Source organism: Frankia sp. BMG5.60, from assembly GCF_059428125.1.
The window spans coordinates 1,324,152-1,380,771 of sequence record NZ_CM182091.1 but is presented as its reverse complement, the minus strand read 5'-3'; the positions used below and the strand labels follow the sequence as shown (position 1 = coordinate 1,380,771).

Here is a 56,620-nt window from a genome sequence, read left to right as displayed (position 1 = left end):
GCCCTGGTCTGCGGAACGCCGTGACCACATGAGACGACTACTCAACGTTACCATTCCGGACTAGGTGCGCCACACGAGCTCAATCTTGGAGGGATCGAACGTCTGACGCCCCCGGCCGACCGGATGGATCACAACGGCATGTAGATGCTCGGCGATGATCTGCCGTTGGCGTGGCAACGTGTAGTCATCCCACTCCGCCCGGATGTCCGCCGGACGGGTCTTGATGCCCACCGTGGTCGAGGCGAGGAACCGCGTCCGCTCCTCTTCCAGCTCCTGCTCGCGTGCCTCCAAAATCTCAAGATCGCGGAAGTAGCTTTTCGGGCTGATCCGTCGGGGTGTGCTCATCCACGCGTCCCGCAACGCCGTCAGGCTCTCCTGTACCTCGTCCCACTCGGCGTGCCGGTCCCACCGGGGTGCCTCGGGGGTGACCGTCGCGTCCGCTGCACGCAACTCGTTTTCGATCTTGTGGAACAGCGCAGACAGAACGTGATCGTCAACCCAGACTGCTTTGCGGCCCACCCCTCCGCATCCCCCCTGGGTCTTCGGCTTGCACTGGTAGATGCTCGCCCCGGTCCTCGATGGGCTGCATCGCATGCCGCCGGTGCACAGGCCGCACCTGGCGATGCCGCTGAGCAGGTGCACCCGCGCGTTCTTCCCGCGTTCCCGGATGTGACGATCACCCAACACTGCGATCATCTTCTCCCACTCGGCCGGCGTCACGATCGGCTCCCAGTTCCCGACCACGGGAACCTCCGCGATCTTCCCGTCAGGCTGGGTCTCCTTCCGGGTCACGATCTCCTTACGGGTGTTGATCGTTCCGTCGGGATTCGCGGTGTGCACCGTCCGTGCACGCCACCCACACACCCGCGGGTTCCGTAGCACCTGCTGAACCTTCGTCAACCGGAACGGCTTCCCCCGGCTGCCCGTCAACCCGGCAGCGTTCCACCGGGTGACGATGTCCGACACCGGCACCCGGTTCGCCACGTCGACCACTGCCGACCTGATCGCCTCCGCTTCCGCCTCGCGCAACGTCAGCCGATCATCATTCCAACCGAACGGGCGGACCGTCGCGCGTGACAGGCCCTGCTCCTGCCACTGCTTGTGGGCACGCTTCCCACGTCGCGACGTGTCCACGCTCGCCTTGTGCGCGCCCACCGCCTGACTACGGGCCGCGTTGCGGCCGTAGTCGTTCGTCAGATCGACTCCGGGGCCCACAATCGGACAGCCGTACACCTCGGCTACTTCGATCGCGTCTTCCAGGTCACGAAGATCACGAGTCAGCCGGTCAAGATCATAGACAACGGCTCCGTCGATCTTCCGGTTCCGCAGATCCGCCAACAGCCGCTGAAACTCCGGACGGACCACCCGCGTAATGATCCGCCCGTCCGGCAGCGTGATCCGCTTCTTCTTCCACGCGGACGTGCGCTCCTGGTAGACCTCCGTTACCGACCCCCCGAACTCGGAGGCGAACTCCACCCCATCCTCACCCTGGCGGAACAGCGCATCGTCGCCCCCTACGTACAACGAGTACCGGGTGTACAGACCCAACCGCAAACCGTCCAAACGCATACCAAAATAGTAATTCGCGCACTCTCTTCCCTGTGGACGAGACAGGCGGCGCCGCTCCCACGCACAACCCCTCCGGGCCGGGGCGGGGACGTCGCCGCGAGGCCGGCTGCCGCCAGGTTCCGTAGATCAACGCCAGCGGCCAAGGGGTCTGGCCGGTCGGGCAGCCGGGTCGGGCTGGCCGGAGGGAGCAGGCTGGTCGTTCAGGAGGCGGTGGGGTCGTCGAGTCGCAGCGCGCGGCCGACGACCTCCTTCATGATCTCGCTGCTGCCGCCGAAGATCCTGGTGATCCGCACGTCGCGGTACATCCGGGCGATGGGGTACTCCTCCATCCACCCGTAGCCGCCGTGGAGCTGGACCCCGGCGTCGACCGCGTCGAACTCCAGCTCCGTGGCGAGCAGTTTGGCCGCGGCGGCGTCCTGCGGGGTGAGCGTGCCGGCGATCCTCGCCTGGACGCAGCCGTCCACGAGGGCCTGGACGGCGAGCGTGCGGGCGTGCAGGGCCGCCAGGACGAACCGGGTGTTCTGAAAGCTGCCGATCGTGGTGCCGAACGCCGTGCGGCTGCGGACGTACTGCCTGGTCAGCTCCTGGGCACGCCGGGCACTGGCGACGCTGCCGACGGCGATGGACAGCCGCTCGGCCGCCAGGTTGCGCATCAGGTAGTGCAGCCCGCGGTGCTCCTCGCCGAGCAGGTTCGTCGCCGGCACCCGGGCGTCGTCGAAGAACAGCTCGGCGGTGTCCTGCGCGCGCAGGCCGACCTTGTCGAGCTTGCGTCCCCGCTCGAAGCCGGGGGTGCCACGCTCCACCGCGAGCAGGCTGAGCGAGCCCCGCCCGGCGCCCGGGTCCGTCTTGACCGCCACGACCACGAGGTCGGCGAGCAGGCCGTTGCTGATGAACGTCTTGGCGCCGTTGACGACGAAGTGGTCGCCGTCGCGCAGGGCGGTCGTGCGGATGCCGCGCAGGTCGCTGCCGGCGCCGGGCTCGCTCATCGCGATGGCGGTGACGGTCTCGCCGGAGCAGTAGCCGGGCAGCCAGCGCGCCTTCTGCGCGTCGGTGGTCAGGCCGACCAGGTAGGGGGCGAGCAGCTCGTTGTGCAGCGACAGCCCGAGTCCGGTGATGCCGCCGAACGCCAGTTCCTCGGTGACGATCACGTCGTAGCGGGGGTCGTTCAGCCCGGCGCCGCCGTACTGCTCGGGCACGGTGAGCCCGAGCAGGCCCATCTCGCCGGCCCGGCGCCAGGCGGAGCGGTCGACGACGCCGGCCCGCTCCCACTCCTCGTGGTGCGGCTGGCATTCCTTCGTGACGAAGGTCCGCACCAGCTCACGGAACTCCTCGTGTTCGGCCTCGAAGAGCGTGCGTTGCATGACGGCGACTCCTGTCTGTGCTCGTCGCGGGCCTGGTTGCTCCTCGCGGGTGGTTGCTCCTCGCGGGACGGGTCGCTCCTCACGGGAGTGGTTGCTCCTTGAGGGATTGCTCGCTTCCCGAGGGACCGGTCAGCCGGCGGCTGCGCCTCCCGCGGCGGCGAGGGCGGGTGCGGCGGCCGGGCGGGGGTGCAGCGCGCCCCAGGCCGCGGCCATGGCGCCGGCCTCGGCCGGGGATGCGCCGTGCACGAGCACCTCGTCGGCGCCCGCCGCGCGGTAGGCCGCTGCCCGCCGCGCGCAGGCGGCGCTCGACCCGATCGCCGCGCCGGTGTCGAACCATTCCGGGGGGATCAGCTCGGCGGAGTCCACCAGCCGGTCGCGGGTGACGGCGGTGTCCGCGATGCCGCGTCCGGTCAGGGTGGGATGGGCGCGCAGCCGGTCGAGCACCGCCGGGTCCCAGCCGTTGCGCTCGACCAGCAGCTCCCCGAGGCCGCGGACCTGGAAGTAGCTGACCGCCCGCGCCCGCACCGCGAGGTCCGCGCGCTCGGGCGGCAGGTCGGGTGCGGCGACGAGGGTGGTGATGACCCGGACCGAGGCGGGGTCGCGTCCGACCCGCTCCGCGGCGCCGCGCACCGCCGCCACCGAGGCGGCCACCGCGTCGACGGTGAGGAACGGGTGCAGGATGACGCCGTCGAACGCCCGCCCGGCGAGGTCGAGCCCACGCGGCCCGATGGTGCCGAGGACGACCGGCGGCGCGCCGTCCGGAGGCAGGTCGGAGAAGCGCATCCCGCGGAACGACCCCGCCGCCCCCTCCTCCCGGATCGCCTCGCCCGTCCAGAGCCGCCGCAGCACGCCCACCAGGTGCTCCAGCCCGCGCAGCGTCGGCGGCGGGACGCCGAGTGAGGGCGCCAGCACCCCCAGCCCCCGGCCGAGCCCGAGGACGAACCGGCCGCCGCTCAGCGTGTGCGCGGTCGCCGCCAGCGCCGCGATGGTGAGGGGGTGGCGGGTGCCCTGATGGATCACGGCGGTCCCGACGCGGCACCGCTCGGTCGTCGCGGCGAGCGCCCCGCAGACCACGCCGGCCTCCTTGAGGTCGAGCCGCTCGCTGACGTAGACCGCGCCGAAGCCGGCCCGCTCGGCGTCGCGCGCCTCCCGCAGGGCGCGGGCGGGGTCGCTGGCCCGCCCGGGCAACACGTACACGCTCAGGTCGTCGTGCACGTTCAGGTCGTCGTGCACGTTCAGGTCGTCGTGCACGTTCAGGTCGTCGTGCACGCCGTCGTTGTGGTCCGCGGATGTCATGATCGGCTTTCCCGGGCTTCGGTCGTGGCGGTCGTATCGGTCGAGGGAGAGGCGGCCTGGGCGACCCGGAGCCTGCCGGGAACCTGGAGTTCGCCGGGGACCTGGAGTTCGTCGGGGAACAGCTCGTCGGTGTGACCGACGTAGCCCAGCGCGAGGAACAGGTACATCTGGGCCGTCTCCAGCGCCCGCTCGATCGCCGGCGACAGGGCGAGCTCCCGCTCCCGCGCCAGGTGGGCGTGCACCGCGAGCAGGCGGGCGCGCTGCCGCTCGACGTCGACGCCCAGCTCCGCCCCAGGCCCCGGCCCCGGCCCCGGCTCGGTGTTCGGTCCCGGTGGCGGGAGCGGATCGAGATCCGTGCGGGTCCGCGTTCCCTGTGCCACGCCAGCCATCCTTCAGCGCCCTTCTCCGGGGGTGGCGGCTCGTGCGTCCGGCTCGCGGGCGTCGAAGATCCGCCTGGTCTTCAGCTCGTAGCGCGGCAGCGTCCCGGCATGGACGACCTCGGTCTCCAGCCGGACCCCGAGGTTGTCGCGCAGGTGGGCCGACAGCCGCGCGGCCAGGTCGGCCAGTGTGCCGACCCCCGCCGCGGCCTCGGCCCGCACCAGCATCCGGTCCATGCCGTCGCGGCGGGACAGATGCAGCTCGTAGTGGTGCGTCAGCCCCGGGACCTCGCTGATCAGGTTCTCCACCGCGGTCGGGTACACGTTGACCCCGCGAATGGTGACCATGAAGTCGGACCGGCCGAGCACGACGCCGGGGAAGTGCTTCCACGTCCACCCGCAGCCGTGGTCGGGACGATCGTCGATGCGGACGAGGTCGTGCGTGCGGTACTTGATGAACGGCTGCACGAGGTGGGTGTAGCTGGTGATGACGTGCTCGCCGACCCCGTCGGCGTCGGTGACCGGCTCGCCCGAGTCGGGGTCCACCGAGTACGAGTGGCAGACGTCCTCGATCGCGTGCACCCCGCCGGCCCACTTGTCGCACGACTGGCCGATGAACAGCGCCTCGCCGATGCCGTAGGCGTCGTGGATCCGCTCGACGCCCCACGCCTCGGCGAGCCGCTCCCGGATGCGCGGCACCGACAGTCCGGCCTCGCCGCCGCCGGCCAGGACGCGCACCCCGGCGCGGCGCAGGTCGAGGCCCTCGCGCTCGGCGATCTCGGCCAGGTGCAGCAGGTAGGTGGGGGTGGCGCAGACGATGGCGGGGCGGCGTTCGAGGATGTGGCGGACCCGCTGCTCCCCGCTGGCACCACCGCCGGAGACGATGGTCAGGCCGAGGTTGCGCGCTCCCCAGTAGTAGGTCCACAGCCCGACCCACATGCCGAAGTCGAAGCAGAAGTAGATCGAGTCCCGGGGCCGGGCGCCCTGGCCCCACAGGCCGTAGCAGAGCTGGGTGCCCGCCTTGTGCATCTCGAACTGGCTGAACGCCTCGTGCAGGAACCGGCCCGTGGTGCCCGTGGTGTGGAAGTACTGCTGCCAGTGCTCCGGGCCGAGCGCCAGACCGCCGAACCCCGACTCCGAGCTCTCCTGGTCGCGGACGTAGTCGGGCTTGTCGGTGAACGGCAGCCGGTGATGGTAGTCGTCCCAGGTGCGGATGTCGGCGGGCTTCACCCCCGCCGCGTCGTAGATCCGCCGGTGCAGCGGGGAGTGGTCGTAGGCCCAGCCGACCAGGTGGCGGATCCGGGCGAGGTGCAGCGCGTCGAGCCGTTCCCGATCGGCGGTCTGCGTCGCCCGGTTCCAGAACCGCTGGTCGACGGCGTGGCCTAACGCCCCTGCCATTGCGCGGTCCGCTTCTCGATGAACGCGGCGGCGCCCTCCCGGTGGTCCTCGGTGGTCTTGAGCACGCTCTGGCCGAGGCGCTCCAGCCGTCGACCGGTCTCGCCGTCGACGTCGGCGCAGGTGTTGAGCACGAGCTTGGCCATGCCGAGGGCGAGCGGCGCCATGGTGGCGAGCCGGTCGGCCATCCCCCGGGCGGCGTCGAGCGCCGTCCCCGCCGGGACGACCTCGGTGACCAGGCCGATCTGCAACGCGACGTCGGGACGCAGCGTGCCGCCGAGCATGACCAGTTCCTTGGCCCGGCCGCGACCCACGTAGGTGACGAGGCGCGAACAGCCCCCCGACCCGGGGATGAGGCCGACCTTCGCCTCCGGCATGACGAACCGGGCGTTGTCGCCGGCCACCCGGAAGTCGCAGGACAGGGCGAGCTCGAACCCGCCGCCCGCGGCCACCCCGTCGACGGCGGCGATCACCGGGATCTCCATCGCCTCGATCGTGTCGAAGACGTCGTGGATGCGCCGGGCGTGCGCCCGGAACCCGCGGGTGCCAAGCGCCGTGAGGTCGCCCATGCCGCTGACGTCCTCGCCCGCGGAGAACGCGCGCCCACCCGCGCCGGTGATGATCAGAACGCGCACCGCCGGGTCGAGCGCGGTGTCCTCCACGGCGTCGCGCAGCTCCTGGCGCATCGCCGCGTTCCAGGAGTTCATCCGGTCCGGCCGGTTCAGCGTGAGCACCCGCACGCCGCGGGGCTCGTCATCCACGGTGATGTACTCGTGCCCCATCAGCGCGCCCCCGTCTCCGCGCGTCCCGTCTCCAGGCGCACCGTCGCCGCCACCGTGCCGTCGGCCTTGCGCACCTCGACGCCGTCGGCCGTCGGCACCACCGTCAGCTCGTCGCCGGGGAAGACCGGCGCGGACAGCCGGGCCTTCGCCGAGCGCAGGGCCTGGGGGCCGAGCTGCTCGACCACCGCGTCGAGCGCCAGCGTCACGGTGAGCGGCCCGTGCGCGATCACCGAGGGCAGGCCGGAGGCGCGGGCGAACTCGTCGTCGACGTGGACCGGGTTGAAGTCGCCCACCGCGCCGGCGTAACGGGCGATCTGCACGCGGGTCACGGGACCGCGCGTGCGCTCGCCGAGCGCCACGCTCTCGCCGAGCGCCACGCTCTCGCCGGGGGCCACGCTCTCGTTCAGGGTCACTTGCTGCTCCCGCGCTCGATGAAGGTGACGGTCTGGCGCTGCACGAGGTCGCCGGCGGCGTCGGTGAACTCGGCGGCGAGCAGGCCGAACTGGTTGGCGCCCTTGCTGAAGACGTCCTGGACGGTGACCCGCACGTGCACCCGTTCGCCGGGGGTGAAGGGGCGGCGCCAGTCGTAGTCGATGCCGGCGAGCAGGGCGCGGGACAGGTCGAGGCCGAGGCCGTCGACCGCGGTCGACTCGCCGCCGACCGACGCCCCGAAGTAGGGCACGAGGGTCGCCGTCGCCGTCCCCGCGGGGCTGCCGACGGCCCGAGCCAGTGCGGCGAGCACGTCGGGGGAGACCGTGAGGTCGTCCTCCACCAGGGTTCTGCCCTTGGCGCTTTCGTCCATCTCGACCTCCGTCGGAACTGTCCGCGGCCCGGGGGCGCGGCGAGGGTACGTGGCTGGTCCGCGGGCCGCGGCGGTCAGGGAGAGCCGCCCGCCGGGTGGGGCGGTTTCGCGGGGGGTTGGGCCGTGGCGCGGGTCACGTCGGACTGAGCCGACCGTCCCCCATCGCGGGGCTCGCAGTCAAGAGTTTATTTGACCGACGCGATGGTTGACTAAAATACCGTGGTGATCCTACGGTCGGGTCGGCACCGCACCCGGAAGCGGTTCCGGCACAGGAGGGATCGGCGATGAACGCGCGATCGGCGAGCGAAGGACCGGCGGTGAGCCTGGGACCGGCGGTGAAGGAGGGGCCGGCGATGACCACCGAGCGGGAGTCGGTTCGGCGGCCGTCGGGCGGTGCCGTGCTGGCGGACGCCCCCGCCGGGCGCAGCCCGTTCGACCTGACCGGCCACGTCAGTGTGGTGACCGGCGGCAACGGCGGGATCGGGCTGGGCATCGCGGGCGGGCTGGCCGCCGCCGGCGCCCACGTCTGCGTCTGGGGGACCAACGCGGCCAAGAACGCCGCCGCCGTCGAGCACCTGGCCGCGGCGGGCGGGCTCGCCACCGGCTATCTCTGCGACGTCGGCGACGAGGACCAGGTGGCCGCGACGATGACCGAGGTCGCCGCGTCCTTCGGCCGGCTCGACTCCTGCTTCGTCAACGCCGGCGTCCCGTCCCGTTTCCACCCGCTGCTGGAGACCTCGCTCGCCGAGTTCCGCGAGGTGACCCGGGTCGACCTCGACGGGGCGTTCGTGACCCTGCGCGAGGCGGCCCGCGCGATGGTGCGCTTCGGCAACGGGGGGAGCCTCGTCGCCACGTCCAGCCTCGCGGTTTTGCAGGGGCAGGCCCGCGCCTACTCCTACGGCGCCAGCAAGGCCGGCCTCACCGCGATGATCCGGGCAGCCGCGGTGGAGCTGGCACGCCACGACATCCGGGCGAACGCCATCCTGCCCGGCTGGACGGACTCGCCCATGACCCACCAGGGCCTGCACGACGAACGGTTCACCGAGCGGGTGATGCCGCGCATGCCCGTGCGTCGCTGGGGCCGCCCGGAGGACTTCGCCGGCATCGCCGTCTATCTCGCCTCGCCCGCGTCCGTCTTCCACACCGGCGACAGCATCCTGGTCGACGGCGGCTACGCCGCCTTCTGACCCCGACCCAAGAACCGACCCCGACCCGCGAAGGAGATCGAGGCAATGGACATCTCAAGCAGCATCGCTCTGGTGACCGGCGGCGCGTCCGGACTCGGCCTCGCCACGGCGCGGCGCCTGCTGGCGGCCGGGGCGCGGGTCGTGCTGCTCGACCTGCCCAGCTCGGCCGGGGACGCCGTGGCGAAGGAACTCGGCGACGACGCCCGGTTCGTCGCGGCGGACGTCACCAGCCCCGAGGAGGTCGGCGCCGCCCTCGACGCCGCCGTCGCCCTCGGCCCGCTGCGGGTCGTGGTCAACTGCGCCGGCACCGGCAACGCGATCCGGGTCCTGGGGCGGGGCGGGGTGTTCCCGCTGGAGGCCTTCGCGAAGGTGGTCCACGTCAACCTCGTGGGGACGTTCAACGTGATCCGGCTCGCCGCCGAGCGGATCGCGACGGTCGAACCGGTCGACGGCGACCGCGGCGTGATCGTCAACACCGCCTCCGTGGCCGCGTTCGAGGGGCAGATCGGGCAGGCCGCCTACTCGGCGTCCAAGGGCGGCGTCGCCGCCATGACGCTGCCCATCGCCCGGGACCTCGCCGACAAGGCGATCCGGGTGGTCACCATCGCGCCGGGCCTGTTCGAGACGCCGATGCTCGGCGGGCTGTCCGAGCAGGCCCGGGAGTCGCTGGGGCGGCAGGTCCCGCATCCGAGCCGGCTGGGCAACCCGGACGAGTACGCGGCCCTGGTCGAGCACATCGTCGCGAACCCGATGCTCAACGGCGAGGTGATCCGCCTCGACGGCGCGATCCGCATGGCGCCCCGCTGACCAGGCCAGGCGGCTAGGATTCGCCTTGACGGGCAGGTGAGCGGGCGTTCGGTCAGCTCGCCCCGGTCCGTCTTCCATGGGGAATGCGGACGCCGGCCGGGAGGGTGCGGCGGTCCGGCGGGTAGAGCGCCCGGCCGTCGTCGTCGTCGACGAGGTGAAGCCGCGTGCGCTCGCCCTGGACCAGAGGAGAGTGATCATGCGCGCTTCGGTCTCCCGTGCCGGCAGGCCGCACGTCGGTCGGCCGCTCGCCACGACGGGTGCCCGCTGATGGCGGCCGCGGTGGACGGCCGGCCCGTGGACGGCCGGCCCGTCATCGAGCAGCGCGGTCTCTACTACGACGAGCTGGCCGAGGGGGTCGTGTACCGGCACCGGCCGGGCCGCACGGTGGGCGAGGCGGACAACACCCTGTTTACGACGCTGACGATGAACATGCAGGCGCTGCACCTCGACGAGGCATGGAGCGCGACGCAGCCGTTCGGGCAGCGGCTGGTCAACAGCCTGTTCACGTTGTCGACCCTGGTGGGGCTGTCGGTGGCACAGCTGACGCAGGGCACGACGGTGGCGAACCTCGGCTTCGGCGCGGTGCGCTTCCCCGCGCCGGTGTTCGTGGGCGACACCCTCTACGCGGAGACGGTCGTGCGCAGCCGGCGGCTGTCGAGCAGCCGGCCGGACACGGGCGTCGTCGAGTTCGAGCACACGGCGCGCAACCAGGACGGCGTCGTGGTCGCCACGGCGACCCGCTCGGCGCTGATGCTCCTGCGTCCCGCGGAGTCACCGAGCTCGGCCGAGGCCGCGAGCTCGGTGGGTTCGGCGAGCTCGGTCGGGTCGGGTGCGGGCGAGCGGGACGGGGTGCGTTCGGATGTCGGCTGAACTCACGGGCACGGCTGAACTCACGGGCACGGCTGAACTCACGGGCACAGCCGAGCTCGCGGACACGGCTGGGCTCGCGGGCACGGCTGGGCTCGCGGGCACGACGCTGCTGTTCTGTCCCGCGGACCGCCCGGACCGCTTCGCCCGGGCGGCGGCCGCCGCGGACCTCGTCATCCTCGACCTGGAGGACGGCGTGGCGCCCCCGGCGCGGCCCGCGGCCCGGGAGGCGCTGGTGGCCGCCCTGCCCGGTCTCGACCTGAACCGCACCGTCGTGCGGGTCAGTCCGGCCGGCACGGCGGACTTCACGGCGGACCTCGCGGCGCTCGACGGGACGGGTGTGCGTCTGGTCATGCTGGCGAAGGCCGAGTCGGCGGCGCAGGTCGAGCAACTCGCCGGCTATGCGGTCATCGCGCTGTGCGAGACGGCCCGCGGGGTGCTCGCGGCGCCGGAGCTGGCCGCGGCGGCGAACGTCGTCGGCCTGATGTGGGGCGCGGAGGACCTCGTCGCCGGGCTGGGCGGCCGGTCGAGCCGCTTCGACGACGGGCGCTACCGCGACGTCGCCCGCCACGCCCGCGCGGCCGTCCTGCTCGCCGCCGGTGCGCAGGGGCGCCAGGCGATCGACGCCGTCTATCTGGACATCGCCGATCTGGACGGGCTGGCCGCCGAGGCGCGCGACGCCGCGGCCAGCGGCTTCGGTCTCAAGGCCTGCATCCACCCGAAGCAGGTCCCGGTGGTCCGGGCGGCCTTCGCGCCGTCGGCGGACGAGGTGGCCTGGGCGCGGCGCGTGCTGGCGGCGGCGGGCGAGGCGGGCGTAGGCGTGTTCGCCTTCGAGGGCCGGATGGTCGACGCGCCGATCCTGCGCCATGCCGAGCATCTGCTGCACGCCGTGGAGAGCGTCGCGGGGCGGTAGCCGGGCGGCCCCGATACTGGCCTGCCGCCTGCCGCCTGCCGCCTGCCGCCTGCCGCCTGCCGCCTGCCGCCTGCCGCCTGCCGCCGAGAGCCGGGCACTTTCCGACGTTCCCTGACTACAGAATCGTGCCGAGGGCTAGGCGCGGTTTTTGGGCCAAAAACCGTGCCTAAACCTCGGCACGATCTGGCCGCCATCCGGCCGGGAAACCGGAGGCGGTCGTGGGATTCTCGTGCTGTTCCCGGACCGTGGTTCCTGTGCGGTCCTGGGTCCTGGGCGCGGATCGCTGGAGGTCGGTGGCCCTGCAGCCGGCGCGGTGGCCGATCAACCTCCACCAACTGTCCCGCCGGCAGCATCTGGCTGTGGGGGAGGGGCCGGGGCGGTGATCAGGCGCTGCCCGCGCCCCTGCCCGAGCCGAGGAAGTTCGCGGCCAGCGCGCCCCAGCGGGCGAGCTGCGCGCCGGTCTCGGCGACCTGGAGCTGGGCGCCGTCGATGAGGGCGGCGAGCCGCTCGGCGGTGGAGAGGGGATGCCCCGGGTCGCTGGCCCAGGGCAGGATCAGGACGGGAATGTCGATGGTGGCCAGGGCCTGCTCGGCGGGAAGGTCGGAGTCGGCGGCGCCGCGCAGGACCGACGGGAAGAGCTTCTCGCTGACGTCGGGTGCCGGTGGGTAGCCGGGCAGGTCGGCGAAGACCGGCGGTACCGGCGCGGCGGCGGCGAGCTCGGCGAACAGTGCCGGGCCGCGCGTCTCCACGAGGTCGGCGCCCCGCCGGTACAGGTCGGCCTGGGCTGGCCGTGTCGCCCAGGCGGTCGGCGGTGCGGTCAGCACCAGCCGGTCGAAGCGGCCCGGCGCGGCCACGGCGGCGTGCAGCAGCGTGGCGGTGCCCATCGACGAGCCGATCCCGGCCACCGGCGCGGGCCCGGCGAGCTGGTCGAGCAGCGCGAGCAGGTCCTCGGCGAGCTGCGAGTAGGTGTACTGCGCCGGGACCGGGTCGCCGGTGGACCGCCCGTGGCCCCGGGCGTCGTAGCGCACCAGGCGTCGGCCCGCGGCGACGACGGGTGCCCAGTCGAACAGGCCCGACGCGGCCTCCGACGCGCGGCTCTGGGTGAGGCCGTGGGCGTAGACGGTGAGGGGGCCCGCGCCGGCGTCGGTGTAGGCGAGCTCGGCGCCCCGGACGTGCGCGTGGCTCTCCGCCGGGTGGGAGGGGGCGCCCGGCCCCGCGGTGCTGGTTCCACTCATGTCGCCATCCTGCCGCGCACCGGGGCGAGATGCGCGTCCGAACGGCAGCGGACCGTCACCGGCCGGTCAGGGGCGGGCGCCTCCGGTGACGGCGAGCTGGCCGACGATGTGCTCGGCGATCGCCAGCGACGACGTGGCGGCCGGGGACGGGGCGTTGCGTACCACCGTGACCCGCCCGCTGGTGCGGATCACGAAGTCGTCGACGAGCTCGCCCGAGCGGCGCACGGCCTGCGCCCGCACCCCCGCCGGTGCCCGGGTGAGGTCGCCGGCCCGCACCTGCGGCAGGTAGCGGCGCACCGCGGCGGCGAAGCGGCGCCGGGACAGTGAGCCGGCCATCTCCGCCAGGCCGTTGCGCCAGTGCTCGCGGGCCAGCCGGCGCATCCCCGGCCAGGTCAGCACCCGGGCGAGGTCACGCGGGTTGACGTCGCGCCAGCGGTAGCCCTCCAGGGCGAGTGCTAGCACGGCGTTCGGGCCGACGTGGACGCCGCCGGTCAGGTCGCGGGTCAGGTGGACGCCGAGGAACGGGTAACGCGGGTCGGGCACCGGGTAGACCAGCCCGCGCACCCGGTCGCGCAGCCCCGCCCGCAGGTGGTAGTACTCGCCGCGGAACGGGATGATCCGCACGTCGCCCGGGTCGTCGACCATCGCCGCCAGCGAATCGCTCGACAGCCCGCCGCAGGCGACGAGCCGGTCGACGCGCAGGGTGCGCCCGCCGGCGGTGACGGCGACCCGGTCGCCCTCGTCCCGGATGGCGGTGACCGGGCTGGACAGCAGCACCCGGCCGCCCCGCGCGGTGAGGTCCGCCGCCAGCGCCTCGCACACCGCCCGGTAGTCGATGACGGCGGTGTGCGGGGAGTGCAGCGCAGCGATCCCGGTGATGTGCGGCTCGATCTCGGCCATCCCGGCGCGGTCGAGTCGCACCAGGTCGGGCACCCGGTTGCGCCGGGCGCGGTCCTCGATGACCGCGAGCTGTTCGAGCTCGGCGTCGTTCGTGGCGACGACGAGCTTGCCGAGCTCCTGGAAGTCGATGCCGTGCTGCTGGCTGAACTCCCGCAGCAGCGCGCCGCCGCGGATGCACAGCGTCGCCTTGAGGGATCCGGGCTGGTAGTACAGCCCGGCGTGGATGACGCCGCTGTTGTGCCCGGTCTGGTGGGCCGCGAGCCGCGGCTCCTTCTCGACGACGACGACCTCGGCGCCGGGGTGGCGCAGCGCGAGCTCGCGGGCCACGGCCAGCCCGATGATGCCGCCGCCCACGACCCCGTACGTCGCCCGCCCGCCCGTCCCCGCCGCGCTGACGTCCGCCGTCGTGACATCCCCCCTCGGGCCGTCCCCCCTCGGCCCGTCCCCAGGCGGCCCGTCCGTCGCTGTCACGTCCGTCGCTGTCACGTCCGCGGCCGTGCTCGGCGCCGTGGCGCCGCGATTCTCCGACGCGCTCATCCGGCGAGCCACCCTCCGTCGACGTTGATCAGTTGTCCGGTGATGTACGCCGACGCCTCCGTGAGCAGGAACACGACGGCGCCGGCGAGGTCCGCGGGTTCGCCGAGGCGGCCCATGGGGATGCGTCCGGCGACCCAGGCGGCGCGCGCGGCGTCGGCGAACAGGTCCTCGGTCAGCGCGGTGCGGATGTAGCCGGGGGCCACGCAGTTGACCCGGGCGCCGCTCGCCGCCCACTCCACCGCGAGCGCGCGCACGACGCCGAGGACGCCGGCCTTGCTGGCGGCGTACGCGGCGACGTCCCGCAGCCCGATCGAGCTCGCCAACGACCCGATGAACACGTGGCTGCCGGACTCGCCCCGGGCCGCCTGCGCCCGGTGCACTGCGGTGCTCAGGAAGAACGGCGCGCTCAGGTTGACCGTGAGGATGCGCTGCCAGGCGTCGGCGGGGAAGTCCACGGCCGGCGCCCGGTGCTGGATCCCGGCGGCGTGGACGACGCCGTGCAGCGGCCCGGCCAGCCGTTCGGCGTCGGCGACGAGGTCGGCGGCGGTGTCGGGCGCGGCCAGGTCCCAGGGCAGCACGCGGAGGCGGCCCGGGTCGGCCAGCGCGGCCGTCTCGGCGAGTTCGCCCGGCGTGCGGGCCACCGCGACGACCGTGGCACCGGCCCCCGCCACGCCGAGCGCCATGGCCCGCCCCAGGCCCCGCCCGGCGCCGGTGACCAGCACCGTTCGCCCCGCGAGCGCCCCTGAGGCCGTCGCCGCCCCCGGACCGCCCGGCGGGCCCGGATCGTTCGGGACGGCGGCCATCAGCGGAACCGGATGGCCGTGGTCTTGGCCCGGCGGTAGAAGTGCAGCGCCTCGAGGCCCTGCTCCTTGAACGGCGAGCCGGACTCGCGGAAGCCGCCGAAGGGATGGTGCACGTCCCAGCCGGAGGTGGGCAGGTTCACCGCGACCTGGCCGGCGTCGGCCCGGTCGAGGAACTGGTGGGCCGTGCTCAGGTCCCGGGTGAACAACGCCGCCGACAGCCCGTAGACGGAGTCGTTGACGGCGTCGACCGCCTCGTCGAAGCCGTCGACCGTGAGCACCGCGAGGACGGGGCCGAAGACCTCGTCGCGCCAGATCGACATCGCGGGGGTCACGTCACCGAGGATCGTGGGTTCGACGAAGCAGCCGTTGCGCAGCCCGGTGTCCGCCGGGGTGCCGCCGCCGGCGAGCACCGTCGCGCCCTCGGCGCGGGCCCGGCGGACGTGGTCGAGCACGGAGTCGCGCTGCGCGGTGTTCACCACCGGGCCCATGGTCGTGTCCGCCACGATGCCCGGGCCCAGCCGCAGTGCGGCGACGCGGCGGCCCAGCGCCGCGAGCAGCTCGTCGCGGACCGCGGCGTCGACGACGAGCCGGCTCGTCGCGGTGCAGCGCTGGCCGGCCTGGGCGAAGGCGGCGGCGGCGATCGTGTCGGCGGCGAGGTCGAGGTCGGCGTCGGCCAGCACCGCGGTGGCGTTCTTCCCGCCCATCTCGGTCTGGACCCGCAGGTTGCGCCCGGCGACGGTGCGCATGATGTCCAGCCCGACCTCGTTGCTGCCGGTGAAGGTGACCGCGGCGAGGCGGCGGTCGGCGAGCAGGGGTCCGGAGATGTCGCGGCCGCGGCCGGTCACCACGGACAGCGCGTTCGCGGGCAGCCCCGCGTCGAGCAGCGCGTGGGCGAGGTGCAGGCTCACCAGCGGGGTGTCGGTGGCGGGTTTGAGCACCACCGCGTTGCCGGCGCTGAGCGCCGGGGCCAGCTTGCGGGCCGGGGTCAGCAGCGGGTCGTTCCACGGCGTGATGGCGAGCACGATGCCGACGGGTTCGTAGCGCACGGCGGTGCTGGTGTTCGGCCGGCCGTCGGGCACCTCGTAGCCGTGGGGCGAACGGGCCATGCCGCCGTAGTATTCGAAGAAGTCGGCGGCCTTGGCCACCTCGCCGCTCGCCTCGGCGAGGGTCTTGCCCATCTCCAGGACGAGGTCGCGGGCGATGTCGGCGGCCCGTTCGCGCAGCAGGCCGGCGGCGCGCAGCAGCACCGCCCCGCGGTCGAGGGGCCCGGCGGCGCGCCAGGCGCGGGCGCCGGCCTCGGCCGCGTCGTACGTCCGCGCGATGTCGGCGCCGTCCAGGGCGGGCACGCGGGCGACGACGTGGCGCAGGTCCGCCGGGTCGAGCACGGGGATCCAGGTGTCGTTCGCGCCGGTGTCCCAGGCTCCGGCGACGAGGACAGGGAGATCATTCGTCGTGCTCACGCGGCCACTCCATCCGATGTGGGGTCGGGATCCGGGTTCGGGTCGGGATCCGGGTTCGGGTCGGGATCCGGGTTCGGGTTCGGGTTCGGGTCGGGCGTCGGGGTCGGGCGTCGGGGTCGGGTCGGAATCGGGTTTCGGGGCGGGGGTGAGGTCGAGCTCCCACGCCTCGGCGACGCTGCCGCGGTGCATCGTGGCGAGCAGGCGGTGCACCGGCTCCGGCGCCATCGGGATCGGGTTCGTGGGACGCGGGAAGTCGCGGACGGTCTCCACGGCCATCTGCGCCAGCAGGTCGGCTCGAATGCCGACGGCGCCGAGCGAGCGGGGCAGCCCGAGCCGGCGGGCGAGGTCGTCGACCCGCTCCGCCGCCGCCCGCAGCTGCGTGCTCTCACCGGCGGTGAGGGTTCCCGCGATGTGCGCGGCCAGGGCGTCGGGCACGTCGCGGTCGTAGGCCAGGCAGTAGGGCAGGGCCAACGCGCAGCTTGTCCCGTGCGGCATCGGGGCGTGCCGGGCGATGACGTAGGCCAGGCTGTGCCCGAGCACGACGCCCGCGTTGAGCGCGAGCCCGGACAGGTGCGAGGCATAGAGCACCCGTCCCCGGGCGGCCCGGTCGCCGTCGAGCGCGGCGGTTTCGAGGCTGGCGGTGAGGATCCGGACCGCCTCGGTGGCCACCGCCAGGGTCAGCGCGGTGCGGGTGGTCGACAGCATCGACTCCACGCCGTGGGCGACCGCGTCCATGCCGGTCGAGGCCACCACGGCCGCGGGGAGGTCGGCCACCAGGTCGCCGTCGAGGACGGCGACGAGCGGGACGAACTGGGCGCAGCTCAGGATGCTCTTCGCGCCGCCGATCGTGATCATCGAGATGCGGGTCGCCTCCGAGCCGGTGCCGGTCGTCGTCGGCACGAGCAGCAGTGGCGCCACCGGCACCGGCGGCTCGACGACCCCGACCCAGTCGGCGATCCCGCCCGTGTTCGTCGCGAGCAGGGCGACGGCCTTGGCGAGGTCGAGCGCGCTGCCGCCGCCGACGCCGGCGACGGCCGTCACCGCGTGGGCGCGGGCGATGTCGGCGGCGCGGGCGACGACGGTGTCGGTCGGCTCGCCGGCCACGTCGTCGAACACCGTCACCTCGAAGCCGGCGTCCGTCAGACCGCCGACCACGGTGCCCAGCAGCCCGGCCTCGGACACCACCCGGTCGGCGACGACGAGCACCCGCCCCGGGGCAACACCCCAGGAGCGCAGGGCCGCCCCCGCCGTGGCGGCGGCCCCCGCGCCGGTCAGCACCTGCCGGGGGGCGAGGAAGGCCGGCGCGCCGGTGCCGGCGAGATCTAGCAGCACGTTGTCCTCCGATGGTGTCCAGGTGGCCGGCACCGGGCCGGGACGTCGCAGGGCCCCGGATGGCTCAGGGCCCCGGATGGCTCAGGGGCCGGGATGGCGCTCAGGGGCCGGGATGGTGCGGGGGCCGGGATGGTGCGGGGCCGGGGATGGCTCACGGGTCGGCGTGGTGCGGGTCGGCGTGGTGCGGGTCGGCGTGGTGCGGGTCGGCGTGGAGCGGGCCGGCGTGGAGCGGGCCGGCGTGGAGCGGGCCGGCGTGGAGCGGGCCGGGATGGTGCGGGGTCGGGGCTCACGGGTCGCGGTGCCCGGGGTCGGGCGGCGGCAGGGCGGCCATGACCTCGGCGCCGAAGCGGCGCACGCTCTCCATGGCCGCGGCGAACCCGCCGTCCGGCAGCACGACGCCGGCCCAGGTCACCCCGGCGTCGCGCAGCCGGGCCAGCTCGTCGAGGCGCTGCGCCGGCGACTGCCCGTTCGCGAGCACGCCGGCCGGGGTGGGGGCGAGAACGTCGATCTCGTCCAGCGTGCGGCCGCGGGCGTGCAGGCGACGTTCGAGCTCGCGGATGCGGTCGGCGAGTTCGGCGGTCGAGGTGATCGACGCCGTGCGCGCGCTGCGGGCGAGCTGCGGGGAGCCGACGAGCGCGGCCCAGCCCTGGCCGAAGCGGGCCACCCGGTCGAGCGCGAGCCCGCTGTTGCCGCCGAGCCACAGCGGGGGATGCGGGCGCTGTACCGGCCGGGGCAGCATGGCCTGCCCGGTCGCGTGGAAGTGCCGGCCGCTGTGCACGACGACGTCCTGCGTCCAGGCCTTGCGCATCACCTCCACCGCCTCGTCGAACAGCTCGTTGCGCTCGTCGGCGTCCACGCCGAGGGCGGCGAACTCGGAGCGCAGGTAGCCCGTGCCCAGCGCGAAGATGGCTCGTCCACCCGAGAGCACGTCGACGGTGGCCATCGAGCGGGCCTGCAACAGGGGATTGCGGTACGGGACGACCGCCAGGTGCGTCATCAGCCGGATTCGCCGGGTGACGGCGGCGCAGAAGGTCAGCGCCGCGAACGGGTCGAACGTCTCGTGCCCGCCCGCCGCCAGCCACTTCGCGCTGGGCGCCGGATGGTCGGTGAACGCCAGCGCGCCGAAGCCGACCTCCTCCAGCGTCCGCGCGAAGGTCGCCACGTTGTCCGGGTCCAGCCAGCCCTCGCCCGGGTCGCTGCGGACGTTGTACTCGGCCATGAAGCGCATCACGGTCGACTCCCGGGCGCGAAGTCGGCGGTCTCGCCCGTGTCGGCCCCGCCCGTGTCGGCCCCGCCCGTATCGGTCCCGCCCATGTCGAAGTCGTACTGGAGCGGGATGATCCGCTCGTAGGGCAGCAGCGCGAGCGTCTCGTAGGCGCCGCCGTGGGCGGGGAAACGGCCGGTGAGGCGCTGGCGGTCGCGGACCGCGGTGAGCCCGGCGAGCACCTCGGTCGCCGGCTGCGCGCAGAGCAGGACGTGTAGCACCAGGTCCTGCTCGCCGGTCGACACCGGTTCGAGCTGCAGGGTTCCCAGCAGGCCGGGCAGCTCGTACAGGTCGGCGCGCTGGGTGCGCTCCCACCAGTCCAGCGCCGCCGGGCGCCCGCCGGGACCGGCCCGGCCGATGCTGACGACGACCCCCTGGTGTGCCAGGTGCGGGACCGCGTCGGCCGAGACGTCGAGCGACGGGCGGGTGTGCGCCGCCGTCAGCCGCCACCAGCTCGTGAAGACCGGCCGGCCGTGCACCCAGAAGCGCCCCGCCCGGGTGATCGCCCGATCGGTGTCGCGCCAGCCGGCGAACGCCTGCTCGGACATGAAGTCGAGCGGGCCGCCGAACAGGTACATGGTCGCGTAGGGCGGGTGACCCTGGGTGAGCTCGCCCGCCAGCGCCCCGGGTGTGGCCCGGGTGGCCGGGGTCGCCACGTACCGCCGGCCGGCGACGACGTCGGCCTTGGCCACGTGCTCGGGCAGGTGATCGAGGTCGTACCAGCGGTTGTACTCCTGGGTGTACCGCGCCGGGATGTCCAGCAGCGCGAGTGCGAGACCCGTGATCTTCACATCGTCCCTCTGACCCGGCGTCCGCCGGCTCGCTCAAAAACCTTAGATCAGCTTACGGAGCTCATTCATCTAACTTTATTGCTGCGACGCTGTCCACCGATGCCACGTCGGCGACACGGCCGGACAGAGGGAGCCTCGGATGCCGACCCGCGCCCACCGCCCGGCCTCCGGCCTGCTCGGCCCGTCCGGCCTGCTCGGCCCGCTCGCCCGCTCGGCTCGGTCCCGCTGCCCGGCTTGGCCCCCCTGCTCGGCGCCGCTCGGCTCGGCTTGGCCTCGCTGCTCGGACCGGAGTGGCCCTGGTCGGCCGCCTTCCTCCGAATCTGGCGCGGTGGGCGGCCGGGCCTCGATGGCGGAGAATTGATGACGGAGAGTCGACTCAAGCGTGTAATTCTGTGATTCTTCTAACCGTTTGATCGCTCCGGCCTCAGGGGGCGGTGGGGCCGCAGGCCCTAGAATGGGATGGGGGATCGCGCGCTGTTCGGCGCGGCTCGGCAGGCCGTGCAGCGTGGCGCGGGAGCCGTGGGCGGTTCCGGTGCCCGGGCTGGGCCCGGGTGGCCTGCCCGTCGGCGCCGGGGATCCCGAGGGTGGCACTGCGGACCGGTCCGAACGGGTGCCGCCGCGGTCGGTGCTGCCGTCAAAGATGTAGAATCCACAATTCCGCTAGACAATTTTGGCCCAGGTCGGCTCCCGGACGCCGCGGCTGCGCCCCGCTGCGGGCAGGCGCCGGTGGAGCCGCAGAGACGAGGGATGACGGCTGTGACGACCGCCGGTATTCGGGTACCCAAGGCGGCTGAGCTCGTGGCTGCGACGATTCGCCGGCAGATCATCACCGGCGAGCTCCTCGAGGACCACCTCCTGCCCTCGGAGTCGGCCCTCATGGAACAGTTCCATGTCAGTCGCCCGACGCTGCGCGAGGCGTTCCGCATCCTGGAGTCGGAGTCGCTGATCACCGTGCGGCGCGGCGTGCACGGCGGGGCCCGGGTGCAGATCCCCAACGGCGACGTCGCCGCCCGCTACGTCGGCTACGTGCTGGAGTACCGCGGGACCACGATGGCGGACGTCTACCGGGCCCGGGCCGAGGTGGAGGCCCCGCTGGCGCGGCTGGTCGCGGCCTCGGCGACGCCGGAGAACATCGCCCGGCTCGAGGAGTGCCTGGCCAGGGCCGAGGCGCACCTGGACGAGCCGTCGGCCTTCATCGTGCACGACGAGGAGTTCCACCGGCTGATGGCGGAGCTCGCCGACAACCAGACCCTCGCCGTGATGCTCGACATGATGTACCACATCGTCGGCACCGCGCGGCGGCGCTACGCGCTGAACGTCGACCAGGGGCAGACCCGCAAGGAGACCGTGGAGGTGCACCGCAGCCACGTGCGCCTGGTCGACCTGATCAAGAGGGGCCGGCCGGACCTCGTCCACCGACTGTGGCAGCGGCACCTCGACGAGGCCACCCGCCACTACCTGGAAGGCCCGCTGGCCACCACCGTCGTGGAGATGATGAGCTGAGCCGCGCCCCCCTCGGCGGTGGGCCCGGTCCGCGGCGGGCGGACCGGGCCGATGCCGAGGGTCAGGCAGTACCCGGGGCCGGGGAGCCGGGGTCGGGTTCCACGGCGCCGAGGTAGGCGGCCTCGAGCTGCTGCGGGTCCCGGGCGAGCGCGGCCGCGTCCCCGCTGAGCGTGACGTCGCCGTGGACCAGCACGATCGCCCGGTCGGCGACCTCCAGGGCCAGGTGCACGTGCTGCTCGACGAGCACGACGACGGCGCCGGTGTCGTCGGCGATGCGCCGCACCACCGGCAGCAGCTCCTCGACGATCACCGGGGCCAGGCCCATGCTCATCTCGTCGACGAGCAGGATCCGCGGGTTCTGCACCAGGGCGCGGGCCACGGCGAGCATCTGCTGCTCCCCGCCGGACAGGGCACCGGCGTTGACCGACAGGCGCCGCTTCAGGGCCGGGAACAGGTCCAGCGCCTCGCCGAGGGTCGGCCCGCCCCGGCGGCGGGCGATCGTGAGGTTCTCCCGGACCGACAGCCCGGCGAACAGGGCCCGGTCGTCGGAGACCAGCACCATCCCCGCCCGGCTGGTCGCGGCCGGTCGGGCGTTCGGCAGCGGCTGCCCGTCGACGAACACCTCCCCGCCCAGGCGCGGCAGCAGGCCGGCGAGGGTCGTCATCAGCGTCGTCTTGCCGGCCCCGTTGGGACCGAGGATCGCGAGCACCGAGCCCCGGTCGAGGTCGAGGTCGAGGCCGCGGACCACCGGCACCCGGCCGTGGCCGCACACCAGGCCGCGGGTGCGCAGCACCGCGGTCCCGCCGGCCGCGTCCGGGCCGGTCCTGGCCGGATCGGGGCCGAGCGGGCCGAGGGAGTCGAGGGTCGTCGTCATGCCGGCACGTCCTCCGCGTGGGTGCTGCCCAGGTAGGCCGCCGCGACGCGGCGGTCGGAGCGGATCTCGGCGGGTGGTCCCGACGCGATGACCGACCCGAAGTTGATCACCTCGATACGGTCGCACAGGCCGAGGACCAGGCTCATGTCGTGGTCGATGAGCAGGATGGTGACGCCGCTGTCGCGGATGTCGCGCAGCCGTTCGCCGAGCCACTGGCTCTCGGTCGTGTCCAGGCCGCCGGCGGGCTCGTCGAGCAGGAGGACCCGCGGGTTGCCGGCCAGGGCCCGCGCGATGGAGATGAGCTGGCGCTGGCCCTGGGACAGCTCGCCGGCGGGCCGGTCGCGCACCCCCGCAAGCCCCAGCAGCGCCAGGGTGGCCTCGACGTCGCGGTGCGCGCCGTCGCCGCGCCCGCGCAGCGCGGTGGTGCCGACGCTGACGTTCTCCGCGACGGAGAGGTCCTCGTACAGCTCGATCGCCTGGAAGGTGCGCCCGAGGCCGGCGCGGACGCGCTCGTGCGGGGCCAGGCGCTCGACGGGCGTGCCGGCGAGCTCCACCGAGCCGGAGCAGGAGACGAAGCCGCTGATGGCGTCCATCAGCGTGGTCTTGCCGGCGCCGTTCGGGCCGATCAGCCCGACGATCGCCCCCTCGGGCGCGGCGAACGAGACGTCGTCGACGGCGACCACGCCGCCGTATCGGACGGTCAGCCCGCGCACGGTCAGCACGTCGGGCCCGAGTACCGGGGCCGGGCGCACCTGGGCGGGTACCGGGGCGGCATGCGAGCCCAGCGCCGGCTCGTCGAGACCGCGCCGCCGGCGGCGGTCGGCGTAGGAGTGCAGCGGCCCGACGATGCCCTCCGGATTGAGGACCACGGTGAGGACGACGCCGACGCCGCTGAGCACGTCGTACCACAGGCCGGTGGAGAGGATCTTGTCGATGATCAGGTAGGACAGCCCCTCGACGGCGAGGAAGCCCGCCAGCACGCCGCCGGACACCGACGTGATGCCCGCGATGTACACGGTGGTGAACAGGGCCAGCCCGGAGAACGCGCTGACCGGGTCGAAGGTGATGTTGCCCTGCTGGTAGCCCACCAGGCAGCCGCCGACGCCCGCGATGAACGAGGCGATCGCGAACGCGACGATCTTGATGCGGGTGACGTTGACGCCGGCCGCGGCCGCCGAGCGCTCGTTGGCCCGCACGGCGAGCATCTGCGAGCCCAGCCGGCTGGTGCGCAGCCGGGCCACGGCGACCGCGGTCAGCGCGAGCACGACCAGGCACAGCAGGCCGAAGCGCACCCGGGGATACGACGGTCCCGAGCCGATGCCCAGGTCCCAGCCGAACAGCGACGGGCTGGGGACGTCGACGCCGCTGCTGGGCACGATGTCGCTGTTGCGGAACCAGATCGCCTCCAGCGCGTAGGCGAGCGCGAACGTCACCACCGCGACCGTCAGCCCGCGCACCCGAAGCGCCGGCAGGCCGATGACCACGCCGAGCACCATCGCGAACAGGGCCGCGACGAGCGGCGCCACCGGGAACGGCAGGTGCCAGTCCTCGGTCAGCGGGCCGACGAGGAAGCCGGCGGCGCCGGCGAGCGGGAGCTGGGTGAGCGAGACCTGGCCGGCGTAGCCGGTGACCACGACCATCGACAGCGCGATCACCCCGAACACCAGGCTGGTGATGAGCGCGGTCAGCCACTGCCCCTGGAGCACGACCAGCCCGATGACCGCGAGGGCCCCGAAGACCAGCAGGTTCAGCCGGATGTGGGCCGGTCGGGGGGCGCGGCCCAGCGAGCTCAGGATGACCGCCCCGCGTTCGGGCAGTGCACGGGCGCGGACGACCAGCACGATCAGGATCAGCACGAGGGGGATCAGCTCGGGCAGCCCTGAGGAGGGCAGCCAGTGATGCAGGCTCTCCAGGTGCTGCGTCTCGGACTGCAGCATGCCGATGGCCAGCCCGCCGACGACCGCCGGGACCAGGTACTGGAACCGACCGAGGATGGCCGCGGCGAGCGCCGGCACGATGAACAGCGTGTAGGCGACGGGCACCAGCGGCACGATCGGGGAGATGAGGATGCCGGCGAGTCCGGCGACCAGGGCGCCGATGATCCAGTTCAGGGCGGCGATGCGGTCGGGCGAGAGGCCGCTGAGGTAGGCGCCCTTCTCGGTCTCGGCCGCGGCGCGTGTCGCCAGGCCGAACCGGGTGAACCGGTACAGCGCGCCCAGCGCCAGCGCCACGGCCAGGATGGTCAGCGCGAAGTAGACGCGGTCGGACGCAACCCGGAACGACCCGTGCGTCCAGAGCCTGGACGGGTAGATCGGCTCGACGGACAGCGGGGTCGTGCCGAGGCGGGCGGCGGTGAGACCGGTGAAGACCACCGACACGCCGATCGACGCGACGGCCCGTGCGACCGGCGGGGCGGTCCGCAGCGGCCGGAACACGACCAGGTACAGCAGGAGCCCGAGCACGCCGGTGATCGCCAGGGAGAGGGCCATCGCCGGGGCCAGCCCGAGCTGCGAACCCAGGTCGACGGTCTTCGGCAGCCCGGGAATGAGGATCATGAACTTGCCCTGGCGCAGCAGGGCGTAGGTGTAGGCCGCGTAGAGGGCGAGCCCGCTGGTCGCGAAGTTGACGACCCCCGAGCTGCGGTAGGTCACCACCAGCGCGAGGGCGAGGGCGGCGAACACCGAGCCGTTCCCGATGCCCAGGCACAGGAAGACCAGATGCTGAACCATGTCCGTCCTTTCGACGCGCACCCCGGGTCGGCCGAGGCGCACCGGCTCCGGGCAGTGGGCTGCGGAGTCGGCGCGGGCAGGCGGGGGCGATCGGGAGACCGCAGGAGCCGGGACTGGTCGACGCCGCCCGCGGATAGCTATGACTGAGTTAGAGGAATTTACCGCATCTTGTGGGATGAGTCACGAAGATCCTCTGTGGGGTCGACCGAGGTCCACACGTCTGACCAGCAGGTACGCTGGCGCGGCCATCCGTCCGCCCGAAGAGGAATCAATTCATCTGACTGAAGCGTAGGATCATGTCATCTCATGATCGAGACGGTGGTCGGGATGGCGATCCTGTGGGCGGAGGCGAGGCCCGCTCCGGGAGTGGCGACTGTCCGTGCTCGCGGTGCTCCGTGCTCGCGGTGCTCCCGGCGGGCGAGGGTTGGTGCGCAGGGCGAGTGCTCGGCCCGCGGGGTCGGGTGGGTGCGCGCTTGTCTTCGGCTTGTGAACTAATTAGGCTAATTATCCAACGGAAATCGGGGCCACCGGGGCCGTGGCGCGGCCGGCGGAGCGGCGCGGCCGCGGGCTCCCGCCCCGGCGCGGGCGACGAGCCGCGGCGAAGCGGCCTGGCCACGGCGACGGACGCCGGGGCGCGTCGCGAGCCGGGGAAGAGGAGACATGACAGGCATCATGGAAGGCATCCAGGTCGTCGAGCTGGCGGCGTGGACCTTCGTACCCGCCGCCGGCGCCGTGCTCGCGGACTGGGGTGCCGACGTGATCAAGATCGAGCATCCCGAGACGGGCGACCCGCAGCGCGGCCTGATCGCCTCCGGGATGCTCGCCGGCCTCGACGGGGTCAACCATCTCATCGAGCAGTGCAACCGCGGCAAGCGCAGCATCGGGCTCAACGTCGCGACCCCGGAGGGGCTCGAGCTGCTCTACAAGCTGGTCGAGGGCGCCGACGTCTTCCTCACCAACCTGCTGCCGGACTCCTGCGAGCGCCTCGGCGTCGGCGTCGAGAAGATCAGGGAGGCCAATCCCGACATCATCTACGCCCGCGGCCACGGGCAGGGCGCGCACGGCCCCGACGCCAACCTGGGCGGCTACGACGTCGCCTCCTACTGGGCCCGCGGCGGGATCGCCTACGCGCTGGCGTCGCCGGACTCCTACCCGCCGTTCATGCGTCCCGCGTTCGGCGACTACACCTCCGGGTTCAACCTGGCCGCCGGGGTGGTCGGCGCGCTGTTCCACCGCGAGCGCACCGGCACCGCCAGCACCGTCGACGTCTCCCTGCTCGCCTCGGCCATGTGGGGCATGTCCCTCGACGTCGTCGGCTCCAAGATCCTCGGCCAGCCGACGATGCAGCGCTTCGACATCACCGAGATGCCGAACCCGCTGACGAACGTCTACCGGACCGGTGACGACCGCTTCCTGTGGTTCTCCCTGTTGCAGGCCGACCGGCACTGGCCGGAGTTCTGCACGGCGCTGGAGCGCCCGGACCTGCTCGCCGATCCCCGCTACGTCGACGCGAAGTCCCGCTTCGACAACCGCCGGGAGTGCATCGCGACGATCCGGGAGGCGTTCGCGGCCCACCCGCTGGCCCACTGGGAGGAACGGTTCAGCAAGATCGAGGGCGTCTGGTCGGTGGTGAAGTCTCCGCTGGAGCTGCACGACGACCCGCAGGTGCAGGCCAACGGCTACGTCACCGAGGTCACCAACGCCGCCGGGATCAGCTACGCGCTGGCCTCGACCCCGGTGCAGTACGACGACCGGGTGCCGGCGCTGAGCCCCGCGCCGGAACACGGCGAGCACACCGAGGAGATCCTGCTCGAACTCGGCCTCGACTGGGAACAGATCATCGCCCTGAAGGAGAAGTCGGCCATCCTCTGACCGCGCCGGCAGCCCGGAGACTCGCCGGCAGTCCGGCGACCCCCGGCAGTCCGGCGACCCCCCCGGCGACCCCCGGCAGTCCGGCGACCCCCGGCAGTCCGGAGATCCGGAGTTAGGAGAACAGCGTGCCCACGCAGATCGGTGACCGGCTCCGGTTCGGGCCGACGACCCTGCCCCCCGTGACCGAGGTCGAACGGCAGTCGACGGTGGTGGTCTCCTTCGTCACCACGCCGGCGGCGGCCGCCCACCTCCTGCCGCCCTGTTTCGAGCCGGCCGAACGCCCGGTGCTCAGCGTCACCTACCAGCAGCTCGACAACGTCGACTACATGCGGGGGCGGGGCTACAACCTCGTCAACGTGGCGGTGACGGCGGTGCTGGAGACCGCCGGCGGGCCGCTGACCCGGTCGTGCCCGGTGGTCATCTGGGAGAACAACACGATGCCGATCATCGCGGGGCGGGAGCTGCACGGCAACCCGAAGATCTACGGCGACGTCTCCGGCCTCACCCGCGACGCCGACACGGCCGCGTGGGACTGCCGCGAGTACGGCACGCTGCTGCTGCGCGGCGAGATCGGCGAGCTGCGCCCGCTGCCGGCCGACCGGCTGGCCCGGGTCAACCGGGCGTCGGTGGACTCGGAGATCTTCGGCTGGAAGTCGATCCCCGGCCGCGACGCCCCGGACGCCGACTACCCGACGCTCATCCACGGCTCGACGTCGTTCGAGCAGGGCTGGAGCGGGGTGGGGCGGGTCGAGTTCGCCACGCCCACGGACGACCAGGCCCCCTACTCCGCGGTGGTGCTGCGGGCGCTGGCCGCGGTCCCACAGGTGGAACCGCGCCCGGCCTTCGTCGGCGTCGGCTCCGCGAAGCTGTTCCGCAACCGGACCGAGCGGCTGGCCTGACCGAGCGGCTGCCTGACCAGAGCGGCTGGCCAGAGCGGCCGGCTGGCCTGACCGGGCCGGCTGGCCGCCCCGTCGCACCGCGGCCCCCGTCTCCCACTCCGGGTCTTCCAGGAGGGGAGAAGGGGGCCGTTGGCGTGCGGGCCGTCAGGAACGCGGGAAGCGGTACAGCGTGCGCGCGTTGTCCTCGACGATCTTCGCGACCTCGTCGTCGGGGATGTCCTTCATGAGGTCGGCGGCGATCTTACGGCTGTTGGGCCAGGTCGAGTCGGAGTGCGGGTAGTCGATCTCGAGCATGATCCGGTCGATGCCGATCTCGTGCCGGTTGCGCAGGCCGCTCTTGTCCTCGATGAAGCAGCCCCAGAAGTGCTTGCGGAACAGGTCGGACGGCCGGGTGTCGAAGTCGATGTCCTTCTGGTACCAGCGGTGCTTCTCCCAGGTCTGGTCGGTGCGCTCCAGAATGTAGGGCAGCCAGCCGATGCCGCCCTCGGACAGCGCGAACTGCAGCTTGGGGTGGCGCTGCAGGACGCCGGAGAACAGCAGGTCGATGGTGGTCCACATCAGGTTGGTGGCGAACGAGGCGATCGCCACCGCGAACGGCGCGTCCGGCGCGGCCATCCCGCCGGGGACGGGCTTGGCCGCCGCGAAGGAGAACCCGGGCACGAAGGACCCGGAGCCGAAGTGCAGCGAGACCGACACGTCGGTCGCCTCGCAGACGTCCCACAGCGGTTCCCAGTGGTTGCTGTGGAAGGAGGGCAGGCCCAGCGGGACGGGGCTGTCCGGGAAGGACACCGTGCGCGCGCCCTTGGCCGCCGTCCGCTCGACCTCGGCGACGCAGGCCGCGACGTCCCACACCGGCAGCAGGGCCAGCGGGATGTAGCGGTCGGGCGCGGCGGCGCACCACTCGTCGACCATGAAGTCGTTCCAGGCCTGGATGCAGGCGAGCGCCAACTCCTTGTCCTGCGCCCGGTGGAACACCCCGCCGGCGAAGCCGGGGAACGACGGGAAGCACAGGGCGGCGTGGACGCCGTCGACGTCCATGTCCTTCAGCCGCGCCACCGGGTCGTAGCAGCCGGGGATCATCTCCTCGAAGCGCATCGGGTCCACGCCCCAGTCCCGCGGCTCGCGCCCGGCGACGGCGTTGAGGCCGATCGTGGGGAACACGACGCCGTCGTAGACCCAGACGTGCTTGCCGCCCTGCTCCTCGATCCGCGGTGTGCGACCGTCGAACTTCGAGGGGAGTCTGTCCAGCCAGACCCTGGGGTGTTCCACGAGGTGGTCGTCGACGGACACGATCTGGTGACTGTCCCGCAGCGGCATGGCTTCTCCTCCTATACGGCTGTAACCGACGTTACATCAGTCCGTGGACTCGGTGTCAGATTTCCGGCGCCGGGCCGCTGACCTGCGGGTTTGGTGCGGACGCCCCGCGGCCGCCGTGCTCCAGCGCCGCCCCGTGACCGGGTCGTCGCCCCGCGATCAAGTACCGGCTTGTAGCCGGATCGTCGCGGCGTGCGCCGGCGGGGGACGAGACCGGCGACCGGCGGGTCGGCGCCGCCCATCCCCATCTTGCTGATTTACCTCAGTCGTATCCTTAAGCTATATTCCGCTGGCGCGCCGGACCTGTGTGCTGCCCGGTGCGCGGGGCCATCCGCGCAGCACGCACAGGTGGGGAGGACGTTCGGATGCGACCGCGCACTCGATGGCGACAGCGGGGCGTTCTTGCGCTCGGGATGTCGGCGGCACTGATGGTCAGCGCAGCGGCCTGCGGCTCCAGCGGCGGGTCCGGCGGCGGGTCCAGCTCGGGCTCGACCGACTCGGCCGCCGCGCAGTCGTTGGGGCCGGCGAAGCCCGCCACCGGCGACGAGTTAAAGATCGGCTTCATCACCGACGGCTCGGGCACGACGCTGGACAACTCGACCGAGGTGGCGGCGGCGCAGGCCGCGACCTCCTACGTGAACGAATATCAGGGCGGGGTCGCCGGCCACCGCCTGTCGCTCACGGTCTGCGACACCAAGCAGACGCCCGCGGGCGCCACCGACTGCGCCAACCAGATGACGGCCGCCAAGGTCCCGGTCGTGCTGATGAACAACTCCGGCAACGTCACCCCGGTGTTCAAGGTGCTCAGCGCGGCCAAGGTCCCGCTGGTGCTCGACATCAACGGTGACGAGTCCACCCTCGGCGCCAAGTCCGGCGCCTACATCCTGGTCAGCCCGTTGACCGCGGCGCTGGCCGGACCCGCGCAGGTCGCCAAGGACGCCGGGGCGAAGAAGGCCGCGATCTTCGTGCTCGACGTGCCGGGCGCGACCGGGCCGGTGAACTCGTTGGACAAGATCTTCTACGCCAAGGCGAACGTCGGCCTGACGATCCAACCGATCCCGCCGGGCACCGCGGACGCGACCCCACAGGTGCAGACCGTGCTCGGGGGCAACCCGGAGCAGGTGAACCTCGTCGGCGACCCGACGTTCTGCACCGGCGTGCTCAAGGCGCTCAAGACGCTGGGCTACTCGGGCAGCATCGTCCTGCAGTCGCAGTGCGTCAGCCCGGGGGCGGCCGCCGGCATCCCCGGGGGCTACGACGGGATGAAGGTCGTCAGCGGTCAGACGACGAATGTCGCCGACCCGGAGTACAAGCTGTACCTGGCGGCGATGAAGAAGTACCAGCCCGACACCGACCCGACCGCCAAGAGTCTCACCGCCGGCGGCTGGGTGGTCACGCTCGGCTTCAGCCGGGCGATGGCCGGGCTGACCGCGCCGGTCACCCCCGCCGGGGTCGAGAAGGCGTTCGCGACGATGCCGAAGACCAAACTGCCCCTCGGCGGCACCGCGACGTTCCAGTGCGACGGCAAGCAGGTCTCCATCACCCCCGCGGTCTGCTCCACCGGCGGGCTCGTGCAGACCCTCGACGGCAAGGGCAAGCCGACGTCGGAGCAGCCGCTCGACGTCTCCAGCGTCCTGCCGTAGCCGGCCGGGCGACCTGCGCCGAGCGATGACGCCGAGGCCGGTCGGGGTGTGACGATGAGCCCCGACCGGCGGTCGGGCGAGCGAGGGACTGCGAGGGAACGAGGGACATGGATTTCGAGTTCACCGAGGACGATCGCGCGTTCGGCCGCCGGTTCGCCGAGCTCCTCGACGAGAAGCTGCCCGCGGACTGGCAGGGCTTCTTCGCCGAGGACCGCGAGGCCCTGGCCTTCACCCGCGAGTTCTGCCGCGACCTCGGCCGCGCCGGCCTGCTCACGGTGAGCTGGCCGCAGGAGTACGGCGGCCAGGGGGCCGGGGTCTGGAAGCAGACGCTGCTGCGCGAGCTGATGACCGCCAGCGGCGAGCCGCGCGGACCGCAGTACATGAACCTCAACTACATCGGCCCGCTCATCATGAAGTTCGGCACCGACGAGCAGAGGGACCGGTTCCTGCCGCCGATGGCCCGCGGGGAGGTCATCTGGACCCAGGGGTTCTCCGAGCCGGACGCGGGCTCCGACCTCGCCGCGCTGCGCACCCGCGCCGTCGACCACGGCGACCACTTCGTCGTCACCGGGCAGAAGATCTGGTCCAGCTACGCCGACTCGCCGGCGGACTGGAACCTGCTGCTCGTGCGGACGAATCCGGACGCCGGCCGGCGCCGGGGGATGTCGGTCCTGCTCGTCGACATGACCTCGCCGGGAATCACGGTGCGCCCGATCGAGAGCATGGGCGGCTGGCACGAGATCAACGAGGTCTTCTACGACGAGGTGCGGGTGCCGCGCGACTGCCTGCTCGGCCCGCTCGACGAGGGCTGGGGGGTGATCGGCTCGGGGCTGACGCTCGAACGCATCGGCATCCCCCGCTACGCCCGCGCCCAGCGCGTCGTCGAGCGGCTGTGCGACCACGTCCGCGCGACCGGCCGCGGCGACGAACCGGACGTCCGCCAGAAGCTCGCGGACCTGCGGGTGCGCTGCGAGGCGGCGAAGCTGCTCGCCTACCGGGCGATCTCGCTGGTCGCCGCCGGGGCCAACCCGAGCGCCGAGGCCTCGACCGCCCGCATCCACGCCACGCTGCTCGAGCAGGCCGTCGGGCACGTGGGCCTGGAGATCCTCGGCGCGAGCGGTCGGCTCGGTTCCCCCGCCGAGGACCACGCCCCGCTGCACGGGCTGGTCAAACAGCAGTGGGTGCACAACATCCCGGCGACGATCGGCGCCGGAACCCTGGAGATCCAGAAGAACATCGTCGCCCAGACCGCCCTGGGTCTGCCGCGGTCGCGCTAGTCGCAGAAGGAGGTGCGGGGATGGATCTGACGTTGACCGCGGAGCAGCGCCTGCTCGCGGACACGGTGCGCGACCTGGTCGAGCGCGAGTGCCCGCCGGAGGTCGTCCGCGAGATCGAGAAGTCGGAGCGGGGCTACGGCGACGGGCACTGGAAGACGCTGGCCGGCCTCGGCCTGACCGGCCTGCTGCTGGGCGAGGAGTTCGGCGGCGCCGGACAGGGCGTGCTGGACCTGGTGGTGGCCGCCGAGGAACTCGGGCGGGGCGCGATGCCCACCCCGCTGCTGGCCTCGGCGGTGTTCGCCGCAACCGTCATCGACCTGGCCGGCAGCGCGGCCCAGCGAGCCCGCTGGCTGCCGGCGATCGGCGCCGGCACGGCCATCGCCACCGTGGCCGTGCTGGAGCCGGGTGCCCGCGACGAGTGGGGCGCACCGGACGCCGCCCTGACCCCGCACGGCGCCGGTCACCGGCTGACCGGCACGAAGATCCTCGTCCCCTACGCGCACGTCGCGGACGTTCTCGTCATCGTCGTGCAGGTAGCCGATGTGCAGGTAGCCGGCGTGCAGGTCGCCGGCGCGGAGGTCGGCGGCTCCGCCCCGGGCGCCGAAGCATCCATCCCCGGCGCGGATGCGGGGGGTGGCGCGGGCGGCCCGGGTGCCGCGGCCAGCCCGAGCGGCGGACGCGGCCTCGTGCTCGTCGACCCCGGCGCGCCCGGGGTGACCCTGCGCCGCCAGCACGACGGCGGCGGCGAGCCGGTGTTCGAGGTCGTCCTGCGCGACGTCGAGGTGGCCGCCGCGGACCTGCTCGGCACGCCGGCGGTGGCCGGGGCCGCCCTGGGCACGGGGCTGGACCGGATGACCGTGGCGAGCACGGCCTACGCGATCGGTGGGGCGCAGCGCGCCCTGGACCTCAGCGTCGAACATGCGCGCAGCCGCCGCCAGTTCGGCCAGCCGATCGGTGCCTTCCAGTCGGTGGCGCACCGCTGCGTCGACATGCTCACCGACGTGGAGGCCGTCCGCTACCTGTGCTACCAGGCCGCCTGGAAGCTCGACGCCGTCCGGAAGGCCGACGCCGCCGGGGAGCTCGACGCCGCCGGAGAGCCCGACACACCGGGCGCGGCCGACTTCGAGGTCGCGGCGGCGAAGTCGTTCGCCAACGAGGCGATCCGCCGGGTGTTCACCCACGCCCACCAGGTGCACGGCGCCATCGGCTTCTCCATGGAACACGACCTGCAACTGCACTCCCGGCGGGGCAAGACCTTCGAGCTGAGCTACGGCGGGTCGACGTGGCACCGCGAACGCGTCGCCCGCGCCCTGCGACTGTGATCACCGCATCTGTGATCGTCCCCGGCCGTCCCCGGTCGCGGGCCCGACGGGCAGAACCATCGAGAGAGGGGCCACCGTGTCGTCGATGAAGGTGGGAGTCCTGCAGGACTTCCTGATGCCGCCGGCGTCGCAGCAGGTCATGCTCGACGCGCTGCGGCTGGCGTTCGACGAGTCCTACGCCGACGGCGAGATCGACCGCCCGGTCGAGCTGGTGCTGCGGGCCGTCGACGGCCTGCCCCGCGGGACGAGCTTCGACGTGCTCAACGCCTGGAAGGAACTCGAGGCCGAGGGCGTCCTGGTGATCTTCGGCCCGTGGGCGTCGGACAACGTGCTGGCGATCCGCAACTACGTCGAGGACGTCGGCCACATCCCCACCCTGTCGATGAGCGGCACCGACCGCTGGTACGGCGAATGGTGCTTCTGCATCAACAACGGCTCGTTACCGGAGGAGCCGTACCTGCTGTCGAACTACCTCGGGGTGCGCGGCGTCGAGTCCGTCGCCGTCGTCTACGACAAGTGCGTGCCGGGGGAGGAGTACACCCGGTTCTTCCGCGACGCCTGCGCCTTCGACGGGGTGAAGATCGCCATCGAGGAACCGATCAACATGCTCGACACCGACCTGAGCCCGGCACTGGCCCGGCTGCAGGCATCGGGCGCCGACGCGATCGCCTACCTCGGCTGGGGGCTCACCGCGACCCACCTCAACACCGCCCTGGACGGCACCGGCTGGGACCCGGTGAAGGTGATGAGCTCCGGGTTCATGGCGGCGCCGTTCCTGCCCGGCGGCCTGAAGAGCATCGCCGGCTGGGTCGGCGTCGACCAGTACGACGAGGACAACGTCGTCGGCCAGGACTTCCTCGACCGGTTCGAGGCACGCTTCGGCTACCGACCCGCGAACTTCTTCTCCGTGCTGTGCTACGACTTCGGCGTCGTCATCGCCCGTGGCCTGTCGAAGGCCACGCCGCTGTCGCCGGACGGCGTGAAGGAGGGCCTGGAGAAGGTGAAGATGGTCCCCGCGGCCACCGGCGGCCCCGGCGGGGTGTTCAGCTTCGGCCCGCACGCCCGGCGCGCCTGGCTGACGCCGCACTTCATCGTCCTGCGCGAACCGGACCCCGCCGCCGAGGTCGCCGACCTCACCAGCGGACCGGGCAGCATCCTGCGCCACCGCTACACCGCCCGGTCCCGCAGCGAGCGGCTCGGCACCGCGGCCCACCCAGCGACGGAGCGCACCCAGTGACGGAGCACTTTCAGTGACGGAGCACCTCCCGTGACGGAGCCCATCCAGTGACGGAGCACTTTCAGTGACGGAGCACCTCCCATGACGGAGCCCATCCAGTGACGGAGCACCTCCAGTGACCCGGCGGCGGCGCGGGGCGTCGCTCGGATGAGCGAGCACTTCCGGCGCGAGCTCGACGACGGCGTCCTGACGATCACCTTCACCCGCGACGACAAGCTCAACGCCGTCAGCGCCCCGATGCTGGCGGCGCTGCGCGGCGCCGTCGCCGACCTCGGCGACGACGACGCCGTCCGGGTGCTGGTGATCACCGCCGAGGGGCGGCACTTCACCGCCGGCATGGACATCACCACCATCGACACCGGCATGGGCTTCGAGCCCGACGGCAGCGTCAACGGCCGGTCGGTGCGGCGCACCTACCGGGCGCTGCACCTGCTCATGGACGAGATCGAGGCGATCGAGAAGCCGGTGATCCTCGCCGCGCAGGGGCCCTGCCGCGGCTTCGGGGTCGAACTCGCCGTGTCGTGCGACTTCCGTTTCGCCGCGCCGCGGACCACCTTCGCCCTGCCGGAGGTGCCCAACCTGGGGGTGCTGCCCGGCTCCGGCGGCATCAGCCGGCTGACCCGGCTCGTCGGCCCGCACTGGGCGCGCTGGATGGCGATGGCCGCCCGCCCGGTCGACGCCGAGCGGGCGCTGACGATCGGCCTCGTCCACGACGTGTTCGCCGAGGAGGAGTTCGCGGCGGGCGTGCGGGAGTTCGCCCGCTCGCTGGTCGCGCTGTCCCCGCAGGCGCTGGGCCTGGCCAAGCTCGCCATCGACGCGGCCGCCAGCGTCGACCGCACCACCGCCCGCGACTTCGACCGGGTTGCCAACACCCTGCTGCTGACCTCCGAGGAGCACCTGGCCAAGGTGCGCGCCTTCCAGCGGCGGGGCGCCGCCGCGCGCGAGTAACCGCCGGGCAAGTGGCCCGCCGCGCGCCTGTTCGAGGGGAACCACGAGATGGATCTCGGTTTACGTGGGAAGGTCGCGGTCGTCACCGGCGCGTCCAAGGGGATGGGCCGGTGGACGGCGCTGGAGTTCGCCCGTGAGGGCGCGGACGTGGTCGTCGTCGCCCGCGGCGCCGCGGCCCTCGCGAGCGTCGCCGCGCAGATCGAGGCGCTCGGCGTGCGCGCGCTGGCGGTGCCGGCCGACCTCGCGACCGCGGCCGGCACCGAGGAACTGTTCGACCGGGTGCGCGGCGTCTTCGGCGGCTGCGACGTGCTGGTCAACACCCTGGGCAGCGACGAGTACGACTACCTGCCACTGACGGAGACCTCCGACGAGCTGTTCCAGGCGCATCTGGAGATCGGCCTGATGGCCGGGGTGCGGACCTGCCGGGCGGCGATCGCGCTGATGCGGGCCCGCGGCGGCGGCGCGATCGTCAACCTGGCCGCCATGTCGATCCGCAAGCAGTACCCGACGATGGTCGCCTACACGGCGGCGAAGGCGGCGCTGGCGAGCGTGTCGAAGAACCTCGCCCGGGCGCTGGGGCCCGACGGCATCCGGGTGAACACCGTCTGCCCCGGGGCGATCCTGACCGAGGGCGCTCGCGAGAAGATCGAACAGTTCGGACCGGGCCGGTGGGTCGCGCCCGACGCCCTGGCCGCCTCGGCGAGCGCACCGAGCACGACGGTCACGCCAAGCACAGCCGGGGCGCCGAGCACGACGACGGCGCCGAGTACCGAGGAGGTTTTTCTCGCGATCTCCCGGGACATGGGCGGCGCCGGCCGCGGCCTGGTCCCCGACCTCGGCCGCCCCGGCCGCCCCGAGGAGATCGCCGCCGCGATCGTCTTCCTGTGCGGCGCACGCGCCGGCTACATCACCGGCGCCCTGCTCAACGTCGACGGCGGCTCCGACTTCTAGTACTACAGCGACAGTGGTTGTGGTGTGGTCTTGATCCTCATGGAGGGGGTCTGAGCTGCGTGTATGCGCCGTTGGTAGTGGGAGTAGCGGGCGTGGGCCTGGTGGCGGCGGCGCCAGTGTGACCATCGGCGGATGTGGCCTGTGGGGTGATCGATGCGGTGGGTGAGGGCGTAGACGTGCCGGATCTCGTTGGCGGTGAGAGGGATCATCGCGTTCGTGGGGAGTTCGGGTGGTGCGTCGATCGCGATGCCGCCGCGGTGGCGGCGGTAGCCAGAGGAGACGGAATTCTTTTTTTTAAGTGTTTGTGCTGGGTTTCGCCGCTGTTTGCGGCGGTGACGGCGAGCCAGGCCTGTGCGAGCATTGCGAGGGTGATATGCCGGTACCAGGCGTCGTGAAGCCGAACCTGGTAGTGGTCGAGGCCGACTTCGTTCTTTCCGCATTGGAAGGCTTCTTCGACTCCCCATCGGCGTCCCGCGACGGTGACGAGTAGGGAGAGCGGGGCCGGGCGAGGGCTGTAGGTGAGGAAGAAAGCGAGTTCGTGCTTGCCGGTGCGGGATCTGCGGAGGAGGACCTGGCGGCGGCGGCCGGTGTTGGGGGCGGTGTCGGTGGTGTCCATGACGGCCCAGTCGTAGAGGCGGGGGCCTTTCGATCCGTCGGCGGCGGAGTATGTTTCCCAGGCGCGGGTGGGGACCTTGGCCGCGAGGGTGTCGACGCGGTGGCGGCCGGTGGCGGTGGAGACCTGGTGGCTGCGGGCGACGGCGAGGACGTAGCCGACGTCGTGGGCTTCGAGCCAGTCGCGCAGGGTGGGGCTGTTGCCGTAGGCCTCGTCCGCGGCGAACCAGGTGAACCGTGCCCCGGCCTGCCAGGCGTCGGCGGCCATGGCCCGGGCGAGGGCGGGCTTCGTGGCGAAGGTGGTGTCCTTGCCGATGCCGGCGGTCTGGCAGCGGGCCGGGTCGTTCGTCCAGGACACGGGCAGGTAGAGGCGGCGGTCGATCAGCGCTCTGCCTTTCCCGGACACGTAGGCGGCGAACACCCCGAGCTGGCAGTTTTCGATGCGTCCCGCGGTACCGGAGTACTGCCGCTGTACCCCGGCGGACTCGGTGCCTTTCTTCACGAATCCGGTTTCGTCGACGACGAACACCCCGTCCGGTTCGGAGAGGTTCTCCAGGACGTAGGAACGGATCACGTTCCGCATCATGTCGGCGTTCCAGGCGTAGGAGTTCAACAGTCGTTGCATCTTGTGTGGGGCCGGATCGCCGGCATGCTCGGCGAGTGTCCAGCCGTTCTTCCTTTCGACACCCGACAGCAGACCCGTCGGGCGTGTCATGACGACTGTGTAAGCCGGAGGTGGACCAGGATCGATCTACCTTGATCGGGTAGGTCGGAAAGGGACACCGAATGACACAGAGCACGACGCTTCGGACAAAAGACGAAGCGGCGGCGAAGAGGATCGCCGAGGCTTTCGCGCCGGAGGCGATCGACACGTTGTTGAAGGACGCGAGAGCGACCGGAACACCGATCGACGGGGTCGATGGCCTGTTGAACCAGATGACGAAGGCTGTCCTCGAGCGGGCCTTGCAGGTCGAGATGACGGGCCATCTCGGCTATGAGGTGGGTGATCCGGCCGGTCAGGGCACGGGAAACTCCCGGAACGGGAAGTCCACGAAGACGGTGTCGACCCGGAACGGGCCGGTCGAGATCGAGGTACCGCGTGACCGGAACGGCTCCTTCGAGCCGACGATCGTGCCGAAACGCGCGCGGCGGATCGGGAATCTTGACGACACGATCCTGTCGTTGTACTCGCGGGGCATGACGACCCGCGACATCGAGGCGCACCTGCGTGAGGTGTACGGGGTCCAGGCGTCCCGGGAGCTGATTTCCAATGTCACCGAGGTCGTCGTCGACGAGATCAAGGCCTGGCAGTCCCGGCCCCTCGACGAGGTCTACCCGATCCTGTACGTCGATGGGATCCGGCTTCGGATCAAGGACAACGGGGTGGTCACGACCAAGGTCGCCTACCTGGCCGTGGGTGTCGATGTCGATGGCCGTAAGCACGCGCTGGGCTGTTGGATCAAGGACACCGAGGGCGCGAAGTTCTGGCAGAAGGTCCTGGCCGATCTCCGCAACCGCGGGGTGCGCGACGTGCTGATCGTGTGCTGCGACGGGCTGTCCGGCCTGCCCGACGCCGCGGTCGCGGTCTTCCCCGAGACCGTCGTGCAGACCTGCGTTGTGCACGTGATCCGCAACGCGATGAGGTTCGTGTCCTACGGCGACCGGAAAGCCGTCGTCAAGGCGATGAAGGACATCTACACGGCACCGACGCTGGAAGCCGCGGAACTCGGCCTGGCCGCGTTCGACAAGAAGTTCGGCGTCCAGTACCCCGGCGCGGTCGACGTGTGGCGTCACGCCTGGCCGGAGTTCATTCCGTTCCTCGACTACCCACCCGAACTCCGGAAGATCGTGTACACGACCAATGCGATCGAGTCGATGAACTTCCAGCTCCGGAAAATCACGAAGAACCGCGGGCATTTCCCCGACCGTGACGCGGCGATGAAGCTACTCTACCTCGGGCTCCGTAACATATCGAGCCAACGCGGCGGGGAGTCCGGTACCGGAACCCACGGGTGGAAAGTCGCCCTCAACACGCTCGTCAACCTATTTCCCGGACGCCTACCTTTCTGATAGTGTAAGCATGTAAGCTGAGCTATTCACCTCTGGCTTACACGGAAATCGTGACAGGCTCGACCCGTCAGATACATGCGGGCCTGGGCAGCCGACTCGTCGCTACGGAAACATTCCGAGACGCGGGAGAACAGCCTTTCCAGGCTCGCTTCCCATGCCTGCACATCCACGTCGTCGACGCCATCATCCGTCGCCAGCGCATCCTCGCCAGATCCCCGCATACACCCGACGATCACAGGACATTCGTGTCGCGCTACCCCTTCCGCACCAGAGACCACAAAGAGATCACTGTGGCTGTAGTACTAGTCCGAGGATGGAGACTCGGCCGCTGCACCAGCCTGGACTTCAGGCAGCTCGCCGCGTGGATCAACCCCATCGTGACGGGCTGGATCAACTACTACGGGCACTTCTACAAATCCCTGTTGACCAGCTTCCTGGCGGATCGGATCAATCCGCATCTCGTCAAGTGGGCATGCCGGAAATACAAGCACCTGCACCGCGCGCCAGCAAAGGCCCGGAGGCGACTCGCCCAGATCGCCAGCAACATCCCGGACCTGTTCGCACACTGGCGTCACGGAGCGCTCCCGAGCGGCGCGGCAACGGGAGCCGTGTGACGGGAGACTGTCACGCACGGTTCTGCGAGCGGCGGCGGGTGAAAATCCCGCCGCCGACTCACCACCGCCACGTTCATCACCACCACTGGACCATCCGACTCGGCGCCGACCGCCGACCCGAACTCATCCCACCCCCCTGGGTCGACCACACCCAGACCCCCCGCCGAAACCCCTACAGCCAACCCCTCGACATCCTCCTCAACTCGGCATGATCGTCACCTTGGTCGGGGAGCCCTCCTCAGGGCGGGTGTTGAGTCAATGGCGCGGGGGCGTGGTCGTCGCGGCGTCGCGGCGGGCGAGGTCGGCGTGGACCTCGTCGGCGCGGGCGACCGTCGACAGCAGGCGCAGCAGGTTGGCGACGATCCACGCGTGCGACTCGGCGTTCGCCCCGGCGGCGGCGTCCTCGACGAGCACGCTGCGGTAGCCGCGGTCGGTCGCGCCCAGCGCGCCGCCGAGCAGCGCCATGTTCGTCGACACGCCGGTCAGGACGACCGTGTCGACGCGCAGGTTGCGCAGGGTGGAGTCGAGGTCGGTGCCGTACCACATCGCCAGGCCCGAGCGGCGCATGCTGACGTAGTCGCCGGGCAGGGGCGCGACCTGGGGCATCGGCTCGGCCTGCGGGGTGCCGGCGAGCACCCGCCGTTCGCGGCGCACCTTCGCAGACACCGGGTTGGTGTCGCTGAACGCGCCGAAGTCCGACCGGTGCGCCACGTGGATGTGCACGACCGGCAGCCCAAGCGCGCGGAAGTCCGCGGCGAGCGCGGCGATGCGCGCGAGGATGCCGCGGGCGGCGGCCTGTTCGGCGAGCCCGGCGAAGATCGCCAGATCGGGGTCGAGGGTGCCGCGCAGGCACTCGCTGACGACCAGCGCGGCGCGCTCGCCGCGGTCGAGTCCGTGGACCATGGCGCAGATCCGTCCGCGTCGCTCAGTGACCGGCGCGCTGGGAGTCCCGGCTGCCCCGACCGGCGTCGGCGGGAACAGGGGCGGGGGCGGGGGCGCGTAGGCGGGCGCGCAGGTCGGCCTTGCGTACCTTGCCGGCCGCGGTGCGGGGCAGGTCGGTGACGATCTCGAGGCGTTCGGGGGTCTTGTGCTTGGCCACGCCGACGGCGACGAAGTGTTCGACGAGGTCGCGGAGGGAGAGCTCGCGGCCGGGTTCGAGGAGGACGAACGCGCACACCCGCTCGCCGTAGAGCGGGTCGGGCATCGCCGTCACCGCGGCCTCGACGATCGCCGGGTGGCGCAGCAGGATGCCTTCGACCTCGGTGGAGGAGATGTTCTCCCCGCCGCGGATGATGATGTCCTTCATGCGATCGACGATGGTGAGGTGGCCGCCCTCGTCGAGGGTGCCGATGTCGCCGGTGCGAAACCAGCCGCCGTCGAGGAACGCCTCGGCGTTGAGCGCGGGGTCGGTGTAGCCGACGAACAGCTCCGGGCCGAGGGTCACGACCTCGCCGGGGGTGCCGGGCGGCAGATCCCGGCCGTCGTCGTCGATGATCCGGATGCGGTTGGCGCCGAAGGCGACGCCGTCGGTGTAGGCGCGGACCTCGACCGGGTCCGCCACGGTGGACACCGTGACCGTCGGGTGTTCGGTGGAGCCGTAGGAGCGAAACGCCCGCCAGCCGGCCGCCTCGGCGGCGAGGACGAGTTCCGGCGGGACGCCCGCGCCGCCGAGGTGAATCTCGTCGAGCGACGGCATCGGCGTGCCGGTGTCGCGGACGTCGGTGAGCAGGCTGCTCAGGAAGAACGGCGTCGCTCCGAGCCAGCTCACCCCGCGCTCGCGGATCACCCGTGCGACGCGTGCGGTGTTCCAGGAGTCGACGAGGATGCTCGTGCGGCCCGACAGGAACGCCCGGCCGAGCAGCAGGACCCCGCCCATGTGCCCGGCGGGGAACGGCGAGAGGTGCACCGCGCCCGGGGTGCCGGCGTCGGCGAGGGCCAGCGCCCGCATCTCGGCCAGCAGGGTGTTGTGGGTGTGCTGCACGCCTTTGGGTGCGCTGGTGGTGCCCGAGGTGTAGATGACCATGCAGACGTCGTCGGCGTGGAGCGGCTGCGGCTGCGGCTCCGGCTCCGGCGCCGGCGGGTCGGTGTCGAGCGCCTCCAGCGACGCCAGGGTGACCCCGCCCGGCGCCGTCCGCTCGCCGATGGTGATCACCTGCTCCAGGTTGGGGCAGTCGCCGACCGCGGAGAACCGTTCGAGGTAGTCGATGGAGCGCCAGCGGTCGGGCATGACCAGGGCCCGCGCGCCCGACTGCCGCAGGATGTAGCCGACCTCGACCGGGCCGTAGATGTGCACGACGGGCACCATGACCAGCCCCAGCGAGATCGCCGCGTGGTAGACGATCGCGCCCTCCAGCCAGTTGGGGACCTGGCAGGCGATCACGTCGCCGCGCCGCAGCCCGAGCCGCGCGAACGCGCCGGCGAGGCGGGCGCCGCGGCGGTGGATGTCGATCAGCCGGGCCGACGCCGGATGCGTCTCCGAGTCGAAGATCATCAGCGACTGGGGATGCCGTTCGGCGCCGTCCCGTAACGCGTCGACCAAGGTCTGGGTGGTGTGCAGCCCGGCGGCGTACCACTGGGCGTTCGCCGGAGCGCGGCGCAGGGGACCGGTCATGGCAGCACTGTAGCCGCCATCACATATACAAGCTATATCCTTCAGATGATTAGATCCTCTTCACCGTCTGCGCTGTGATGCTGCCAGACGATCCCCGCGGAGGTCATGAGATGCAGCGTTCCGTCTTCACCCCCGACCACGAGGAGTACCGCCGGCTGGCCCGCACCTTCGTCGAGAAGGAGTGCCTGCCGCACAACGACCGGTGGGAGGCCGAGGGCATTGTCGACCGGGCCGCCTGGCTGCGGGCCGGCGAGGTGGGCCTGCTCGGCCCGGCCGTGCCCGAGCAGTACGGCGGCGCGGGCATCGACGACCCCCGCTACGGCGCCGTCGTCGCCGAGGAGTTCGCCTCCGCCGGCATCGGCGGCTTCGCCATCCAGTTGCACAACGACCTGATCGGCCCGTACCTGCTGGAGCTGACGACCGACGAGCAGAAGGCGCGCTGGCTGCCCGGCTACGTCCGCGGCGAGTTGATCACGGCGATCGCGATGACCGAACCCGTCGCCGGCAGCGACCTGCGGGGCATGCGCACGACGGCGGTGCGCGACGGCGACCACTACGTCATCAACGGGTCCAAGACGTTCATCAGCAACGGCATCCTCGCCGACCTGGTGGTGCTGTGCGCGAAGACGACCCGCGCGGACGGCGACCAGGGAACCGGCGACCAAGGGATCAGCCTTGTCGTCGTCGAGCGCGACACCCCCGGCTTCGAGCGTGGCCGCCGCCTGGACAAGGTCGGCGCCCGCTCGCAGGACACCGCCGAACTGTTCTTCACCGACGCCCGCGTCCCGGTCGCCAACCTGCTCGGCGAGGAGAACGAGGGCCTGCACTACCTCATGCGCAACCTGGCGAAGGAACGCCTGTCGATCGCGATCTCCTCGGTGCAGAACGTCTTCCGGGCGCTGGAGCTCACGACCTCCTACGTGCGCGAGCGCAAGGCGTTCGGCAAGCCGATCGGCAGCTTCCAGAACACCCGCTTCGTCCTCGCCGACCTGCAGGCCCGCGCCCTCATGGCCCGGTCCTTCGTCGATGCCTGCCTGGCCGCCCTGGTCGTCGGCGAGCTGACGGGGGTCGAGGCGGCGGCGGCGAAGCTCTGTGCCACCGAGCTGGAGGACGCCGCGGTGGACGCCGGGGTGCAGCTTCACGGCGGCTACGGCTGGATGAACGAGTATCCGATCGCCCGGATGTATCGCGACAGCCGGATCAGCCGCATCCTCGGCGGCTCCAACGAGATCATGAAGGAGATCATCGGCCGCTCGATGCAGCTCGGCTGAGCGGCCGACGGGCTGGGCGGCCGACGGGCGGGCAGACCGCCGACCAGGCGGCTGGGGCCCGGTCGGCTGGGCAAACCGGTCGGCGGGGGCACGGGCCGGCCGGAACAGCGTGGGCCGGGGTCAGGCGGCCGGAGTCGGGTGGCCGGCGCTCAGTTGTGACGCAGCTCGTTGAAGGGTCGGTCGAGGTCGTGGGCGGGTTCCCGGGGCAGCCCGAGGATCCGCTCGCTGATCCCGTTGCGCTGCATCTCGTTGGTGCCGCCGGCGATGGCCAGGATCCGGCCGTTGAGGTAGTTCAGCGCCGTCGTCGACGCCTCGGTGTCCTGCGGATGCCAGGCGACGCCGGCGGCGGCGGCGATCTCCAAGCCGATCGACGCCCGGACCGGGTTGAGCGTGCCGGCGGCGAGCTTCGAGTACGAGCCCAGGTTCGGGTTGGCCGCCCCCGATTCGGTCAGGGCGGCGACGTAGGCGTCGAGCTGCTCCTTGACGAGGTCGATGACATGGGCGCGGGCGATGAGCTGGCGGGTCACCGGGTCGGCCTGGCGGCCCACCCGGCGGGCCAGGGCGACGAGGTCGGGGGCGAGCTCGCGGGCGCCGGTGTGACGGGGCGTCTCGTCGGGGTCGCCGCCGAGCCGCTCGAAGACCATCATCGTGCGGGCCACCGTCCAGCCGTCCCCGACGGCGCCGATCCGGTTGGCGTCGGAGACGACCACGTCGTCGAAGAACTCCTCGCAGAACTCCGAGCTGCCGTTGATCTCCCGGATCGGCCGGATCGTCACGCCGTCGCTGGTCAGCGGCACGCCGAACCAGGTCAGCCCCCGGTGCTTCGGGACGGTCGGATCGGTCCGGGCCAGGCACAGGCCGTAGTCGGCGTAGTAGGCGCCGCTGGTCCACACCTTCGACCCGTTGAGCACCCAGTCGCCCGCGTCGGCGCGGGTGGCCCGGGTCGACACTCCGGCGAGGTCGGAACCCGCGCCCGGCTCGGAGAACAACTGCACCCAGATCTCCTCGCCGGACAGCATCCGCGGGATGTGGGTGCGGCGGAACTCGTCCGTGCCGTGGGCGAGGATCGTCGGCCCACAGACCCGGGTGGTCGTCAGGCCGGCGATGCCCAGGTCCGGCAGGACGTAGCCGCGGCTCTCCTGCTGGAAGATCTCCTCGTGGGCGGCGGTGAGGCCCTGCCCGCCGAACTCCGCGGGCCAGGTGATGCCTGCGTACCCGCCCTCGTAGACGCGGCGCTGCAGGTCCCGTTGCTGGGCGACCCGCTCGGGGGAGAGGTTGGCGGCGTCGCCGCCGCGCAGGCGAGCCGGTGCGTCGTCGTCCCTGGGATCCAGGTTCGCCGCGAGCCAGGCCCGCACCTCGCCCCGGTAGGCCTCGAGATCGGGCGCCGCCCCCTTGCCCGCCGCCCTCCCGTTCGCCGCCCTCCCGTTCGCCGTCTGGCCGTTCGCCGGCCGCGCGTCCGTCGTCGGCCTGCCCTCCGAGAGCACGCCCGCCGTCTGCTCGCCCGCCGTCTGCCCGCTCATCGCCTTGCCTCCGGTCGTCGCGGTGTGCTCATCGATCGTCGCCCGTTCTCACAGGCCGTGCAGCCGGCAGATGCGCTCGCGGTGCCAGGCGGGGTCGCCGAACACCACCCGGTCGGTCGCCAGCCGCCGCAGGTAGAGGTGCAGGTCGTGCTCCCACGTGTAGCCGATGCCGCCGTGCAGTTGCAGGCAGCCCTGGGAGACGTCGATCGCCGCGTCGCCGACGAACGCCTTGGCCGCGCTGGCCAGCTCCGCGGCGTCCGGTGCCTGCTCCTGCACGGCCGTGAGTGCTCCCGTCGTGAGGGCATGGCTGCACTCCACCGCGAGACTGAGGTCGGCGAGCTGGTGTTTCACCGCCTGGAACGAGCCGATCACCCGGCCGAACGCCGCGCGGTTGCGGGCGTGCTCCAGCGTCATTGCGAACAGCTCGCCGATCGACCCCACCATCTCGGCGACCGTCAGCACCGTGGCGACCTGCAGCAGCCGCTCGCCGAGGTCGTCGCCGCCGATCTGCCCGACCACCGCGGAGGCGGGCACGGCGACGTCGCGCAGGACCAGCTCGGCGTACCGGTGGGTCAGGTCGAGTCCGGCCAGCGGCTCGACGCTCAGCCCGGGGGCGTCGCCGGGCAGCAGGAACAGCGCCGGGCGGCCGTCGACCGCGGCGCTGACGAGGAACCAGTCGGCCAGGTGGGCGTCCTGGACGAGACCCTTGGTCCCGGACAGCACGAAACCGGTGTCGCCGCGACGGACCTCGACGCCGGCCGACGCCTCCCAGCCGCCCACCGGGTCGCCGAGCGCCCAGGCCGCGAGGGCCTTGCCCCCGGCGAGGTCGTCGAGCAGGGCGCGCTGCTCGCCGGTGCCGCCGAGCGTGATCGCCAGCGCCGCCACGTTCGACCCGACGACCGGTCCGGGCTGCAGGTAGCGGCCCCGCTGCTCGGCGATGAGGCCGGCGTCGAGGACCGGCTGGCCGGACGGGCTGCCGCCGCCGTGCTCCTCGGGCACGAACAGCGCCAGCCAGCCCAGCTCGCCGATCTCGGTGAAGTAGCCGCCGTCGAGCTCCTCCTCCCGCTGCGCCACCCGGCGCACCGTCGAAACGGGGCAGGTCGACCTGATGAAGCGCTCGGCCGTCTCGGCGAACAGTCTCTGATCCGCTGTCACACCCGGAAGCACGGGCGGTCTCCTCTCGATCCTGGGGCGCCGGTGGCACGCCCTCGACCAGCAAACGCCGTTCGCCCGGCACGTGCTGGGCGGCCAGTGACGCAGCCGACCGCTCGTGCCGCTGCCACGATAGCGACTATTAAGGTAGCTTACTCAAATCATCTATCTGATCCAACTTAAGGAGTGGACGTGAAGGTCGACGTTGGTCTGTGGGCCGATCTTGACGACATCGCCAGCCGATCACGCGAACTCGAGTCCCTGGGCTACGACGCGCTGTACGTCCCGGAGACCGCGCACGACCCGTTCCTGCCCGTGGTCCTGGCGGCGCAGGCGACCGAACGCGTCATGATCCGCACCGGCGTGGCCGTGGCCTTCCCGCGTAGCCCCATGCACCTGGCGATGGTCGCCAACGACCTGCACACCATCAGCAGGGGCCGGTTCGTCCTCGGGCTTGGATCGCAGGTCAAGCCGCACATCGAGAAGCGCTTCAGCGCCGTGTGGTCCGAGCCGGCCAAGCGTATGCGGGAGATCGTCCTGGCCATCCAGGCGATCTGGCGGTGCTGGAACGACGGCGAGCGCCTGGACTTCCAGGGCGAGTTCTACCAGCACACGCTGATGACGCCGTTCTTCAACCCCGGGCCCAACCCGTACGGGACGCCGCGCATCCAGCTCGCCGCCCTCGGGCCGCGCATGACCGAGGTCGCCGGCGAGGTCTCCGACGGGATCCTGCTGCACGGCCTGTCCTCCGAGCGGTTCGTGCGCGAGGTGACCCTGCCGGCGCTGGAGCGGGGCCTGGCGCGGGCCGGGCGCAAGCGCTCGGACGTCGAGCTGACCTTCCCCACCCTCATCGCCACCGGGGACACCGAGGAGGAGCTGGCCGAGTCGGAGAAGAAGCTGCGCCAGCACTTCGCCTTCTACGCCTCCACCCCCGCCTACAGCGCGGTCCTGGAGCTGCACGGCTGGGGCGGGCTGCAGCGCGACCTGTACGAGCTGACCCGGGACGGCCGCTGGCAGGATCTCGGGTCGCTCGTCACCGAGGAGGTGCTGGAGGTCTTCACGGCGCGGGGCACCCCGGAGGACATCCCGAAGCAGATCCGGGCCCGCGTCGGCGACATCGCCGACCGGGTGAGCTTCTACTCGCCCGCCCCCATCACCCCCGAGGTGATCTCCCGCATCCTCGCCGGCCTGAAGGGCTAGCGACGGTCCTGCGCGGCGGCGGGTCGCGGTGCGCCGGCCGGGCTACGGAGCGGGGCCGGTGCGGATTCGGACGCTCGTACCGCTCACGACAGGGCACGGCGACCGGCCTCGGGCGGGGCGGCCGCGGGGGCCGGGCCGCGGTGGCGGCTTGGCCCAGCCCGGCCGTCGCCCGAGCCTGATCGGGCTGTGGGGGCTGGACGTTCATGTTAGTTGTGGCTAACTTCGTCTGGGTTAGCGGACGCTAACGTGCGGGCGGTTCCGGTGCGGTGCCGCCGACTGGTGCGGGAGGCGGGTGCGCGTGGACAAGGTGGTCGCGAGTGCGGCCCTGGCGGTGGCCGACATCCCGGACGGGGCGTCGCTGGCGGTCGGGGGGTTCGGGCTGTGCGGCATCCCGAGTGTTCTGATCGACGCGCTGCTGGCGGCCGGGGTCAGCGGGTTGGAGACCGTGAGCAACAACTGCGGGGTCGACGACTGGGGGCTCGGCCTGCTGCTGCGGGCGGGGCGGATCCGGCGGACGACGGGGTCGTACGTGGGGGAGAACAAGGAGTTCGAGCGGCAGTTCCTGGCCGGCGAGCTGGAGGTCGAGCTGGTGCCGCAGGGCACGCTCGCCGAACGGCTGCGGGCGGGCGGGGCGGGCATCCCGGCGTTCTACACGCCGGCCGGGGTGGGTACGCAGGTCGCCGAGGGCGGCGTCCCGCTGCGCCACGACGCCTCCGGTCGCGTCGCGCTCGCGTCCCCGCGCAAGGAGACCCGGGTGTTCGACGGCGCCGAGTACGTCCTGGAGCGGGGGATCGTCTGCGACTTCGGGCTGGTGCACGCCTGGCGCGGCGACCGGCACGGCAACCTCGTCTACCGGGCGAGCGCGGCCAACTTCAACCCGCTGTGCGCGGCGGCCGGCCGGGTGACGATCGCTGAGGTCGAGGAGCTGGTGGAACCCGGCGAGCTCGACCCGGATCAGGTTCACACACCGGGGATCCTGGTCCAGCGGGTGGTGCACGCGCCGGACCCGGAGAAGCGGATCGAACGCAGGACGGTGACGGCATGACGCTGACGCGGGAGGCGCTGGCCGCGCGGGTGGCGCGGGAGCTGGTCGATGGCCAGTACGTCAATCTCGGGATCGGGTTGCCGACGCTGGTGCCGGGTTACCTGCCGGCGGATGTGACGGTGGTGTTGCACAGCGAGAACGGCATCCTCGGCGTCGGCCCGTATCCGGCCCCGGACCGGGTCGACGCGGACCTGGTCAACGCCGGCAAGGAGACGGTGACCGTGCTGGCGGGGGCGTCGTACTTCGACTCCGCGACGTCGTTCGGGATGATCCGTGGTGGGCATGTCGACGTCGCGGTGCTCGGTGCGATGCAGGTGTCCGCGCAGGGGGATCTCGCGAACTGGATGATTCCCGGGAAGATGGTCAAGGGGATGGGCGGCGCGATGGACCTCGTGCACGGCGCGCGGCGGGTCATCGTGATGATGGAGCACGTCGCCCGCGACGGCGGTCACAAGCTCGTGCGGGAGTGCTCCCTGCCGCTGACCGGCCGGCGCTGCGTACACCGGGTCATCACCGATCTCGCGGTCCTCGACGTCGACCCCGGCCACGGCCTGGTGCTGCGCGAACTCGCACCCGGCGTCACCGTCGACGAGGTCCGCGCCGCCACCGGCCCCGACCTCACCGTCCAGCTCGACTGACCCGTCCAGCTCGACTGACCCGTCCGGTGTCGACGCCCCGCCGGCACCGACCGTGGCGCCGGAGCGCGGCACCGGAGCGCGGCACCGGAGCGCGGCACCGGAGCGCGGCACCGACGGAGGCGGCGCTCGTGACCGTGGCGGCGGGCCGCGTCACGAGCCGATCGGCGCGCTCGGGTCGGCCAGGTCCTCGGCCGGCTCGGGCGCGCTCTCGACCGTGCGCACCGGGATCACGCCCGCCCAGTGGGGCAGGGCCAGGTCCTCGGCGTCGTCCACCGGCCCACCCTTCCGCGCCTTCAGCGTCACCTGCGTGGCGGGGTCGTCGAGCGCGACGGCGAGTACGGCGGTCGCGGACAGCTCACGGCGGTTCGGCGGCCGGCAGGCGCCCGAGCGGCCCGGTGCGGTCCGGTCGACGAACGCGACGAGCACGGCGCGCTTGTCGTCCTCGTCGAGCACGGGCGAGGCGAGGCCGCGGACCAGCACCGACCGGTAGTTCACCGAGTGGTGGAAGGCGGAGCGGGCCAGCACCAGTCCGTCGAGCAGCGAGACCGTGACGCAGATCGGCAGGCGGGCGGCGCGGCCGGCGGCCAGCACCCGGGCGCCGGTCGAGCCGTGGATGTAGAGGGTGTCGCCGCGCCGCACGTGCAGGGTCGGCAGGACGTGCGGCCAGCCGTCGACGACCACGCCGACATGGCAGACCCGTGCCTCGTCGAGAACGGCGTGGATCCGGTCGGTCTCGTGATGAATCCGATCCCGTGCCCGGGTGGGGGCGAGACGCGCGGATCCGGCCGTCGGAATCTCCATGCGTGCAGCCTGGCATCGCCGCGATGCCCTGCCCACCGGATTTCCGTCCAGCGGTGTACACGGGGCGATGCCGACGCGTACCTGCTCCACGTACCCGCTCCAACGGGGTGGAACGGCAACCCGGACAGCTTCCCGACAAGTCGCACGACCCGAGCACGGAGAGCCGACATACTGACCACGTGCCGCAACTTCGATCAAGGGAGGGTGCGTGGCATCAGGTAGGCGTCTCGGGCTCGGTGCCGCTGCTGTTGTGGGGGTGTTGGCGGTGGTCTTCGGTCTGGTCGTGGGGGCGAGTGCGCTCGGTTCGTTCGCGTCGACGTCGGGCGGGCAGATCGCGGTGGTCCGCAACGGGGGCCCGTTCGACAATCACCGGATCCGCCAGATCGTCAATCCCGCCTCGTCGAGGACATACGTCGGCCTGTATTCCTCGATGCACAACTACCCGGCGCAGCAGCGTTACTACACGATCACGTCCGTTGCCGGTGAGAGCGACCGTGGCACGGTCGATGTCGTGACGACACCGTCGAAGGACGGTGTGAGTATGGGGATCGAGGGCACGTTCTACTTCACCCTCAACCTCGACCACGACGTCCTACGCCAGTTCGACGACAAGTTCGGCACCAGGAAGTTCCCGCTGGCGAGCAAAGGTGGGAAGCTCTATTACGCCTGGTCGGGTGACGACGGCTGGTCCGCGTTCCTGGGTGCCATCATCCGGCCGGTTATCGACAACGACCTTCGTGAGCAGATCAACAACTTCACCTGCGCCGACCTCGTCTCTTCCTGCGCGTTGGTCCAGATGGGTGCGGACCAGCAGGCCGGGGCCCAGAGGACGCTCAACGCGGCGTCGAGCAACGGCAACATCCAGGCCGTCCAGAACGCGATCAACAAGTCGCTCGCCACCGACCTCAACGAAAATCTCGGTGGCCCGTTCCTGGAGAACCTGCGATTCACCCTCGCTCGGGTCACGCTGCCGGAGAACGTCCAGGGGGCCGTGAACAGCGCCCAGGCGGCGTTTGCGCGGATTACCGAGGCGCAGGCACGAGTCGCCGAGGCGAAGGCAGAAGCGGAGGCGAACCGTCAGCGCCAGTCGGGCTATGCGCAGTGCCCGGCCTGCGCCAAGATCGACGAGCTCAAGGCGATTCCGTCGAACGTGACGACCTACGCGCCCGGCGCGGAAGTCGCGGTCACCGGCAAATAGCCCCGTCGGGAGCCGGGCGGGTGCGGGAGCCGGGCGGTGGTCCTCACCCTTTCCACCCGCCCCCATCTCGACAGCAGGAATCACTCGCCGCCATCACCACGTCCCGGGGCGCGGTGCTCGACGGTCGCCGCGGCGGTCGCCATCGCGTCCAGCGTGGTGGCCCTGACCACGGGATCAAGGGCGCCCGCGCCGTGCGGTGTCGAGTTGATCAGGCCGAAGCTCGCGTGGGGCTTTGAACATCTCGTAGAGAACGGTCCAGTTCTCGGTGTCGCGGCCTGCGAGGACGGCCTGGTCGTAGTGCGCCTTGACGGCTTTGGGCAGCCGCGTGTCGATGCCGGCCTTCTCACTCGTCCACACGATGTGGTTCGCTGTGGCGCCCATCATCCGCGCCGTACTGAGGTCGCCGGGGTGTTCGCCGGCCTCCAGACGCCGGGCCAGGTCCCGTCCGTCTCCGATCATCGTCGGGATGCCGGCGAGGAGTTCCATCGCGCCGGGTAGGAAGTCGGCGGCCGGGACACCGGCGGCGGCGACGAGCGCGGTGGCGTGGAGCAGGCTTGCCAGGGCGGTGAGGAAGACGTCGAGGTGCGCCTGGTAGAAGAGCTGGGCCAAGCCTGGGTCCTCCCCGAGGTACCTGGGCTCGCCGATCAGTCTGAGCGTGGGCTCGTGGGCGTCGAACACCGCGCGGGGCCCGCTGTAGAACACGTGTGCCCCTGGACCGCCCACGGCGGGAGCGGGCACCATCACGCCACCTGTCACGAAGCTCGCTCCGTGTCCGGCCGCCCATCGCGCCGCCTCCCGGGAGGCATCGGGCGTGTCCGAACTGAGATTGACCAGGACCTTGCCGGCAAGAACGCGCGAGGCTCGCGAAATCGCGGCGCCCGGGCCCAGGATGTCGTACATCGCCTGGTAGTCGGTGAGGCTGAGGATGGTCAGCTCACTGGCGGCAACCGCGGCTGTCGGTGTGGGCGCCAGCGTGGCGCCCCCGGCGATGAGGTCGTCGGCGCGCCCCGCGGTGCGGTTCCACACCGTCACCGGATGGCCGGACCGCAGCAGGGACGCGGCCATCGCTCGACCCATCGGGCCGAGGCCGACGACCGTCACGGAAGATGGACCGCCCTCGCCGCTCATCGGGTACTCCTGAACTCTTCGAAGATGCGGGCGGTGCCCTGCCTGCCGTACCCGGCGGCGACCTGCCGGTGCACGATGTCGCGGACGGGCCGCAGCACCTCGACGTTGACGCCCTGGTCGAGGCTGGCCGTCACCAGCGAGTCCAGCGCGGCTTCGGTGAACTCAAGGCTCTGCTGGCCCGCCCCGGCGTAGTCTTTGGCGTCTAGTGTGGTGGCGAGGTCGGCCAGCTGGCCGGTCATGGCGGCGAGGAAAGGCATCTGCCGTCGGGCGAACTCGGCTGCCGACACGCCTTCGACACCGACCATCGCCGCGCCGTGCAGAAAGCCGGCGAACATCGTGTACATCCCGACGAGCATCGCCATGTCGCGGAGCGAGGCGATACCGGGGTCGGTCCCGAAGTAGTCGCTCGGCCCCCACAGATCGAGCAGATCCCGGTTCTCCTCGAAGGCGGCCTCGGGGCCGCTGTAGAAGATCGCCGCATCCGGATGGCCGATCATTTCAGGTACGGCCATGATCGCGCCGTCGAGGTAGGTGATGCCGTGCTCCGCCGCCCAGGTCGCGAGCCCGCGAGCCTGGTTCGGTGTCGTCGTCGTCAGATTGACCACGGTCCGTCCGGCCAGACGTGCGGCGACCGGATCGACCACAGCGTGCACCGATTGATGGTCGAGCAGGCACACGACGACCACCCCGTCGCCGGTGATCGCCTCCTCGACGGTCTCGGCGACGGTGGCGCCACGCTCGCCCAGGGCCCGTGCTCTGCCTGGAGTGCGGTTCCACACCACGGATGGTCGGCCGGCGTCGAGAGCCGCGGCGGCGAGCGCGCTGCCCATCGCGCCCAAGCCCAGGAAGGTCGTACGGGTCGTCATGGATTGTCCCTTGTTCCGGTCGGTGGTCTGAATGGCGTGCCGTCCCGACCCTCCACCCGGACCTTTCCCGCCGGCAAGTACCTACGATTTTGTTCAATACCTACCAGGAAGTAAGTGGCCAGCTGAGGCTAGGTGGAGGTCTGATGGCGACGAGCGCGAGGCGCGGTCCCTACGTCTGCGGCATAGACGCCGGTATGGACGTGGTGTCCGGGAAGTGGAAGTCGCTGATCCTCTGGGAGCTGAACAACCACGGAACCCGTCGGTTCGGAGAGCTGCGGCGCGGCCTTCCCGGCGTCAGCGAGAAGATGCTCATCCAGCACCTGCGCGAGATGGAGGCGGACGGCCTGGTCCATCGCGAGGTGTACCGCGAGGTCCCACCCCGGGTCGAGTACTCCCTCACCGAGCACGGCACGTCACTCAACGAGGCTCTCCGCCCGCTGGGTGAGTGGGGGAAGCGACGTTGCGAGCGCCTCGCCGCCGAGGGCGCGCCCACATCCGCGTAACCGGCCGCGCCTCGGGCCAGCCACGCTCGCGCATCAGGTCCAGCGTCGAGCGTGAACCCACGAGCGGCAGAAATCCTTCACGCGGGCGTCGCGATGGCCGCTGTGGCGGGTGCCGCCGGTGGGGCTATGCCGTGGCTGCGGCCGTCGCCATCGCGTGCAGGGTGGTCGCCCTGACCGCGGGATCGAGGGCACCCGAGCTGTGCGGGGTCGAGTTGATCAGACCGAAGATCGCATGGGCGCGGACGCGGGCGGCGGGGCCGGTCAGGTCCGGGCGCAGCCGGCGCAGTACGCCGACCCACAGTTCGACGTAGGCGCGTTGCAGCCGGCGGACCTCGTGCTCGTCCGGCGCCGGCAGGCTGTGCAGGTCGCGGTCGTGGATGACGATCAGGTCGGGATTGCCGACGGCGAACTCGACGTGCCGGCGGACGAGGCGGTCGAGGGCGTCGGCCGCGCTCGGGTCCGCGCTCAGCACGGTCTGGGCGCCGTGGAGCAGGTGCTGGCTGATGCCCACGAGCAGCTCCGTGAGCATCGCGTCCTTGCTGGCAAAGTGCCGGTAGATGCCGGGCCCGCGGATGCCGACGGCGGCGCCGATCTGCTCGATGCCGACCCCGCGGAACCCCCGCTCGGCGAACAGCCGGGCCGCCGCCTGCAGCAGGTCGTCCCGGCGCCCGGTGCGAGCCCGCCTGACCGGCGACGCCGCGATCGGGGCAGCGCCGCTCGGGCCGACGCGGGTTGGGCCGGTGGGGCCGGTTGGGCTGGTTGGGCCGGTTGAGTCCGGGTGGGCCGGGGCTGCCGCGGGCTGGTCGGCGACGGGCTCCAGGGCGGTGGGCGGGATGGCGGTGGGCGAGGGGGGCGCCGGGCGGATCGGGTCGGGCGGGATGGCGGTGGGCGATGGGGGCGCCGGGCGGATCGGGCCGGACTCGATCGCGGTCGGGGCGGGAGCGGGTTCCTGCGCCGGGGCGAGGGCGGACTGTCCCGCGGCGTCGGAAGCGGCGGCGTCGGAGAAGGTGGGGGCCAGACCCGCCGGGGGCGTCACCCGGGTGGCACGCGACGGCACGATGTGGTCCTCCTCCGGGGAGAGGCTACCAAGCACGGTCCACTGGTCGACGGGAGTGTTAGCGCGCGCTAACATCTGGACCCATGTTAGCGACTGTTAACGTCGGCGACGGTCCCGCTGCCGCACGCGCACGGGCCGCGGCGGCGGAGGACCTGACCGGGCCGCCGCTGCGCAGCGCCGTCGACGCCGCCTCGCCCGCGGCGCGCGGGTACGCCGAGACCCACGCCACGCTCGTCGCGGAGCTGCGCGAGCGGCTCGCCGCGGCGGCCCTGGGCGGCCCCGAGCCCGTCCGGCGCCGGCACGTCGAGCGCGGCAAGCTGCTGGCGCGGGAGCGTATCGAGGTGCTGCTCGACCCGGGCAGCCCCTTCCTGGAACTGTCCCCGCTGGCGGCGGAGGGGATGTACGACGGCGACGCGCCGGGCGCGGGCATCGTCACGGGAATAGGTCGGATCGCGGGGCGGGAATGCGTCGTCGTCGCGAACGACGCGACCGTCAAGGGTGGGACGTACTACCCGCTGACGGTGAAGAAGCACCTGCGGGCGCAGGAGGTGGCGCTGCACAACCGGTTGCCCTGCGTTTACCTCGTCGACTCCGGTGGGGCGTTCCTGCCGATGCAGGACGACGTGTTCCCGGACCGGGAGCACTTCGGCCGGATCTTCTACAACCAGGCCACGATGTCGAAGGCCGGCATCGCCCAGATCGCGGCCGTGCTCGGCTCGTCCACGGCGGGTGGGGCCTACGTCCCGGCGATGAGCGACGAGACGGTCATCGTCCGCAACCAGGGAACGATCTTCCTGGGTGGGCCGCCGCTGGTCAAGGCCGCCACCGGGGAGGTGGTCGCGGCCGAGGATCTCGGCGGCGGCCTGCTGCACGCGAAGACCTCCGGAGTCGTCGACCACCTCGCCGACGACGACGCCGACGCCCTGCAGACCGTGCGCCGGATCGTCGCGAGCCTGGCCCCGCGAGCGGCGCGGCCCTGGCCGGTCGCGGCGGTGGAGGAGCCGGCCGTGGATCCGGCCGGCCTGTACGCGGCGGTGCCGACGGATTCGCGGACGCCGTACGACGTGCGGGAGGTGATCGCGCGGATCGTGGACGGGAGCCGGTTCGCGGAGTTCAAGCGGGAGTACGGGTCGACGTTGGTGACCGGGACGGCGCGGTTGCATGGTCATCCGGTGGGGATCGTGGCGAACAACGGGGTGTTGTTCGGGGAGTCGGCGTTGAAGGGGGCGCATTTCATCGAGTTGTGTGATCAGCGGGGGATTCCGTTGGTGTTCCTGCAGAACATCTCGGGGTTCATGGTGGGGCGGGAGTACGAGGCGGGTGGTATTGCGAAGCATGGGGCGAAGATGGTGACGGCGGTGGCGTGTGCGCGGGTGCCGAAGTTCACGGTGGTGATCGGGGGTAGTTTCGGTGCGGGGAACTACTCGATGTGTGGGCGGGCGTATTCGCCGCGTTTTCTGTGGATGTGGCCGAACGCGCGGATTTCGGTGATGGGTGGGGAGCAGGCCGCGGCGGTGCTCGCCACCGTCCGCCGCGAGCAGTACGCCGCCCGCGGGCAGGACTGGCCGGCCGAGGCGGAGGAGGACTTCCGCGCCCCGATCCGCGAGCGTTACGAGGCGCAGGGCAGCCCCTACTACTCCACCGCCCGGCTGTGGGACGACGGGGTGATCGATCCGCGGGACACCCGCACGGTGCTCGGGCTGGCGCTGTCGGTCGCGGCCAACGCGCCGATGGACCCGCCCGGCTACGGCATCTTCCGGATGTGACTGCGACGGAGGTGAAGGCGACGGAGGTGAAGGCGACGACAGGGAGGGCGAACATGTTCTCGACAGTGCTGGTGGCCAACCGTGGGGAGATCGCCGTCCGGGTGATCCGGACCCTGCGCGAACTCGGCATCGAGTCGGTCGCGGTCTACTCCGACGCCGACGCGGGCGCGCGCCACGTGCGGGAGGCCGACGTGGCCCTGCGGATCGGGCCGGCGCCGGCCCGCGAGTCGTACCTGAACATCCCTGCCGTGGTCGCGGCGGCGGTCGCCACCGGGGCCCAGGCCGTCCATCCCGGCTACGGGTTCCTGTCGGAGAACGCGG

48 protein-coding genes and 1 pseudogene (1 of these 49 running past the window's edge) are annotated in these 56,620 nt (G+C 72.1%); 23 read left to right on the top strand and 26 right to left on the bottom strand.

The features are described 5' to 3' along the window. Positions 1-60 precede the first annotated feature (60 nt). The 8 genes from AC5R91_RS05610 to AC5R91_RS05575 all read right to left on the bottom strand — a co-directional run bounded on the left by AC5R91_RS05610 (position 61) and on the right by AC5R91_RS05575 (position 7,582). Positions 61-1,548, bottom strand: a complete 1,488-nt coding sequence (locus tag AC5R91_RS05610; RefSeq protein WP_495396044.1) for a recombinase family protein — start codon at positions 1,546-1,548, stop codon at positions 61-63. 221 nt (positions 1,549-1,769) lie between these two features. Next, complete coding sequence (locus tag AC5R91_RS05605) at positions 1,770-2,930, bottom strand: acyl-CoA dehydrogenase family protein (protein ID WP_495396043.1); 1,161 nt, start codon at positions 2,928-2,930, stop codon at positions 1,770-1,772. Positions 2,931-3,059: 129 nt separating this feature from the next. Next, positions 3,060-4,226 carry a TIGR03857 family LLM class F420-dependent oxidoreductase gene (locus tag AC5R91_RS05600; protein WP_495396042.1) on the bottom strand — a complete coding sequence of 389 codons (1,167 nt, stop codon included), beginning with the start codon at positions 4,224-4,226 and terminating at the stop codon, positions 3,060-3,062. Then, positions 4,223-4,606 carry a hypothetical protein gene (locus AC5R91_RS05595; RefSeq protein ID WP_495396041.1) on the bottom strand — a complete coding sequence of 128 codons (384 nt, stop codon included), beginning with the start codon at positions 4,604-4,606 and terminating at the stop codon, positions 4,223-4,225. The genes AC5R91_RS05600 and AC5R91_RS05595 overlap by 4 nt, the downstream gene beginning before the upstream one ends. Positions 4,607-4,618: 12 nt before the next feature. After that, positions 4,619-6,001, bottom strand: coding sequence for a phenylacetate--CoA ligase family protein (locus AC5R91_RS05590; RefSeq protein ID WP_495396040.1), 1,383 nt, complete (start codon positions 5,999-6,001; stop codon positions 4,619-4,621). Next, positions 5,986-6,759: an enoyl-CoA hydratase/isomerase family protein gene (locus AC5R91_RS05585; RefSeq protein WP_495396039.1), complete on the bottom strand. Its 774-nt coding sequence runs from the start codon at positions 6,757-6,759 to the stop codon at positions 5,986-5,988. Before AC5R91_RS05585 ends, AC5R91_RS05590 begins: the two co-directional genes overlap by 16 nt. Before the next feature lie 20 nt (positions 6,760-6,779). Then, on the bottom strand, positions 6,780-7,193 hold the full coding sequence (locus tag AC5R91_RS05580) for a MaoC family dehydratase (protein ID WP_495396038.1): 414 nt from the start codon (positions 7,191-7,193) through the stop codon (positions 6,780-6,782). Then, positions 7,190-7,582, bottom strand: coding sequence for an FAS1-like dehydratase domain-containing protein (locus AC5R91_RS05575; protein ID WP_495396037.1), 393 nt, complete (start codon positions 7,580-7,582; stop codon positions 7,190-7,192). The genes AC5R91_RS05580 and AC5R91_RS05575 overlap by 4 nt, the downstream gene beginning before the upstream one ends. 317 nt (positions 7,583-7,899) lie before the next feature. Between AC5R91_RS05575 and AC5R91_RS05570 the strand changes: the two genes are divergently transcribed. From AC5R91_RS05570 to AC5R91_RS05555, 4 genes are all read left to right on the top strand, one after another. Further along, positions 7,900-8,769 (top strand): SDR family NAD(P)-dependent oxidoreductase, encoded by an 870-nt coding sequence (locus tag AC5R91_RS05570; RefSeq protein ID WP_495396036.1) that lies wholly within the window; start codon positions 7,900-7,902, stop codon positions 8,767-8,769. Between the two features lie 45 nt (positions 8,770-8,814). Continuing rightward, the gene (locus AC5R91_RS05565) at positions 8,815-9,576 is read left to right on the top strand and encodes a 3-hydroxyacyl-CoA dehydrogenase (RefSeq protein WP_495396035.1); all 762 of its coding nucleotides are present in this window, start codon (positions 8,815-8,817) and stop codon (positions 9,574-9,576) included. A gap of 267 nt (positions 9,577-9,843) precedes the next feature. Next, positions 9,844-10,446: a MaoC family dehydratase gene (locus tag AC5R91_RS05560; protein ID WP_495396034.1), complete on the top strand. Its 603-nt coding sequence runs from the start codon at positions 9,844-9,846 to the stop codon at positions 10,444-10,446. Then, positions 10,436-11,356, top strand: a complete 921-nt coding sequence (locus AC5R91_RS05555; protein ID WP_495396033.1) for an HpcH/HpaI aldolase/citrate lyase family protein — start codon at positions 10,436-10,438, stop codon at positions 11,354-11,356. The genes AC5R91_RS05560 and AC5R91_RS05555 overlap by 11 nt, the downstream gene beginning before the upstream one ends. A 383-nt stretch (positions 11,357-11,739) precedes the next feature. On the opposite strand, the gene AC5R91_RS05550 is transcribed toward AC5R91_RS05555, so the two are convergent. The 6 genes from AC5R91_RS05550 to AC5R91_RS05525 form a co-directional block, all read right to left on the bottom strand. After that, positions 11,740-12,591, bottom strand: a complete 852-nt coding sequence (locus AC5R91_RS05550) for an alpha/beta fold hydrolase (protein ID WP_495396032.1) — start codon at positions 12,589-12,591, stop codon at positions 11,740-11,742. Positions 12,592-12,657: 66 nt separating this feature from the next. Then, positions 12,658-14,028, bottom strand: coding sequence for an L-2-hydroxyglutarate oxidase (gene lhgO, locus AC5R91_RS05545; RefSeq protein ID WP_495396031.1), 1,371 nt, complete (start codon positions 14,026-14,028; stop codon positions 12,658-12,660). Continuing rightward, a complete protein-coding gene (locus AC5R91_RS05540; protein WP_495396030.1) occupies positions 14,025-14,831 on the bottom strand; it encodes an SDR family NAD(P)-dependent oxidoreductase in 807 nt (268 codons plus the stop codon). The genes lhgO and AC5R91_RS05540 overlap by 4 nt, the downstream gene beginning before the upstream one ends. Then, positions 14,831-17,623: an aldehyde dehydrogenase family protein gene (locus AC5R91_RS05535; protein ID WP_495396029.1), complete on the bottom strand. Its 2,793-nt coding sequence runs from the start codon at positions 17,621-17,623 to the stop codon at positions 14,831-14,833. The genes AC5R91_RS05540 and AC5R91_RS05535 overlap by 1 nt, the downstream gene beginning before the upstream one ends. A 286-nt stretch (positions 17,624-17,909) precedes the next feature. Then, the gene (locus AC5R91_RS05530) at positions 17,910-18,851 is read right to left on the bottom strand and encodes an LLM class F420-dependent oxidoreductase (protein ID WP_495397901.1); all 942 of its coding nucleotides are present in this window, start codon (positions 18,849-18,851) and stop codon (positions 17,910-17,912) included. Then, positions 18,851-19,678: a hypothetical protein gene (locus AC5R91_RS05525; protein ID WP_495396028.1), complete on the bottom strand. Its 828-nt coding sequence runs from the start codon at positions 19,676-19,678 to the stop codon at positions 18,851-18,853. The genes AC5R91_RS05530 and AC5R91_RS05525 overlap by 1 nt, the downstream gene beginning before the upstream one ends. A 747-nt stretch (positions 19,679-20,425) precedes the next feature. On the opposite strand from AC5R91_RS05525, the gene AC5R91_RS05520 reads away from it, so the two are divergent. Further along, complete coding sequence (locus tag AC5R91_RS05520) at positions 20,426-21,181, top strand: FadR/GntR family transcriptional regulator (RefSeq protein WP_044884941.1); 756 nt, start codon at positions 20,426-20,428, stop codon at positions 21,179-21,181. Positions 21,182-21,242: 61 nt separating this feature from the next. Here AC5R91_RS05520 and AC5R91_RS05515 read toward each other — a convergent pair whose 3' ends face one another. Together AC5R91_RS05515 and AC5R91_RS05510 are read right to left on the bottom strand one after the other, a co-directional pair. Then, positions 21,243-22,055 carry an ABC transporter ATP-binding protein gene (locus tag AC5R91_RS05515; RefSeq protein ID WP_495396027.1) on the bottom strand — a complete coding sequence of 271 codons (813 nt, stop codon included), beginning with the start codon at positions 22,053-22,055 and terminating at the stop codon, positions 21,243-21,245. After that, positions 22,052-24,784 (bottom strand): ABC transporter permease subunit, encoded by a 2,733-nt coding sequence (locus tag AC5R91_RS05510; protein WP_495396026.1) that lies wholly within the window; start codon positions 24,782-24,784, stop codon positions 22,052-22,054. Before AC5R91_RS05510 ends, AC5R91_RS05515 begins: the two co-directional genes overlap by 4 nt. A 660-nt stretch (positions 24,785-25,444) precedes the next feature. Between AC5R91_RS05510 and AC5R91_RS05505 the strand changes: the two genes are divergently transcribed. Together AC5R91_RS05505 and AC5R91_RS05500 are read left to right on the top strand one after the other, a co-directional pair. Continuing rightward, positions 25,445-26,656 carry a CaiB/BaiF CoA transferase family protein gene (locus AC5R91_RS05505; protein WP_495396025.1) on the top strand — a complete coding sequence of 404 codons (1,212 nt, stop codon included), beginning with the start codon at positions 25,445-25,447 and terminating at the stop codon, positions 26,654-26,656. Positions 26,657-26,781: 125 nt separating this feature from the next. After that, a complete protein-coding gene (locus AC5R91_RS05500; RefSeq protein WP_495396024.1) occupies positions 26,782-27,555 on the top strand; it encodes an acetoacetate decarboxylase family protein in 774 nt (257 codons plus the stop codon). A gap of 144 nt (positions 27,556-27,699) precedes the next feature. Here the strand turns inward: AC5R91_RS05500 and AC5R91_RS05495 are convergent, their stop codons facing one another. Continuing rightward, positions 27,700-28,872, bottom strand: a complete 1,173-nt coding sequence (locus AC5R91_RS05495; RefSeq protein WP_261554377.1) for an amidohydrolase family protein — start codon at positions 28,870-28,872, stop codon at positions 27,700-27,702. A gap of 425 nt (positions 28,873-29,297) precedes the next feature. Between AC5R91_RS05495 and AC5R91_RS05490 the strand changes: the two genes are divergently transcribed. From AC5R91_RS05490 to AC5R91_RS05465, 6 genes are all read left to right on the top strand, one after another. Next, positions 29,298-30,512: an ABC transporter substrate-binding protein gene (locus AC5R91_RS05490; protein ID WP_495396023.1), complete on the top strand. Its 1,215-nt coding sequence runs from the start codon at positions 29,298-29,300 to the stop codon at positions 30,510-30,512. Between the two features lie 107 nt (positions 30,513-30,619). After that, positions 30,620-31,789, top strand: a complete 1,170-nt coding sequence (locus AC5R91_RS05485; protein ID WP_495396022.1) for an acyl-CoA dehydrogenase family protein — start codon at positions 30,620-30,622, stop codon at positions 31,787-31,789. Between the two features lie 20 nt (positions 31,790-31,809). Further along, on the top strand, positions 31,810-33,111 hold the full coding sequence (locus AC5R91_RS05480; RefSeq protein ID WP_495396021.1) for an acyl-CoA dehydrogenase family protein: 1,302 nt from the start codon (positions 31,810-31,812) through the stop codon (positions 33,109-33,111). Between the two features lie 85 nt (positions 33,112-33,196). Then, positions 33,197-34,348 carry an ABC transporter substrate-binding protein gene (locus AC5R91_RS05475; protein ID WP_495396020.1) on the top strand — a complete coding sequence of 384 codons (1,152 nt, stop codon included), beginning with the start codon at positions 33,197-33,199 and terminating at the stop codon, positions 34,346-34,348. 147 nt (positions 34,349-34,495) lie between these two features. Further along, entirely contained in the window at positions 34,496-35,296 is an 801-nt protein-coding gene (locus AC5R91_RS05470) for an enoyl-CoA hydratase/isomerase family protein (protein WP_495396019.1), read from the top strand. Positions 35,297-35,344: 48 nt separating this feature from the next. Then, positions 35,345-36,247 carry an SDR family NAD(P)-dependent oxidoreductase gene (locus AC5R91_RS05465; protein ID WP_495396018.1) on the top strand — a complete coding sequence of 301 codons (903 nt, stop codon included), beginning with the start codon at positions 35,345-35,347 and terminating at the stop codon, positions 36,245-36,247. A 2-nt stretch (positions 36,248-36,249) separates the two neighbouring features. Here AC5R91_RS05465 and AC5R91_RS05460 read toward each other — a convergent pair. Further along, positions 36,250-37,559 (bottom strand): annotated as a pseudogene (locus AC5R91_RS05460) (IS701 family transposase); the annotation flags it as partial. A gap of 86 nt (positions 37,560-37,645) precedes the next feature. Here AC5R91_RS05460 and AC5R91_RS05455 point away from each other — a divergent pair. Continuing rightward, on the top strand, positions 37,646-38,929 hold the full coding sequence (locus AC5R91_RS05455; RefSeq protein WP_495394993.1) for an IS256 family transposase: 1,284 nt from the start codon (positions 37,646-37,648) through the stop codon (positions 38,927-38,929). Between the two features lie 290 nt (positions 38,930-39,219). Continuing rightward, positions 39,220-39,543: a group II intron maturase-specific domain-containing protein gene (locus AC5R91_RS05450; protein ID WP_495396017.1), complete on the top strand. Its 324-nt coding sequence runs from the start codon at positions 39,220-39,222 to the stop codon at positions 39,541-39,543. A gap of 255 nt (positions 39,544-39,798) precedes the next feature. Here the strand turns inward: AC5R91_RS05450 and AC5R91_RS05445 are convergent, their stop codons facing one another. Both AC5R91_RS05445 and AC5R91_RS05440 read right to left on the bottom strand, forming a co-directional pair. Further along, entirely contained in the window at positions 39,799-40,446 is a 648-nt protein-coding gene (locus tag AC5R91_RS05445; RefSeq protein WP_495396016.1) for a cysteine hydrolase family protein, read from the bottom strand. A 22-nt stretch (positions 40,447-40,468) separates the two neighbouring features. Beyond that, positions 40,469-42,154 (bottom strand): AMP-binding protein, encoded by a 1,686-nt coding sequence (locus AC5R91_RS05440; protein ID WP_495396015.1) that lies wholly within the window; start codon positions 42,152-42,154, stop codon positions 40,469-40,471. 110 nt (positions 42,155-42,264) lie between these two features. Between AC5R91_RS05440 and AC5R91_RS05435 the strand changes: the two genes are divergently transcribed. Continuing rightward, positions 42,265-43,425, top strand: coding sequence for an acyl-CoA dehydrogenase family protein (locus tag AC5R91_RS05435; RefSeq protein WP_495396014.1), 1,161 nt, complete (start codon positions 42,265-42,267; stop codon positions 43,423-43,425). Between the two features lie 149 nt (positions 43,426-43,574). Here the strand turns inward: AC5R91_RS05435 and AC5R91_RS05430 are convergent, their stop codons facing one another. Both AC5R91_RS05430 and AC5R91_RS05425 read right to left on the bottom strand, forming a co-directional pair. Then, complete coding sequence (locus AC5R91_RS05430; protein ID WP_495396013.1) at positions 43,575-44,945, bottom strand: acyl-CoA dehydrogenase family protein; 1,371 nt, start codon at positions 44,943-44,945, stop codon at positions 43,575-43,577. A gap of 48 nt (positions 44,946-44,993) precedes the next feature. After that, positions 44,994-46,112 (bottom strand): acyl-CoA dehydrogenase family protein, encoded by a 1,119-nt coding sequence (locus AC5R91_RS05425; RefSeq protein ID WP_495396012.1) that lies wholly within the window; start codon positions 46,110-46,112, stop codon positions 44,994-44,996. 177 nt (positions 46,113-46,289) lie between these two features. Here AC5R91_RS05425 and AC5R91_RS05420 point away from each other — a divergent pair, with 177 nt between their 5' ends. The 3 genes from AC5R91_RS05420 to AC5R91_RS05410 all read left to right on the top strand — a co-directional run bounded on the left by AC5R91_RS05420 (position 46,290) and on the right by AC5R91_RS05410 (position 48,980). Continuing rightward, positions 46,290-47,297 carry an LLM class F420-dependent oxidoreductase gene (locus tag AC5R91_RS05420; protein ID WP_495396011.1) on the top strand — a complete coding sequence of 336 codons (1,008 nt, stop codon included), beginning with the start codon at positions 46,290-46,292 and terminating at the stop codon, positions 47,295-47,297. A 298-nt stretch (positions 47,298-47,595) separates the two neighbouring features. Further along, positions 47,596-48,342 (top strand): CoA transferase subunit A, encoded by a 747-nt coding sequence (locus tag AC5R91_RS05415; RefSeq protein ID WP_495397900.1) that lies wholly within the window; start codon positions 47,596-47,598, stop codon positions 48,340-48,342. Beyond that, positions 48,339-48,980, top strand: a complete 642-nt coding sequence (locus tag AC5R91_RS05410) for a CoA transferase subunit B (RefSeq protein ID WP_495396010.1) — start codon at positions 48,339-48,341, stop codon at positions 48,978-48,980. Before AC5R91_RS05415 ends, AC5R91_RS05410 begins: the two co-directional genes overlap by 4 nt. 150 nt (positions 48,981-49,130) lie before the next feature. Here the strand turns inward: AC5R91_RS05410 and AC5R91_RS05405 are convergent, their stop codons facing one another. Continuing rightward, positions 49,131-49,781: a pyridoxamine 5'-phosphate oxidase family protein gene (locus AC5R91_RS05405; protein ID WP_495396009.1), complete on the bottom strand. Its 651-nt coding sequence runs from the start codon at positions 49,779-49,781 to the stop codon at positions 49,131-49,133. A 265-nt stretch (positions 49,782-50,046) separates the two neighbouring features. Between AC5R91_RS05405 and AC5R91_RS05400 the strand changes: the two genes are divergently transcribed. Further along, positions 50,047-50,979, top strand: a complete 933-nt coding sequence (locus tag AC5R91_RS05400) for an SPFH domain-containing protein (protein WP_495396008.1) — start codon at positions 50,047-50,049, stop codon at positions 50,977-50,979. Positions 50,980-51,153: 174 nt separating this feature from the next. On the opposite strand, the gene AC5R91_RS05395 is transcribed toward AC5R91_RS05400, so the two are convergent. Together AC5R91_RS05395 and AC5R91_RS05390 are read right to left on the bottom strand one after the other, a co-directional pair. Continuing rightward, the gene (locus AC5R91_RS05395; RefSeq protein ID WP_495396007.1) at positions 51,154-52,107 is read right to left on the bottom strand and encodes an NAD(P)-dependent oxidoreductase; all 954 of its coding nucleotides are present in this window, start codon (positions 52,105-52,107) and stop codon (positions 51,154-51,156) included. Beyond that, the gene (locus tag AC5R91_RS05390) at positions 52,104-52,973 is read right to left on the bottom strand and encodes an NAD(P)-dependent oxidoreductase (protein WP_495396006.1); all 870 of its coding nucleotides are present in this window, start codon (positions 52,971-52,973) and stop codon (positions 52,104-52,106) included. The genes AC5R91_RS05395 and AC5R91_RS05390 overlap by 4 nt, the downstream gene beginning before the upstream one ends. A 143-nt stretch (positions 52,974-53,116) precedes the next feature. Here AC5R91_RS05390 and AC5R91_RS05385 point away from each other — a divergent pair, with 143 nt between their 5' ends. Continuing rightward, on the top strand, positions 53,117-53,476 hold the full coding sequence (locus tag AC5R91_RS05385) for a winged helix-turn-helix transcriptional regulator (protein WP_495396005.1): 360 nt from the start codon (positions 53,117-53,119) through the stop codon (positions 53,474-53,476). 124 nt (positions 53,477-53,600) lie between these two features. Here AC5R91_RS05385 and AC5R91_RS05380 read toward each other — a convergent pair whose 3' ends face one another. Next, the gene (locus AC5R91_RS05380; protein WP_495396004.1) at positions 53,601-54,533 is read right to left on the bottom strand and encodes a TetR/AcrR family transcriptional regulator; all 933 of its coding nucleotides are present in this window, start codon (positions 54,531-54,533) and stop codon (positions 53,601-53,603) included. Between the two features lie 83 nt (positions 54,534-54,616). Here AC5R91_RS05380 and AC5R91_RS05375 point away from each other — a divergent pair, with 83 nt between their 5' ends. Then, entirely contained in the window at positions 54,617-56,299 is a 1,683-nt protein-coding gene (locus tag AC5R91_RS05375) for a carboxyl transferase domain-containing protein (RefSeq protein WP_495396003.1), read from the top strand. A 53-nt stretch (positions 56,300-56,352) separates the two neighbouring features. Next, positions 56,353-56,620 carry the beginning of an acetyl/propionyl/methylcrotonyl-CoA carboxylase subunit alpha gene (locus AC5R91_RS05370; RefSeq protein WP_495396002.1) on the top strand. The gene runs 1,760 nt beyond the window's last position, so 268 of the gene's 2,028 nt are visible here — the first part of the coding sequence; its start codon is at positions 56,353-56,355; its stop codon lies off the right edge, out of view.

Excerpts from the sequence above, each read along its gene's own strand:
- AC5R91_RS05470 (WP_495396019.1), top strand. The coding sequence starts at position 34,496 with ATGAGCGAGCACTTCCGGCGCGAGCTCGACGACGGCGTCCTGACGATC.
- AC5R91_RS05600 (WP_495396042.1), bottom strand. The coding sequence starts at position 4,226 with ATGACATCCGCGGACCACAACGACGGCGTGCACGACGACCTGAACGTG.
- AC5R91_RS05395 (WP_495396007.1), bottom strand. The coding sequence starts at position 52,107 with ATGAGCGGCGAGGGCGGTCCATCTTCCGTGACGGTCGTCGGCCTCGGC.
- AC5R91_RS05375 (WP_495396003.1), top strand. The coding sequence starts at position 54,617 with ATGTTAGCGACTGTTAACGTCGGCGACGGTCCCGCTGCCGCACGCGCA.
- AC5R91_RS05430 (WP_495396013.1), bottom strand. The coding sequence starts at position 44,945 with ATGAGCGGGCAGACGGCGGGCGAGCAGACGGCGGGCGTGCTCTCGGAG.
- AC5R91_RS05455 (WP_495394993.1), top strand. The coding sequence starts at position 37,646 with ATGACACAGAGCACGACGCTTCGGACAAAAGACGAAGCGGCGGCGAAG.
- AC5R91_RS05505 (WP_495396025.1), top strand. The coding sequence starts at position 25,445 with ATGACAGGCATCATGGAAGGCATCCAGGTCGTCGAGCTGGCGGCGTGG.
- AC5R91_RS05465 (WP_495396018.1), top strand. The coding sequence starts at position 35,345 with ATGGATCTCGGTTTACGTGGGAAGGTCGCGGTCGTCACCGGCGCGTCC.
- AC5R91_RS05410 (WP_495396010.1), top strand. The coding sequence starts at position 48,339 with ATGACGCTGACGCGGGAGGCGCTGGCCGCGCGGGTGGCGCGGGAGCTG.
- AC5R91_RS05485 (WP_495396022.1), top strand. The coding sequence starts at position 30,620 with ATGGATTTCGAGTTCACCGAGGACGATCGCGCGTTCGGCCGCCGGTTC.
- AC5R91_RS05390 (WP_495396006.1), bottom strand. The coding sequence starts at position 52,973 with ATGACGACCCGTACGACCTTCCTGGGCTTGGGCGCGATGGGCAGCGCG.
- AC5R91_RS05530 (WP_495397901.1), bottom strand. The coding sequence starts at position 18,851 with ATGCGCTTCATGGCCGAGTACAACGTCCGCAGCGACCCGGGCGAGGGC.
- AC5R91_RS05495 (WP_261554377.1), bottom strand. The coding sequence starts at position 28,872 with ATGCCGCTGCGGGACAGTCACCAGATCGTGTCCGTCGACGACCACCTC.
- AC5R91_RS05435 (WP_495396014.1), top strand. The coding sequence starts at position 42,265 with ATGCAGCGTTCCGTCTTCACCCCCGACCACGAGGAGTACCGCCGGCTG.
- lhgO (WP_495396031.1), bottom strand. The coding sequence starts at position 14,028 with ATGAGCGCGTCGGAGAATCGCGGCGCCACGGCGCCGAGCACGGCCGCG.
- AC5R91_RS05575 (WP_495396037.1), bottom strand. The coding sequence starts at position 7,582 with ATGGACGAAAGCGCCAAGGGCAGAACCCTGGTGGAGGACGACCTCACG.
- AC5R91_RS05605 (WP_495396043.1), bottom strand. The coding sequence starts at position 2,930 with ATGCAACGCACGCTCTTCGAGGCCGAACACGAGGAGTTCCGTGAGCTG.
- AC5R91_RS05475 (WP_495396020.1), top strand. The coding sequence starts at position 33,197 with ATGAAGGTGGGAGTCCTGCAGGACTTCCTGATGCCGCCGGCGTCGCAG.
- AC5R91_RS05445 (WP_495396016.1), bottom strand. The coding sequence starts at position 40,446 with ATGGTCCACGGACTCGACCGCGGCGAGCGCGCCGCGCTGGTCGTCAGC.
- AC5R91_RS05565 (WP_495396035.1), top strand. The coding sequence starts at position 8,815 with ATGGACATCTCAAGCAGCATCGCTCTGGTGACCGGCGGCGCGTCCGGA.
- AC5R91_RS05560 (WP_495396034.1), top strand. The coding sequence starts at position 9,844 with ATGGCGGCCGCGGTGGACGGCCGGCCCGTGGACGGCCGGCCCGTCATC.
- AC5R91_RS05550 (WP_495396032.1), bottom strand. The coding sequence starts at position 12,591 with ATGAGTGGAACCAGCACCGCGGGGCCGGGCGCCCCCTCCCACCCGGCG.
- AC5R91_RS05540 (WP_495396030.1), bottom strand. The coding sequence starts at position 14,831 with ATGGCCGCCGTCCCGAACGATCCGGGCCCGCCGGGCGGTCCGGGGGCG.
- AC5R91_RS05385 (WP_495396005.1), top strand. The coding sequence starts at position 53,117 with ATGGCGACGAGCGCGAGGCGCGGTCCCTACGTCTGCGGCATAGACGCC.
- AC5R91_RS05440 (WP_495396015.1), bottom strand. The coding sequence starts at position 42,154 with ATGACCGGTCCCCTGCGCCGCGCTCCGGCGAACGCCCAGTGGTACGCC.
- AC5R91_RS05590 (WP_495396040.1), bottom strand. The coding sequence starts at position 6,001 with ATGGCAGGGGCGTTAGGCCACGCCGTCGACCAGCGGTTCTGGAACCGG.
- AC5R91_RS05405 (WP_495396009.1), bottom strand. The coding sequence starts at position 49,781 with ATGGAGATTCCGACGGCCGGATCCGCGCGTCTCGCCCCCACCCGGGCA.
- AC5R91_RS05490 (WP_495396023.1), top strand. The coding sequence starts at position 29,298 with ATGGTCAGCGCAGCGGCCTGCGGCTCCAGCGGCGGGTCCGGCGGCGGG.
- AC5R91_RS05520 (WP_044884941.1), top strand. The coding sequence starts at position 20,426 with ATGACGGCTGTGACGACCGCCGGTATTCGGGTACCCAAGGCGGCTGAG.
- AC5R91_RS05555 (WP_495396033.1), top strand. The coding sequence starts at position 10,436 with ATGTCGGCTGAACTCACGGGCACGGCTGAACTCACGGGCACGGCTGAA.
- AC5R91_RS05480 (WP_495396021.1), top strand. The coding sequence starts at position 31,810 with ATGGATCTGACGTTGACCGCGGAGCAGCGCCTGCTCGCGGACACGGTG.
- AC5R91_RS05510 (WP_495396026.1), bottom strand. The coding sequence starts at position 24,784 with ATGGTTCAGCATCTGGTCTTCCTGTGCCTGGGCATCGGGAACGGCTCG.
- AC5R91_RS05515 (WP_495396027.1), bottom strand. The coding sequence starts at position 22,055 with ATGACGACGACCCTCGACTCCCTCGGCCCGCTCGGCCCCGATCCGGCC.